We start from the raw sequence: 56,276 nt of genomic DNA on the forward strand, positions 1-56,276 counted from the left end.
GGCCCATCCGCACATCGAGCCGGTGCGGCCGTCGTGGAGGATGTAACCACCAGAGGGCCGGGGTCATTCCGGGGCGGGCCTGTCGAGCCGGCGCGGTCGATCCTGGGGATGTAACGACCCGCGGGCCGGTGTCATTCCGGAGGCCCGCCGAGCTAGTGCGCTCGGTCGTGGGGATGTAACGACCGGGCCGGGACTGGCATTACAACCCACCCTGGGGCGGGCCGGCGGCCGGTGGTGCTGCGATCGTCAGGGTATGTAACCCGTCCGGGGCCGCCACGATTCCGGCCCCAGGATGCCACCGGCCACACCCAGAAACCACCCACAGACGACATCTCGCCTACACCGGCATCCCCCAGCCCCGTCAGACCAGCCGCTCAGACGATGATCCACTCGACATCGCCGATATCGCGGTATCCACGGCACCGGGACACCCCGACATCGCCGATATCGAGTCGATCAACCCCGCCCAGGCCCGCGCACCCACGGGACGCCGCCCCGACGCCGGAAGGCAGAGCCGCCGCCACGCCGCAGGCAGAGCCGCCGCAAGCGGCACGTCGCAGGCAGAGCCGCCGCACGCCGCACGTCGCAGGCAGAGCCGCCGCACGCGGCCGAAAACCCCCAGACACCCCAAACCGGACCACCCGCCGAAGGCGTGCCGTGGCACCTGCCCGTCGCCGCACGAGCGGTGCGGCGTCCGCCCGTACTCGGCGCAGGGATCATCACGCCTGACCGCCCAGAGCCGGGCACGCCGGGCCCCAGCCCCAGCCCCAGCCCCAGCCCCGAACAAACCGCAACCACCCCCCGACCAACCGCAACCATCCCGTCAACCGGCCAGCGGAGGCGAATGCAGGCTGGCGCCCGTCGGAAGACTCCGACGGGCGCCAGCCTGAGGTGCGATCCGGGCACTGCCCGGTTGGGGGTGCGGATCAGTGCGCGGCTCCACCGAAGCGCTGGCGGCGACGCCAGGCCAGGGTCAGCAGCAGCATGATCGCGCCAGCGCCGACGAGGCCGCCGCCGAGCTTCATGGGCGTACCGATGCTGTCACCGGTGACGGGCAGCGGCTGCTTCTTGTGCAGCACCCGCAGGTCGGCGGTGTCGGTACGGGCGGACTCCCGACCGGTGGCGGTGAAGGTCAGCTGACCTGTCACCGACGGCCGGTAGCTCTTGGTGAAGCGGCCCTGGCCGTTGGTGCGCGCCGTGACGGTGAGCGGGGCGCTCGCCTGGTAGGCGACCGGGGCCATGGCCACGATGCTGCCGTCGCTGCGGCGGGCGGGCGCCTGGCCGGGGGCCGGGGCCGCCAGCGGGGTGACGGTCACGGTGATGTCGACGGTCTCGTTCGGACCGAAGCCGGTGCCGGTGAGCACTACCGTCTCGCCGAGGTAGATCGTCGGCCGGTTGACTGTCAGCGACGCGAGCTGCGGCGTGTACGGCGGCGGCTGGGGCGGGTCCGTGGTCGCGGACGGCGTCGGCTGCGGCTGTGCCGCCCCCGCTGCGGTCGGCACGGCCACCACGGCCAGACCGACCGTGAGCGCCATGATGATGCGGGATAGCCGCATGATTGGTTCCCTCCTACTGGTCACATCGTGGTGCGGAATGAACTTGGGTGGTCCATGGGTTGGCTGTCGGGGTCAGCCACAGCTCGGCCTGTCCGACGCTGGTTTTGGCGGTCAGGACCGTCATCTCCAACGTCTGCTCGGCGCCGGGGCCGACCTCGAGGTTGGCCGTGGCGACCTGGCGGCGTCGTTCGGTGCCGCTGCCGAGCGCGGTCTCCGAGCCGTCGAGCCGGGCGTCGAGCACTGCGCCCCCCGCCGGGCTGAAGACCGACACCAACGTGCGAGCGGTGTACGGATCACCAGCCATGCCGAGGCCGAGGACGGACTTGCTGAGTCCTGACTTCGGTGCCGTGGAGCGCAGGGTGACCCGCAGCCGGAGCTCGCGGCGGCCGTCGGACCGGCATTCGCCGACCGTCAGGTTCGCCGTCGGCCGCAGGTAGTAGCCGAGCTTCGCGCCGCTGCCGTCGTTGAGGAAGACGCCGACCGTTGGCACGGTGTCCTGTTCCGGGAGCGTCCCGGCCATCCGGCTGTCGCCGAACATCCGCTGTTCTTCCGGTCGGGCACTCCAGAACAATATCCGGCGTTCGGTGATAGCACGGTCAAATGCGGACAACAACACCCGTGGGTTGACATTCTTCGTGAAGAAAGCGTCAAACACCGCAGCGGCGGACGCGGCGAAGAACTCGTCCTGTTGCTTCACGTCCAGCCGCTGGTAGCTCTCATTGAGCAGGGTCTGCACGACCTTTTCGCTGGCCAGTGGCACACCGCCGGGTACCGTGACCGGGCCTGTCGCCTTGAGCAGATACGAGAGCACCACCGGGTCCACGGCGAGCACGCCGTCGACAGTGATGCCGGTTCTACGACGGAACATCTCCCGGTACAGGCCCGCCGCGGTCGGGAAGTGCGGGGTCAGGTTGACGTCGGCCGGGTACATGCCGGGCAGGTCGGTCCAGAGGGCCCGGGTCTCGGCGGACAGCTTCAGCGGCGGGATGAACCGGGTGAGTGACGAGCTGCTGCCCTGCCGGCCCATCCGGACCGAACCCTTGTCAGCCTCGATCACGGCGTACGCCCCGAACATGCCGCCGGTGGCGCGCAACTCGGCCAGGTTCTGCGACACGAGCAGGTATTTCCGCGCGCCGTTCGCGCCGAGCAGCGGCGGCAGCAGGCGGGCTCCCTGGTCGGCGGCGGCGGTGAGGCTGGCCAGCCGGTCGATCTCGCCCCGCAGGTCGGTCAACGCCCGCCGGATCTGGCTGACCAGGCGGTCGGCGGGCACGGCGGCCAGGTCACGGCGTGTGCTCTGCACGGCGTCGTCCGCCTGGGACAGCTCGGCGGAGACCGCTGTGAGCTTCGCCAGGTCCAACCGACCTCCGGAGGGCACCAGGCTGGCCAGGTCGGCGCGCAGCAGGGTGGGGAACGCCTGCCGGGCCAGGTCGTCGATGGCGACGGCGATCCGCCGGACCGCGTCGAGGTCGTCGCCGGCGAACGGGGTACGGCGTCCGACGCGCCAGCTCGGGTCGGCCGTGGCGGCGCGAGCGGCGCCGGCCTGCTCCTGCAGGGCGGCCAGGGTGCGCAGGCCGCGGTCGGTGTCCCCGCCCACCACCTGCGCGCTCAACTCCCGCGCGAGGCCGGCGGCGTTGAGCAGGTGGGTACGCGCCTGCCAGCCACGGAAGCCGACCCACCCGCCGCTGACCAGCAGCAGCGAGCCGACCACAAGCGCAGCGAGCAGAGCCCGGCGCAGGCGCGCGCGGCGGCGCCGCCGGGATCGGCTCCGCCGTCGACCTGGCCGTTCGCTCTCCGTCACAACCGCACTCCGTTTCGTGGAATCGGACAGTCGGTCTGATTCCCTGACGTTCTTAACATGCCGTGAGGGATCTCGTACCGTTTTGGCATTTACGGTCTGTTACGCGAGGTTTCTCGCGGCCCTTCCGCAGGCTGCGGAACGCGGCCGGCCGCCTCGTGCAGCAGGTGCTCGATCCGATCCACCCCGGCCGACAGGGACATCTCCCGCAGGTACGCCTCCCGGCCCCGGCGACCCATGTCGACGCGCGTCGGCGGCGGGATGGTGGCGGCCAGCCAGAACCGGTCGGCCAGCGCCGCCCAGTCCTCCGGCGGGCAGGACAGCCCGGCTCGCGCACGTTCGACAATCTCGGCGGTGTCGCCACCGGCCGAGGCGACCACCGGCACGGCGCAGGAGAGCGCGGCCTGCAGCTTGGCGGGCACCATGCCGCGAAGCTCCGGCAGGTCGCGCAGCATGACCAGTTGGTAGTCGGCGGCCGCGTACAACTCGGGCATGTCGACCGGGGACCGCCGCTCCAGGAAGCGGACGTTCTCCGCGCTCAGCTCGGCGGCGAGCCCCCGCACCCGCCGCTCGTCCGCGCCCGAACCGACAAGGACGAGGTCCATCGTGCGGTCCAACGCCGCAGCGGCCCGTACCGCCGTCTCCAGGCCCTGGCGGGCGCCGATGGTGCCGGCGTGCATGACCACGCAGCGGTCGTCGCGGCGGACCAGTTGGCGGGCCGCCGCGCCGGGTGACGCCGGGTGGAAGATCCGCTCGTCGGTCCAGTTCAGCACCAGTCGGACCCGGGCCGGGTCGGCGCCGGCGCTGACCACCAGATCCCGCATCGAGGGCGCGGTCACCGCGACCCGCGCGGCGGCCCGGTAGATCCGGGTCATCGCGGTGCCCATCCGCGGCGACCAGCGGCGGTCGCCCGCCTCGTCGGCGCCGTCGCGCGCCCAGACGTCCTGCACGTGCAGCACCGCCGGCACCTTCGGCAGCAGTCGCAGCACGGCGGCGGCGGCGAACGTGGTGGCCGGCAACTGGAAGACGTAGAGCACGTCCACGTCGCCCAGGAACCGGCGCGCGGCCAGCGAGGCGCTGCCGGCGAAGGAGAGATAGCTGGCCATCCGCGCGCCCGTCGAGCCGCCGCCGGCGGAGTATCGCGGCACCCGACGGACCGACAGCCGTTGACTGTGCGTCTCGTGGTGCCAGCGCTGCCGCCAGCCCGGATAGACGTGACCCCCCGGGTAGTCCGGAAAGCCGGTGAGCACCCGGACCTCGTGACCCCGCGCGGCCAGCTCCTCGGCGAGGCTGCCCGGGATGAAGGCCGGCTCGGGCGGGAAGTGGTAGGACAGGATGCCGATCCTCACCGTGCCACCGCCGTCGGTCCCGGATCGACGCCGGTCGGCGCGGCACCGCGCCGAGCGGGCATCCGGCCCGCGTACGATGCCACCAACCCCTCCCCGCGCGGCCACCGGCGTCGACGCACCGCCCCCGCGGTGCGGCGGCCCGTGTCCGCACCGACGAGAGGGCTACCGATGGCCGACCACGTGCTGTTCGTCTGCCACGCCAACCTGTGCCGCTCACCGATGGCCGAGTACCTGGCCCGCCGGCTGCTGGCCGACCGGCCGGTGCTGGTGTCCAGCGCCGGCACCGACGCGATGGACGGCATGTCCATGCATCCGTACGCCCTGGAGATCGCCGCCGAGTGCGGCGCCGACCCGACGGTGTTCGCCAGTCGGACGCTGCGCGCCGAGCACCTGGCCGACGCGACGCTCGTGCTGACCGCGACCCGCCGGCAGCGCTCCGTCTGCACGGCGCTGGCGCCCGGCGCGCTGCACCGCACGTTCACACTGCGGCAGTTCGGCCGGCTGGCGGCGGCGGCCGAGACCCCCGCCGAGACGCCCGGCGACCCGCTGCGGGCCGCGATCGTCGCCGCCGCCAACGCCCGGGGGCGGCTGCAACCGGCCGCCCCGGACGCCGACGACCTGCGGGACCCGATCGGCGGTACCGCCGCCGACTTCCGACGCTGCGCTGAGGAGATCGAACGTTCGCTACGACCCCTCGCCGCGCTCATCGGGGCAACCGGGTGAGTTCCTGGGTGCGGTCGCTGACGCCGTTGACTCCGGCGTCCTCGCTGTGCCGGGCGGACGTGGCCCGGTCGGCCGGCACCGACGGCGGCTTGACCGTGGACGCGACCACCCGGTAGGCCTCGTACTGGTACGCCTCGGCCTTGGCCACCTTGGCCATGTTCAGCACGCAGCCGAGCAGCCGCACCGACACCGAGTGCAGCGAGCGGGCCGCCGCGGCGACCTGGGCCCGCGAGGTCCGGCCCTGCTGGCTGACAAGCAGCGCGCCGTCGGCCTGGACGGCCACCACGACACCGTCGGTCACCGCGAGCAGCGGCGCGGTGTCGATGATCACGATGTCGGCCGACTCGCGCAGGGCGAGCAGCAGGTCCGCCATCGCCTTGGAGCCGAGCAGTTCGCTCGGGTTCGGCGGGGCGGAGCCGCTGGGCAGGACGAGGAGCGACTTGTCGCCCCAGCGCTGCACGACGTCACCGACAAGCACGTCACCGACAAGCACGTCGGTGAGGCCGACACCGGCGTCCAGGCCCAGGTACTCGTCGACCTTCGGGCGGCGCAGGTCGGCGTCGACGAGCAGCACCCGCCAGCCCGCCTCGGCTAGGGCGATCGCCAGGTTGCAGGAGAGCGTGGTCTTACCCTCCCCCTGCAACGCGCTTGTCACGGCGATGACCCGGGCCGGCTCGTGCACGTCCACGAACCGCAGGTTGGTACGCAGCTTGCGGACCGCCTCGGCGCGAGCCGAGGTGGCGGCCTCGCCGACGATGAGCGGGGCGGTGCGGGCGGTGCTCTCGAACGGGATCTCGCCGAGCAGCGGGCTGCCGGTGGCGCGTTGCAGACCTGCGGCGTCCCGCAACCGGATGTCGGCGACGCCGCGCAGGATCGCCAAGCCGACGCCGAGCACCAGACCGAGCAGTCCACCGAGGACGAGGTTGCGCACCGGCTGCGGCGACACGGGGCTGGCGCTGACCCGGGGGCCGCTGACCACCTCTATCTTGATCGGCGCCTTACCCTCGGGCGTCGTCTCGACCTTCTGCACGAGGTCGACGAACTTGGCGGCGAGGGTCTCGGTGACCCGCAGCGCGCGGGTCTGGTCGGTGTCGGTGACCGACGCGCGCAGCAGGACCGTGCCGGTCTCGGTGGAGGTGCTCACCCGACGCTGCACCTCGTCCGCGGTGAGCCCGACGGGGGTCTCGGCCACCACGCTCTGCGCCAGGCGGTCACTGGTCAGCAGGTCGGCGTACGACTTGACGCGCTGCTGCAGGAAGAGACCACCCTGGTAGGCGTCGGTGACGCCCGAGTTGGGAGTGGTGACGAAGAAGGTCACCGAGGCGACGTACCGGGGCTGGGCCCGTACGGTCAGGAACGCCGAGACGCCCAGGGCCACCATGAGGGTGACCAGTACGACCCACCAGTGCCGACGCACGTGGCGCAATTGGCGGAGCAGGTCCATCAGGTGCGCCTCCGTGCCGGTCCGGTTACGCCAAAGAACTTCACGAAAACCCCCAAGGTCGTTTGTTAACTCGTGAAACCATTAAAGCCGCTCATACGCCTTATGTCCGGAGTTACGTACTTTCGGCGGCGCTGGGTGCGCTCGCATGACCAACCCGGCAGACGGCCATTCGGCATCGGTGACAGCGCGGAAAAGTCCACAGCCGATCTGACGGCAACCGAACGCATCGCGCCGAGCGCCGGAAACCGCCCGAGCCTTGGATCGACACCGGTCAACGCAGATGCCCCGCGCTCGGCGTCCCCCGCCAGCCCGGATAGGCTCGATCCCGGTGTGCCGGGAAGCCTGGTCGGCGATTGGTCCCCTGCTGTCCCGATGCCCCGAGGTGAACCCGCCAGATGCCCGACCGCACTCCGCCGCCCGAGCGGCCGTCCGACCGTCCGCGCCCCCGGATCCTGACGCGATCGTCCTGGCCCGAGGCCCGACACCTGGCCGACGTGCTCCGCACCGAAACCGTCGGCGGCGCGCTGCTGCTGGTCGGGGCCGTACTCGCGCTCGTCTGGGCGAACTCCCCGTGGGCGGCGTCGTACACCCGGCTGTCGAACTGGGTGCCCTGGCCCGGCGGCGAACGCCTACACCTCGACCTGACACTCGCCGCCTGGACCGCCGACGGCCTGCTGGCCATCTTCTTCTTCGTGGTCGGCCTGGAACTCAAGCGCGAGTTCGTCGCCGGTGACCTGCGGGACCCGCGACGCGCGGCGCTGCCGGTGGTCGCGGCCCTCGGCGGAATGGCGCTGCCCGCGCTGATCTACGTGGCGGTCATCCTGACGGCGGGCGGTGACGGGCTACGCGGCTGGGCGATTCCCACCGCCACCGACATCGCGTTCGCGCTGGCCGTCCTCGCGGTGGTCAGCTCACACCTGCCCCAGGGCCTGCGCGCATTCCTGCTCACCCTCGCCGTGGTCGACGACCTGTTCGCGATCACCATCATCGCCATCTTCTACACCGCAGACTTCCACCCGCTGCCACTGCTCGCCGCGCTCGCGCCGATCGCGCTCTTCGCGTGGCTGGTGCAGCGCGGACGTACCTGGTGGTGGGCGCTCATCCCCCTCGCGCTGGCCACCTGGGCCCTGGTCCACGCCTCCGGGGTGCACGCCACGGTGGCCGGCGTCCTGCTCGGCTTCACCGTGCCGGTCCTGGCCCGCCGACGCGCGGGCAGCGCCCCAGCAGGCGACGACGGCGGGCACGGCGGGATCGCCGCGCGCCTGGAACACCTGTGGAGGCCTGTCTCGGCCGGCGTCGCCGTGCCGATCTTCGCCCTGTTCGCCGCCGGCGTGACGCTGCGCGGCACCGACCTGGGCGCCCTGCTGACCGAACCCGTGGTGATCGCCATCGTCGCCGGCCTCGTGCTCGGCAAGAGCATCGGCATCTTCGGCTCGACCTACCTGCTGGCCCGGTTCACCCGCGCCGAACTCGACGAGGACATCACCTGGCCCGACCTGCTCGGCATCGCGCTGCTGGCCGGCGTCGGGTTCACCGTCTCGCTGCTCATCGGCGACCTGGCCTTCGGCGCCGGCAGCACCGCCGACGACCGGGTCAAGGCGGCAGTGCTCGCCGGTTCGGTGATCTCCGCCGTCCTGGCCGCCGTCGTGCTGGTCCGGCGCAACGCCGCGTACCGGAGGGTGGCCGAGCGGGAACAGCTGGACGCCGACGGCGACGGCGTGCCCGACGTCTTCCAGGAACCGGGCCGGAGCTGACCGCCGCCGCGTGGACGCCGATGTGGTGGTCATCCCCCGCACCGGCCAGCAGCGCGACGGCGGTCACCACGTCGACACGTACGCCGATCACTGCACACGCTGCCCGTCGGCCACCTGCCGCTGCTCCTGACGGATCTCCCGACCCAGGAAGTAGTTGAGCGCCGTCCGGATCGTGGCGATCGCCGCCAACTGACCGATCTGGGTGAACGACGGCGACACCGCCGTGCGCAGCACGTCCGCCGCCAGTTGGAACTCCAGGCCGAGGGTCAGAAACCGGCCCAGGGAGAGCCGGATCGGAGTGAAGACGGCGGCGGTGCGGTGTCGCAGCCCTTCGACCACGAACCGCACCGCCGCCCAGAACGCACCCACGAAGATCACCAGGGCTCCGGCGACCTCCACCCCGGCGACCAACACCTCGTAGCCCTGGCGTAGCAGCTCCGCCGGCTCCACCCGGAGCCGTTACCCGCCGCCGGGGCGGATAGTCGATGCTCAGGTCAGGTCGTTCACCGCCTCCAGGATCAGCCAGAGACCCGAGATGGCGAAGAGCACCGCCGCGCCGTACTTGATTGTCTTCTCGGGCAGCCGGCGACCGAGCATCCGGCCGACGAGGATGGCCAGCGCGTCCGCGGCCACCATGCCGATCGTGGAGCCCAGCCAGGTGCCGAACCAGCCGTACTGGGTGGCCAGGGTGATCGTCGCGAGCATCGTCTTGTCGCCCAACTCGGCCAGGAAGAACGCCACCGACACCGCCACGATGGCCTTCTTGCTGGTCTTCTCGGCCTTACGCTTCTCCTCCTCGGTGAGCTTGTCACCGCGCAGCGTCCACGCGCCGAAGCCGAGGAACGCCACACCGGCCACCAGGGAGATCCACTCAGTGGGGAGCACAGCGCCCAGACCCGAACCGATGGCGACCGACGCCAGGTGCACCACCGCCGTGGCGATGGTGATGCCGATCAGCACGGGCATCGTCTTGAAGCGCGTGGCGAAGGTAAGCGCCATCAGCTGGGACTTGTCCCCCAGCTCGGCGACGAAGATGACGCCGAAGCTCACCACGAGCGCGACGAGGAAACCCTCCATGACATCCTTCCCGATCACACCGGGAGGAGGAACAGGGGCGCCCTCGACCCGGCTGCAACAGCCTGAGTCGAAGGTCTCGCCCGCCTCGGAAACCGAGGCCGCGTGGCCGGATGCGAAACGCACCAGTATGTCGACCACGACATTGGGGGCTACTCCCCTTCGCGCGACAAGCCTAGCCGATCACCAACGGCCACGACGAGACGGGTGAACGGGCTCAGCGGGCACGGGCAAGGGTCACCCCGAACAGCCCCTGCGGGTCGGTCCAGAACTCCGCAGCGGCGAAGCCCGCCACGGCCAGCTCGGCGGCGATCCCCTCCGGGCGGAACTTCGCCGACACCTCGGTGCGCAACTCCTCCCCCTCAGCGAACTCCACGGTCAGGTCCAGCACCCGGACCCGCATCGGCCGCGTCGCCCGCAACCGCATCTCGATCCACTCGCGGCTCGGATCCCAGCGCGCGACGTGCGCGAACGCCTCCGGGTCGAAGTCGGCGCCCAACTCCCGGTTGATCACGTGCAGGACGTTGCGGTTGAACTCGGCGGTCACCCCGGCCGCGTCGTCGTACGCGGGCACGATCACCGCCGGGTCCTTCACCAGGTCGGTGCCGAGCAGCAGCCAGTCGCCGACCTCCAACGCCGCGCGCATCCCGGCAAGGAACTCGGCCCGCTCGCCCGGCAGCAGATTGCCGATGGTCCCGCCGAGAAACACCACGAGCCGCCGGCCGCCCGTGGGCAGCCGGTCGAGCTGCCGGGTGAAGTCACCGACGATGCCCCGGACCCGCAGGCTCGGATAGTCGGCGGCGATCTGCGCGGTCGATCCCGCCAGCGCGCTTACCGACACGTCGAGCGGGACGAACGTGCCCAGCCCACCCTGGCGGGTGAACGCGTCCAACAGCAGACGGGTCTTCTCCGACGAGCCCGAACCAAGCTCGATCAGGGTCTTGGCGCCGGTCAGAGTCGCGACGTCGTCGGCGTGCTCGGCCAGCACCACCCGCTCGGCCCGGGTCGGGTAATACTCGGGCAACCTGGTGATCTCCTCGAACAACTCGCTGCCCCGGGAGTCGTAGAACCACTTCGGCGGCAGCCACTTCGGCTCGGCGGTCAGCCCGGCCCGGACGTCCTCGCGCAGACCATGCTCCAGATCCTGCTGCTCAAGGTAGATCTCCAACGGCTCAGCGGTCATCGGTCCTGCCTCTCTGCTCAGTCAACACGTGCCCGGCCGCCCGGCTCACCGGGTCGGCAGCGGGCGTACCCGCACCTCGTCCACCGTGGCGGTGACCAGCTGCCCCTGCGGCACCGACCGCCACCCCGGGTCGTCGTCGTGTGGCTCGGAGGCGAGCAGCACCGCACCCGGCTGCGCACGCACCGACAGCGCGTGCCCGGACACGCTCGCCACCACCCGCCGCCCATCGGTGAGCAGCAGGTTCAACCGCGACCCCGGAGCCGCCGCGGCCACGTCGGCCACCGTCTGCGCGACCGCCTCCGCCGGGTCGTCACCGGCGCGCAACCGATGCCGGACCAGCGCCCACAGCAGCGCCGAGTCAGTGGCGGCGTCCAGGGTCAGCAGGTCCCGCACCGGCAGCCCGGCGGCGAGCGGCACCACGGCGTCCGGCCAACCCCGGACCACACCGTTGTGGCTGAACAGCCACCGGCCCTCGGCGAACGGCGCGGCGGCGCCGTCGAGCACCGCCATACCGACGGTCGCCGAACGGACCGCGGCCAGCACCGCACCGGCGCGGGTCACCGCCGCCAGCTCCGCGATCGTCGGGTCACTCCAGATCGGCTGGGCACGCCTGTACCGCACCGGATCACCGTCGCCCGGGTACCAGCCGACGCCGAACCCGTCGGCGTTGATCGTGCCGCCGCCACGCATGTCGCGCGGCGCCCACGACTGCCGCACCAGCGAGTGCTCCGGGTCGAACAACAGCTCGGCCAGCGAGACCGGCGGGCCCAGATAGGCCAGGTGACGACACATCAGCGCGCCCCACCCGCCCGGCGACCACTCACCGGCCCGACTCGTCCGGGCCGGCGTCGCGGGCACACCGGAAACCGCTGAAGATCTGCCGGCGAATCGGATAGTCCCAGTTACGGAAGGTGCCCCGGCAGGCGGACCTGTCGGTGCCGAACGAGCCACCACGCAGCACCCGGTAGTCGTCGCCGAAGAAAACCTCCGAATACTCCCGGTACGGGAACGCGGTGAAACCCGGATGACCGGTGAACGTGCTCGACGTCCACTCCCAGACGTCGCCGATGAGCTGGTGCACGCCCAGCGGCGAGGCGCCAGCCGGGTACGCGCCCACCGGCGCCGGCCGCAGATGGCGCTGGTCGAGGTTGGCGTGCACCTCGGTCGGGTCGTCGTCACCCCACGGGTAGCGCCGAGACCGCCCGGTCGCCGGATCCCACCGTGCGGCCTTCTCCCACTCCGCCTCCGTCGGCAGACGCTTACCGGCCCAGGTCGCGTACGCCTCCGCCTCGTACCAGCACACGTGCACCACCGGCTCGTCGGCGCGGACCCGATCCCACCGGCCGAAGCGCTGGTACGCCCAACCGTCGCCGTCACGACGCCAGTGCATCGGCGCGACGAGCTGCTCCCGAACCCGATGCGCCCACCCGGCGGCACTCCACCAGCGCTGGTCGGAGTAGCCGCCGTCCGCGATGAAGGCCTGATAATCGCCGTTCGTGACCGGCGACGCGTCGATGGCGTACGCGGGCAGGTCGACGCGGTGCGCCGGACGCTCGTTGTCCAGCGCCCACGGGTCGGCGTCGGTGCCCATGACGAACTCACCGGCCGGCACCAGCACCTCCCCACCGACGCGGGCGGTCGGCTCGGGCGGCGGTGGGGCGTGCAGCACCGCCGGCCCCGAACGCAACTGGTGGGTGGCGAGCATCGTCTCGTCGTGCTGCTGCTCGTGCTGGACGATCATGCCGAAGGCGAACCCGTCGGCGACAAGCGGCCGGTCCGTGAAGCTCACCGCGTCGAGCAGGTCGTGCACCTTGTCGCGAACAGTGCCCAGATAGGCACGCGCCTCCGCGGGAGGCAGCAGTGGCAGCGCCGGGCGATCACGGCGAGGTTGCTTGAACGCGTCGTACAACTCGTCGATGTCGCACCGGACCGGCTCCCGGCCACCGACATCGCGGACCAGCCACAACTCCTCCTGGTTGCCGACATGCGCCAGGTCCCAGACCAGCGGCGACATCAGCGGCGAGTGCTGACGCATCAGGTCGGCGTCGTCGACCACCTCGGTCAACAGGGCCGTACGCGAGCGGGCACGAGCCAACTCCGCCGCGATCCGGCCACGCAACTGCTCACCGTCGGCGCGTGGAGTCGTGCTCGCGGTCACCGCTACATCCCTCGTTCCCGACTGCAGGGCTCGCAACCCCGGCTCACTCCTCGCGGTCACCGGTCTCCCCTCTTTGTGGCGGCCAACCGCCGCCGTATGCCTCGATCGATCTCGTCGTGGATTCCGGCCGGCAGCTCCAGCCGGGGCAGTGCGGTCAGGGCCAGGTCGAGCAGCGCCGCAGCGGTGGCGGCCAACTCGGGGTCGGCCAGGCCGCGCCGGGCCGCCGTCGACCATCGGTGCGCCACCGGAGCGCCGATCAGGTAGGCCGCCCCCACCGTGCCGGGGTCGGCGAACAGCGCGCTCAGCACCGCCAGCGGAAGGCGCCAGTCCCGGCCGGGTTGGGCGTCCAGATACCGCAACTCCAGGTAGCCGCGCGGGCGCACCGGCGGAAAGAGTGTGCTGACGTGATAGTCGAGGTCGTCGGTGGTCGGCGGGTCGGGCAGCGCCCCGTCGAGCCAGTCGGCGAACGTCACGCCGGGCGGCGGAGCCCAGTCGGAGCTCTGGCGACGGAGGCAGAGCAGCGGAGCCGCGAGGACGTACCGGATCCAGGTGGCCGACGGGTCCTCGTCGGCGCAGCCCGGCGCCCAGACCGGGCGGGTGCGGGCCGGGTCGATGGCCAACCAGGCGGCCATCCGGGCGGAGGCCCAACCGGTGCGCCGCCCCGCGTGCCGGTCGGCCGAGGCGAACGCCGCGAGCAGCGGCGGCCCCACCGCGTGGGCCGCCGCCCAGCGCGCCGCCACCTGGTCGGGCTCCCCCGCGTCGAGACAGACCTGTAGGCCGGCGGTGCTGTACATCATCGTCCGGCCGGCCGGACCACGCCTGTCGAAGGCGCCGCGCATGGCGCGGTAGCGGGGAGTTTCCAGCACCGGGCGAGGCCTACGGTGTGGGTCGATGCCGCTGCGACCGAGAATCAGACCGGCGGCTGCCAACAGGCCGGTGACCTGAGCGATGTCGGCCTCGGTGGCCTGGATCAGCGCGGCGGTCGAGGAACGCGGCGGGGTGGAGATCTCCAGCTGCCCGCCCGGCTCCAGGGTCACCGTGCCGCCGTGTCGCAGCGGCTCGGCGGGGCTCGTGGCGTCCAGCGTGACGGGGCTGTGTCGGCCCAGCGCCGCCCGCAGGCGCCCCAGGTCGACGGGCCGAGCGGGATCGTCGGCGTCGTGCACGGTCCATTCCAGTTCGACACCCGTGTGTGTTGGTGGACCGGTCTTGAAGCAGATCCGGGCGAGGTGCCGGCCTGCGGCAGCGGACTCACGCAGAATCGCGCTGCGATCCAGCTCGGGCGATGTCACCACCAGTGGTGCCTCCTCTCCGTGCGCCACGTCCGAGACAATGTGCCACCGTAAACCCACCCTCCGACACCGTCGGGGCGTCGACGGCGCCACCAACCCCTGTCTAACAGACGAATTTCCCCCCGCAGGGCGGAACGAACGGCACCGCGCACCGCTCAGCGCGGGGCGGGCCGCCCCGCCGGCTGCGACGGCGTGACCTTCGCCGATCCAGGCGGGTTCGGCTTGGACGGCTCCTTGGACGGCTCCGCCGAGGGCGCTGGCGTCGCCGCGCCGGGCTTCGCGTCGGGCACAAGCCGCTGGCAGTACGCCTCGATCTCACCTGCCCCGCCGGCGGCCTGCACCAGCCGTTGGAAGGCCGGCGTCCGCAGGGCCCTGTCCCGCTGCGCGGGCTTCTTGGCCTGCCAGGCGCGACACAGCCCGTGCAACTGGCCGTTCGGTGCCGCCCCGGCCGGCGGTGTGGCGGGGGCCGACGGCGTGCCGGACGGCGTGGTCGACGGTGCCGACCGGCTCGGCGCGGCGGGCGAGGTCGCCTCGGTGCCACCGGGGGTGCGCGGCGCGCTTGTGGGTGTCGGCGGCTCCGGATCCGGCGCCAGGTTCAGGCCGCCGGCGGCGAACGCGGCGCCTGCCGTGGCGGTGACCGCCAGCGCGCCGATCCAGGCCAGCGCGCCGGTGGTCAGTCGGCGGCGACGCGGTCGGCGGGCAACGGCAGGCGCGGCGGCCAAGGCCCGGGCGGCCCGGAAGGCGGCAAGTGCCGCCTTCTCGCCGGCCAACTCCCCGGGTTGGGCCGGTGCGGCGGCGGCGGCGAGCAGTCGGGCCACCGGGTCGGTCGCGGACGCGCCGGGTAGCCCCGACACGGCCTCCGAGTCGACGGCTGCCGGCGGGTCGACGGCTACGCGAGGGTGGGCGGGCATGGCAAGGTCGCCAGCCCTGCCCGGGTCGGCTGTCGCTTCGGCGCGGGCCGCGTCGAGCCGCCGTTCGGTCTCGGCGCGGCCGGCACGCCGGTCCGGCCGGTACGGGTTCACCCGGAATCCCCTCATGTCAGCCGTCCGCCTGCTCGGCCCGCGACGCCTGGCGGGAGCGACCGGCCCGTGGTGCGACACCCTCGGCGCCGACCGTCCGGATCGCGTCGAGCAACGGGATGACGCGCGTGTCGTCCGCGCCGGGCAACGGGGACGTGGCGTCGTCGCCGGGACACGGCGGGGCGTCAGCAACCGGCGGGACGTCTGCGCCCGGCAGGACGTCTGCGCCCGGCTGGGCTTCGGGACCCGGCGACGGCACGGCCGCCTGGCGGTCCAGCACTGCGGCGAGCCGTCGCAGGCCACGGTGGGCGGCGGTCCGGACGGCGCCGGCGCGGCGACCCAGCACCCGACCGGCGGACTCGGCGTCCAGCCCGATCACGGCCCGCAACAGGACCGCTTCGGCCTCGCGGGGCGGCAGGGTGGCGATCAGCGCCAGGGCGGCCTCGGTGCCGATCGTCTCGCCCGCCCGCTCGGCGGTGTCCGCGTCGCCTGCCAGCTCGGTGAGCGCCTGCACCGGAACCGGCAGCGACGGTCGGCGGCGCAGCCGACGCAGGTGGTCCATCGCGCGGTTGCGGGCGATGGTGACCGTCCAGGCACGGAACTCGCCGCCGGTGAAGCTGGGCAGATCGCGGGAGATCTGCAACCAGGTCTCCGAGGCGACGTCCTCGGCATCCGGACCGACCAGGGCGGTCAGGTAGCGCAGGAGGCCCGGCTGGAGGCTGCGGTAGAGGAAGCGGAAAGCGTCCTCGTCCCCGGCCTGAGCGGCGGCGACGGTTTGGGACAACTCGACGGTCATCCGCGGCTCACGGGTCGTCCGGGACCGATCTGCCGTGCCCTCCGTAGGGCGCGAACCGGCGGCCCGACCAACTCCCGCACCCGCACCGCCCTCCCGCCGAATCCGATCCCGCCCGCCTTCGGGTCGGCCGGGCAGAGTGTCAGGGCCAGCGACATGGTGGTCAGCACTCGACGCGCTGCCCGCCGGGGCGGCCCGAGCCGGGCTAACGGTAGGAGCCGACCACCGGGGTGACAAGTCGGCACTGTGTCACGGATGAGTGACAATTCTCAAGCCGGCAGGGCGGTGTGCCGGCGTAACGGGCGACCAGCGGCGAACGCTTCGCGCGCTGGTGACGGCGGTCGGTGGTGATTGCGCGTGGGGTACGCGCAGCCGTGACAGCTTTCGTCACGCGGTGTCGTCATCGCGTTACACAGAGGGCCCGTCCGCACAGGTCAGGCCGGATGGGGTGCCGACTACGGCCGTCTGGCCGGTCAGCCACGGCGCGCCGTCGCGCGCCACTCTGGGTACGGTAATGCTGTGTTGTCACCGGAGGTTGTGCTCAGCGGGCGGTACCGCCTGGACGTCCGTGTCGCCACTGGCGGCATGGGTGACGTCTGGCGTGCCACCGACCTGGTCCTCGGCCGGCAGGTCGCGGTCAAGGTCCTGCTGCCGGCGCTGGTCTCCGACCCGGATTTCATCGCTCGGTTCCGCGCCGAGGCGCGGATCATGGCGGCGCTGCGGCACCCCGGCATCGTGCAGGTGTACGACGTCGGCGAGGACGACCTGCCCGCCGGCGGTCGGGCGGACTACCTCGTCATGGAGTTCGTCGACGGTGAGCCGTTGTCCAAGCGGATCGAGGCGGCCGGCCGACTGGACGTGGCCGAGACGATGTCGATCGTGGCCCAGGCGGCTCACGCTCTGAGCGCGGCGCACCGGGGCGGCATCGTGCACCGCGACGTCAAGCCCAGCAACCTGCTGGTCCAGGAAGACGGCACTGTCGTCCTGGTCGATTTCGGCGTCGCCCGTTCCACGAACGTGACGAGCATCACCAGCACCAACGCGGTGCCGGGCACCGCCCTCTACATGGCACCCGAGCAGGCCGCCGGGCGCCCGGTCAGCGGCGCCACCGACATCTACGCGCTCGGCGCGGTCGCCTACTGCTGCCTCACCGGCGGCCCGCCGTTCACCGGTGACAACCCTCTCCAGGTCGCCGTCCGCCACCTGGACGACGAGCCGCCGGAGTTGCCGCACGACATCCCGGAGGCGGTCCGCGCGCTGGTGTCGCGGGCCCTGGCGAAGGATCCGTCCGACCGGTTCACCAGTGGCTCGGCGATGGCCGAGGCCGCCCGCACCGCGGTGACCGGTGGCGAGCCGCCGACGGCGATGGCGGCGGCGGTCCCGCTGCGCGAGGCCGGGCCGGGCGCCCGCACCGACGCGCCGATGGGCGCGGCGGTGGCGACCGCGGCAGAGATTGGGCGTCGCCGTCGTCGGGGTCCGTTGGTCGGTGCGGCCGGGGCGGTGCTTGTCGCGCTGGTGGGCCTCGGGGCGGCGTTGGGCGCGGCGGGCAACGTCGGCGACTCGCCGGCGGTCAACCTGCCGACCACCCCGCCGACGCAGGCGCCGACCCAGCAGATGGAGGTGCCGGCGGCCAACGAGGAGATCACCGAGGGCACGGGCCGCCCGAACCGGCCGTCCGTCCCGAACCGCACCCCGTCGGCCCCGGTCACCGCCACGCCGAGCGCGCAGCCCAGCGAGCCGGCGACCAGCTCGGCGCCGACGCCGGACACCAGCACGGCGCCAACCCCGACGGCCACCAGCGCGTCGCCAACCCCCCCGACCAACCCGTCGCCACCCGTCACGGAGGCACCAACATCGGCAAACCCTCCGGTGGGCCCCTGAGCCCCACAGGCACCAGTATCCCCAAAACGGACTTACGGCGCCGAAATCCTCTCTAGGCTCTTCGCAGGTCATTTCCACTGTCTGCTGCGGGAGCCTGCGTGAGCGCTGAGAAGCTTGTCGTGATCGGCCAGGGGTATGTCGGACTGCCGTTGGCGATGCGCGCCGTCGAGGCCGGGCTCGACGTGATCGGCCTCGACGTGGACGCCGACCGCGTGAAGCGGCTCGCGTCCGGCGAGTCGTTCGTCGAGGACATCCCCACCGATCGGCTGGGCCGGGCGTTGGGCAGCGGCCGATACCGCCCCAGCATCGAGTACACCGACGCCGAGGGCTTCGACATCTGCGTCATCACCGTGCCGACGCCGCTGCGCGACGGCACCCCCGACCTGAGCTTCGTCGAGCAGGCCGGCGTCGGCATCGGCCCGTACGTGCGGCCGGGCTGCACCGTCATCCTGGAGTCGACCACCTACCCGGGCACCACCGAGGAGTTGCTGCGCCCGCTGCTGGAGTCGGCAAGCGGGCTGACCAGCCCCGGCGACTTCCACCTCGGCTACAGCCCGGAGCGGATCGACCCGGGCAACCCGACCTGGCGTCTGGAGAACACCCCGAAGGTGGTCTCCGGTGTGGACTCGGCGTCGCTGGCCCGGGTGGACGGGTTCTACAAGCGTCTGGTGGAGCGCACGGTGCCGGTGGACTCCACAAAGGTCGCCGAGTTGACCAAGCTGATCGAGAACACCTTCCGCCAGGTCAACATCGCGCTGATCAACGAGCTGACGATGCTCTCGCACCACCTGGACATCGACGTGTGGCAGGCGATCGAGGCCGCCGAGACCAAGCCGTTCGGCTTCATGCCGTTCCGCCCCGGCCCCGGCGTCGGTGGGCACTGCCTGCCGATCGACCCGTGCTACCTGTCGTGGCAGGTCAAGCGCCGCCTCGGCCGGCAGTTCCGGTTCATCGAGCTGGCAAACGACGTCAACCACGAGATGCCCGAGCACGTCACGCAACGGATCATGGCGGGCCTGAACCGGGACGGCCGGGCGGTGAGCGGCGCGCGGCTGTTGCTGCTCGGCCTGTCGTACAAGAAGAACACCGGGGACATGCGGGACTCCCCCGCCGTGGACGTGGCCCGCCGCCTGCAGGGGCTCGGCGCCGACGTCCACGCCGTCGAACCGTACGCCGAGGCGCACCAGATCCCGGCCGGGGTGACTGTCGTCGGGTTGACCGAGCGGGAGATAACGGCTGCGGACGCGGTGGTGGTGGTCACCGACCACGACACCTTCGACTACGACCTGGTGGTCGAGCACGCCCGCTACGTCTTCGACACCCGCAACCGGTGCGTCGGCCCGATGGTCGAGCGCCTCTAGACCCGGCACCGCTGGCCGGTCCCGCCGCGGGGAATACGGCGGGGCCGGCCGGCGGATGTCGAACCCCACGGCCCGGCGGACCGCCGAGCCGTCCGGCGCGGCGAGCCGCCCAGGGGGCGTTACTCGGCCAGCGCCTCCACGACGGGCCGGGACAGCGCCCGGCGGGCCGGCAGCACCGATGCGAGCAGCGCGGCCACCACCGCGACACCGAGGATCACCCCGAGCTGGCGCAGCGGCAGCACCACGTGGAATTCACCGCCGAGGCGGGCCAGCACGGCCATCGCCGCCGCGCTGACCGCGGTGCCCAGCCCGACGCCGAGCACCGCGCCGACCAGCGCCATCAGCACCGCCTCCACGGCGAGCATGGCGCGCATCCGGTTGCGGTTCAGCCCGACCGCCCGCAGCACCCCGTTCTCCCGGGTGCGCTCCACCACCGACAGGCTCAGCGTGTTCGCGACGCCCACCAGGGCGATGACCACGGCGAGGCCGAGCAGTGCGGTGATGAACGCCAGCAGCATGTCGACAGTGCCGGTGAGCATCTTCTTGTACGCGCCCTGGTCGAGCAGGTTGGCGGTCGGGTAGCTGGCCAGCACCGCCTCGATCGCCTCGGTGGCGCGTTCGGCGCTCACCCCCTCGGCGGGGTCGATCTCGGCCAGGAAGCCCCGCTCGTCGGGAAAGAGGGCCGCGAAGTCGGCGTCGACCATGTCGATGACGCGACCACCTTCACGGCGGTGCGGGCCTGCTCGGGGTCGCGGTCGAGCATGAACCGCGCCCCGTCGGCCTGGACGATCATCACCGCCATGCTGTGCGCCACCACGTCGTGCAGCTCGCGGGCGATCCGGGTGCGCTCCTCGGCGACCGCCGCCCGGGACTCGGCCTCCCGCTCGCGTTCGAGGGTGGTGGCGCGTTCTTCCAGGCTGAGCACGTACAGCCGGCGGGTCCGTACGTTGAGCGCGACGAGCCACACCGCTCCGGTGACGAGCGCGTACCACAGCCCGACACCCCACCAGCTGATGCCGCTGGGGGTCTGCGCCGCGGCGAGCAGCACACCCACGGCGGCAACCGCGCCGGCCAGGATGCCGTCGCGCAGGCGTCTGCCGTACTTCACCACGCTGTAGAGCGCGATGAGGACGGCGATGTCGAAGGCGAGCGGGCCCCACCCGGCAATCACCTGGACCAGTGCGAGCGCCGCCACCACCACGGCCACCGCGCTCGGATGGGTGCGGCGCCACAGCAGCGCCACCGCCATCGCCACGCCGACGCCGGCCGCGGCCCAGCCGCCCGGCTGATTGGCCACCGCGGCAACCCCGAAGAGCACCACGGCGGCCGAGACGGCCACGTCGAAGGCGACGCCGCGCAGCGGGCGACCGAACATCGTGCGACTCACGGTCACCCAGCGTACGCGGCAGGGTGGTCGGGCCTTCTCGCTCAGCCGGCGAGGGCCTGGCGCATGCGGTGGATCTCGACGGCCTGCTCGGTGGCGACCGAGTTGGCGAACTCGTTGAGCGTCAGGTCGGAGCCGACCTTCAGCAGGTCGGTGGCCATCTGGATGGCACCCTCGTGGTGGTCGGTCATCATCCGGACGAAGAGTGTGTCGAAATCGGCGCCGCGGGCGGCGGCCAGTTGCTTGATCGCCTCCGGTGACTGCATTCCGCGCATCGTGCCGTGGTCGTGGCCAGGGGCATCAGCCGCGAGGCCACGGGTCTGCAGCCAGCCGCGCAGCATGCCCATCTCCGGGCCCTGGCTGGCCCGGATCCGGTCGGCGAGGGCCCGGATGGCCGGGTTGGCGGCCCGCTCCGGCGCCAACTCCGCCATCTCCAGGGCCTGCGCGTGGTGCGGGAGCATCATCCGGACGAACCAGACGTCCAACGAGTTGTGCGGGGCGGGGCTGGCGTCGCGGACCTCGTGGGCCGGCCGGGTGGCCGCCGGCTCTCCCGGGCGGCCGGGTGCGATAACCGTCAGGTCGGTGGGGACGGGACTGACCGTCGGCGCGGCAGTGGTGGGCGCGGAGACCGGCTGCGCGGCGCGCGTGCCGGAGTCGTCCCCCGCGCGGACCACGATGAACGCCACGAGCGGCAACAGGAGCACCAGTGTGACGATCGCGAGGATCCGTGCGCGCCGACTGGTCATGGCCACTCCCTGGGGGTCGAGGTCCTGGCGATGTTATCCATTGACGAAGAGGACGGGATGTGACCCGGGTCACATCGACACTCTTCGTCCGGCGGTAATGTGCCACCCATCGTCTCCCCCTTGCGAAGGGCCTCGCCGATGATCAGACTCCACAAGCCACGGTTACGACAAATCCGGATCGTGGCACTCGCCGCCACCGGCCTCCTCGTCGCCAGCGTCCTCACCGCACCGGCAAGCAGCGCGCAGGTCGTGTCGCAGGCAGCCCCGGCGGCCGCCGCCACCAACACGATCCCCGGCGTCGACGAGATCAGGAGCAGCCCCAACCTCCGCCAGATCGCCAACGTCCCCAAGGTCGCACCCCTGGACGCGACAAACAGCGACATCGCCTTCCAGGGCAAGTACGCCTTCGCCGGCAACTACAACGGCTTCGTCATCTACGACATCTCGCGGCCCAGCGCGCCGAAGGTCACGGCGCGGGTGCTCTGCCCGGGGTCGCAGAACGACATCTCCGTCCATGGTGACCTGCTCTTCCTCTCCACCGACTCGTCCCGCAGCGACGACTCCTGCAACAGCACCGCGCAGGGAGCGAACATCAAGGAGTCGTGGGAGGGCATCAAGATCTTCGACATCAAGAACAAGGCCAACCCGCGCTACATCAAGTCCGTCGAGACGGCCTGCGGATCGCACACCCACACGCTGGTGCCGGGCAAGGACCGCAAGGCCATCTACCTGTACGTCTCGTCGTACAGCCCGCGGGCCGAGTTCCCTGACTGCCAGCCGCCGCACGACTCCATCTCCATCGTCAAGGTGCCGCTGAAGAAGCCCACCGACGCGGCGGTCATCTCGACGCCGAACCTCTTCCCGGACGGCGGTTTCCCGGGCAGCGAGAACGGCTCGGCGACCACCGGCTGCCACGACATCACCGCCTACCCGGAGAAGGACCTGGCCGCCGGCGCCTGCATGGGTGACGGCATCCTGCTGGACATCCGCAACCGGGAGGCCCCCCGGGTGATCAACCGAGTGCAGGACACGACCAACTTCGCGTTCTGGCACTCGGCCACGTTCAACAACTCCGGCACCAAGGTGATCTTCACCGACGAGCTGGGCGGCGGCGGCGCGGCGACCTGCAACGAGGCCATCGGCCCCAACCGGGGCGCGGACGCCATCTACGACATCACCGGTCGCGGTGACGCCCGGAAGATGAAGTTCCGCAGCTACTACAAGATCCCCCGCAACAACGCCGACACCGAGAACTGCGTGGCGCACAACGGCTCGCTGATCCCGGTGCTCGGGCGGGACATCATGGTCCAGGCGTGGTACCAGGGCGGCATCTCGGTCTGGGACTTCACCGACTCGGCCAAGCCGAAGGAGATCGCGTTCTGGGAGCGGGGCCCGCTCTCGGCCGACACGCTCGTCGGCGGTGGCACCTGGTCCGCGTACTACTACAACGGATACATCTACTCCAACGACATGGTGAAGGGCCTGGACGTCCTGGAGCTGAACGACTGGCGCACCTGGACGGCCAAGCTGGTCAAGTACAAGGAGCTCAACGTGCAGACCCAGCCCAGCTACCTGGGCTGGTAGGCACCGCGCACGACGCTGGGCCCGGTCCCCGAATTCCGGGGGCCGGGCCCGGCCACGTTCCAGGGGTACGGGGGTCAGCTCGCCGGGTCTGCGGCACCCGCGCTGGTGGGACTGGTCACCACGAGGGGGCCAGCCCGGGCGGCGCGCCGGGGGTGATGCGAGCGTGATCAGCCGTGAAGCCTGTCGCCGTCGCCGACGCACCGCCCTCCCCACCCGAGCCGACCCGGCGCTGGCGTCCCCATCCTCTCGACCTGGTTGCGGTCGTCCTGGCCGTGGCGGGCGCGGCCTGCGCACTCGGCGGGTTGCTGCCCCGCGCCGAGACCGCCGACACCCTGCACCGGATTCTGCCGCTGCTGCTGTTCCTCGGCACCGTGATCGTGCTCGCCGAGTTGACCGCCGTGGCCGGGGTCTTCGACGTGCTGGCCAGCCGGCTGGCCGGCGCCGCCCGGGGCAGCTGGGCGGCGCTGTTCCTGCTCTGCGGCGGCCTGGCCGCGCTGACCACAATCGTGCTCAACCTGGACACCACGGCCGTGCTGCTCACCCCGGTGTTGCTCCCGCTGGCCCGCAGCCTGCGCGTCCCGGCCGGCCCGCTCGCGGTCACCACGGTCTGGCTGGCCAACACCGCCAGCCTGCTGCTGCCGGTGTCCAACCTGACAAACATGCTGGCCGCCGACCGGGTGGGGCTACCCCCGCTGGCGTACGCGGCGCGGATGGCGCTACCGCAGGCCGCCGCCGTGGCGGTCACCATGACGCTGCTCTGGTACGCCTGGTGGCGGCGGGAACGGCCAGCGGGCGGGCGCTTCGATCCGCCCGAGCGGCACGTACCCGCCGACCCGGTGCTGTACCGCACCGCCCTCGCGGGCTGCCTGCTGTTCGTGGCCGGCATCCTCGCCGGCGTGGAGATCGGCGTCGCCTCCACAGTCGCGCTCGCGCTCGTGCTTGTCGGATTCCTCGTCCGCTCCCCCGCCACGCTTCGTCCCGCCCTGGTGCCCGTACGCCTGCTGCTGCTCGTCACCGGCCTGTTCCTGGTGGTGCAGACCCTCGGCCGCTACGGGCTGGACGACCTTGTCGCCCGGCTGCTCGGCACCGACGGCGGAGCGGCCGGGGCGCTGCGTGCCGGAGGCACCGGGGCGCTGCTGGCCAACGCGGTCAACAACCTGCCGGCGTACCTGGCCGGCGAGTCGGTGCTTCCGGCAGGCGACGAGACCCGCCTGCTGGCCCTGCTGATCGGCACCAACATCGGGCCGCTGGCGGCACCCTGGGCGTCGCTTGCCACACTGCTCTGGTTCGAGCGGTGCCGGGCGGCCGGGGTGACAGTGCCGATGCGCCGGTTCGTGCTGACCAGCGCGCTGCTGGCCGTCACCGGCACGTTCGCCGCGGTCGGCGCGCTGCTGGTGAGCTGAGCTGAGGCGCCCGCCCGGGCGCCCCGCACCACGTGGGAAGAGATCAGCCGGTGTCCCGTCAGTCACGGTAGACGGCGAGCTGAAGTTCGGTGATGCCCTTCTCCGGGGTGTCCGGGCAGTACTCCAGGTAGAGCTCCCGGGCGAAGCCGTCGGTGCGGTAGCCGTTCTCCTCGATCCACCGGGCGAGCGTCTGCATGCTCGACTCGACGTCGTCCATCGCGCCGTGGTGGATGATGGTCGCCGCGCTGCGCAGCCCGGGCAGCTCACACATCGTGACGTCGACGGCCGCGGACGGCTCGGCGTCGACCATGACCCCGGCGTGGACGACGACGGCGTCTCCTTCCGGGTCGGCGGGCTCGTACCAGGCGATGGTGTGCCCGGCCGGGTTGACCCCGGCGTCGGACAGCCTGCGGAACAGTTCGGGGTAGAGCGGCTGGATCACCGGGCCGATGTCCTCGGCCTGGTAGCTCGGTGCGACGGCGGTCAGCTCCGCGAGGCGGACCGGCGCGATCTCCTTGAGTACGACGTCCTGGGTGGTCATCCGACCCTCCGATTCGATCATCCGGAGCCTCGCCTCGACGGCCGTCAAACGTGCGGTGTCGGCGGCCAGCTGTTCGGCAAGCTGGCTGCGGCGCAGCCGCAACATGCCGCGCAGTTCGGCCACGTCGACGGCGTCGTCGACGATCGTGCGTACCTGCTCGAGGGTGAGGCCCAGGTCCTTGAGGGCGATCACCCGGTTGAGCCGCCGCAGCTGGTCCGCGCGGTAGAATCGGTATCCGGTGTGCGGGTCGACGCTTGCCGCGCGCAGCAGGCCGATGCTGTCGTAGTGGCGCAGCATCCGCACCGACACCCGGCCGAGTCTGGCGAAGTCTCCGATGGTGAACATGGTCCTCCCACACTCGCCCCTGACATCGTGTCAGAGTCAAGCGTGGCCCCGGCGTGCTGTCAGCGGCGGGCCGGGCGGGGGCCGACCAGCCGGCGGACCATCGGTGCGGCGTTCCACTTCGCCGCCCCGACCAGGTCGCGGGCGTGCTCCAGGACTGTGTAGTCGGGCCGGTTCATCCCGTCGGCGATGGCCCGGTCCAGGTCGTTGCCGCACCGGCTCAGCACCGTGTCGAAGTCCCGGCGGACCGGCTCCAGCAGGTCGTAGCCGAACGCGCGGTGCATCCGGGCGAACAGCGGCTTGTAGAGGCGGACCCGCTCGTGCAGCCCGGACGAGTACGACATCGGGTTCTTCGGCCGCCGCAGCACGTAGTCGGGCAGCACGTCGGCGAACGCCCGGCGCACGATCCACTTCTCCTGACCGTCGCGCAGCTTCAGCTCCAGGGGCAGCCGCATCGCCAATTCCACGACGCTGAGATCGAGGAACGGCACCCGGGCCTCCACACCGTGGCCCATGGCGACCCGGTCGACCCGCTGCAACTCGGTACGGCACAGGTTGCGGATGCGGTGCAGGAACAGTCGGCGGGACGCGAGCGCGCCGACCTGGTGGTACATCGGGTAGCCGCCGAACAGTTCGTCGGAGCCGTCGCCGGTGAGCACCACCTTCACGCCCAGATCCCGCAGTCGTCGGAAGATCGGCACCGAGACGACAGCGTTGATGATGTCGCCGTACTCGGTCAGCTCGGAGATGCGGATGGCCTCGCGCACGTCGGCGAGCCGGATGTCGCGCGGGCGCAGCTCAACCACTACGTGCGGCACGTCGAGGTCGGCGGCGAGCCGTCTGGCGTACGCGACGTCGGGGCTGTCCGGCACGCCGACAGTCACCGCCACGCAGTCCGGGTGGATGTCGCGCACCTGCCGCAGGGTCAACGAGCTGTCCAGCCCGCCGGAGAGCACCACACCGACGGTGAGGTCGGTGTCGACACGCATCCGGATGGCGTCGGACAGCGCGGCGCGCACGAGCAGGGTGGCCTCGTCCGGGTCGTCGATGACCGGCAGTCCCTCGCCGATGGTGAGCAGGTCGACGTACGGGCGCAGCCGCACGTAACCGTCCGGATCGGCCCAGCCGTGGTGCCCGGGCGGCACCTCGGCGATCGGGGCGTGGTGCCCGACGAGCGCCTTGACCTCGGAGGCGAGGTAGAGGCAACCGGGCCGCCGCGACCAGTACAGGGGCTTGACCCCGAGCGGGTCGCGAGCCAGGTACGCCCGGCCGGTGGCCCGCTCGACGACGGCGAACGCGTACTCGCCGCGCAGTCGGGTCACCGCCGCCTCGCCCCACTGCTGGAACGCGGCGAGCAGCACCTCGGTGTCGCTGTGGGTGCGGAACACCTGCCCGAGGCGGGTGAGCTGGGCGCGCAACTCCCGGTAGTTGAAGATCTCGCCGTTGAAGCAGAGCAGCCAGCGCTCGTCGGTGGAGGTCCACGGCTGCACGGCCCGGTCCGGGTCCACGATCCGCAGCCGGCGGGTGCCGGCGAGCAGTCCGTTCTCGGAGCGCGTCTCGGTGACCTCACCTCGGGGGGCGAGGGCGGCGAGCATCCTCCGGAAGGTGGCCGGGTCGGCCTCGGGGCCGATACTCAACGCGATGCCGCACACCGGCTCAGACCCCCAACTCGGCCTCGTACGCCCGGCGCAGACGACGCCGGGCGGTGGGTGCGAGGCACAGGTGCCAGGCCTGTCCCTCGTCGATCACGTTCAGCTCACCGGCCTCCTGCCGGGCCAGCAGCAGCTCGGCGAGGGCCTCCCGCGCGCCGAACCGTTCGAACCAGGCCAGCTCGACGTCGACGGAGTAGCCGAGGCAGTGCCCGCTGGGCAGCATCGCCGCGTAGCCCAGACGCCGCAGGCGGTACTGGTGTTCCGTGCTGCGGACGAGGCTTGTCACCCACAGCGGCGGCGTGGCCGGCGGCGCGGTGGCGGCGAACTCCCGCCCGAGGTCGTTGAGCAGCGCCACCACCTCCCGCCGGGCGCGACGGAACAGCAGTCCCGCGGTGCGCGGGGTCGCGTCCGGCCGCAGTCGGCGGCGCAGCCCGCGCGCCGCGCGCCCGAGCACGGTGGCGGGCTGCTCCTGGTAGCGGAAGCGCAGCAGGTCGCGGCGGCGCAGCCACTCCAGGTCGACAAGCTCGGCGCTGCCGTTGACCTGGTCGTCGGTGACGAACGCCGGTGCGTCCTGCCACCACAGCACGTCGATGCGGGAGAGCAGAAAGATGCGGACCAGCGCGGTGAGGTCACGCGCCGAGGTGCGTTCGTTCGGCTGGTAGCGGGCCATTTCCAGCAGCAGCGTCTCGCGAGCGCCGAGCAGACCCTGCGGGGTGGCGTCGAGCACCGCCGCGAGGGCCGGCTCGCGCAGCCGCTGGTCGATGAGCACCTGGCGTGCTCGGGTGCTGGCCGCGTCGGCCAGGGCGCCCACCTCGACAAGCAACTCGGCCACGGCCACGCGGTAGGCGGCGAGGTCGGGCTCAATGGCGGCGGGCCGGCGGGGGGCGGTGCCAAGGGGCCGGCGGCGGGCCGGGGCGGTGGGCGACGCGGGCGTGCCGGGCTGCTGTCCCGGACTACGACTGGGCACTCGCATGACGGGGTCCCTTCTCCGGTCACGGCACTGGCGTATCGCCCTGAAACACACCGTAATCATCGGGACCGGGATGGACCGAACAATCCTCCTATCTGCCCCGAACGGAGCGCGTCAGGCGGCGGCGTGGACAGGACCGCCGAGGTCGGGCAATGAGCCATCAGTCACCGTCCGTCGTCACCAGCGCCTGCACCTCGGCGTACGACGGCAGCCTCGGCGGCACGACCAGCCGACCGTCGCGTACGCCGTCGGCGGCGGCGAGCGCGGCGCTCAACGCGGCACGAAAGAGCAGGGAGCCGGTGCTGACCCGGGCCACCCCGGCGGCGGCCAGTTCGTCCAGCCCTGGGCCTCCCGGTTGGTACAAGGCGTTCAGCGGCGCGTCGATCCGGTCGGTGAGCAGCCGCAGCGTCGCCGGGTCGACGATGCCGGGCACGAAGACCCCGTCCGCGCCGGCGGCCCGGTAGGCGCGGGCGCGGGTCAGAGTTTGCGCCAACGGGTCGTCCACCCCGAGCCACCAGGTGTCGGTGCGGGCGTTGACGAACAGGTCCGGCACCGCCGCCTTCACCGCCGCGACCTTTTCGGCGATGCACTCCGGCTCGGCAAGGGTGCCGTCGGCCCGCCCGTCCTCCAGGTTGATCCCGACCACGCCCAGCCCGGCCAACTCGGCCACGTAGCCGGCGACCGCCGCCGGGTCGTCACTGAAGCCGGCTTCGATGTCGACGCTGAGCAGCACCGGCAGGGTGGCGAGGCGGCGGGCCAGGGCGAGCGTCTCCGCGCCTGTGGAGCCGGTGCCGTCGGGTCGACCGGCGGCCGCCGCGACCCCGAGGCTTGTGGTGCCGATCGCCGGATGGCCGCGCGCCGCGAGGGCCGCCGCCGACGCGTGGTCCCAGGCGTTGGGCAGCAGCAGCGGCCGGCCGGCGCGGCCGGCGTCGTGCAGGGCGCGGAACGCCGCACACAGTTCAGCGTGGGCAGAGTTGCCGGTCATCGGACGGTCACCTCCAGGGACGTAGGCACGCGCAGGGTGGGATGCGGCTCGTGCCGCAGCACCGCATCGGTACGCCGGGACCGCTCCCGCAGCACGTCGAACACCCCGGCGGCGAGGGCGAGGGCGTGCCGGTCACCCGGGCAGCCGCGCTCCCCCGCGCCGAAGGTCAGCATCCGGGCTCCGGTTCGGCCCGGCCGGAACGCCTCCGGGTCGGTGAACTCCCGCGGGTCGCGGTTGGCAGCGTCGAAGCGCAGCAGCACCTGGCTGCCCGGCGGAAGATGCCGACCACCCAGGCGTACACCGGCGATCGTCACCCGGCGGGTGGCCCGCACCGGCGGGTCGAGCCGGAGCACCTCGGACAGCATCTCGGCGGTGTCCGCCGCCAGGGGCGGCCGGGGGGCGTCCGGTGCCAGCAGGTGGTGGGCGGCGGCGCCGATCAGACCGGCGGTCGCGTCGCACGCCTGGACGAGCAGGCCGATCAGGTTCGCCCGCACCTGCGGCGGGCCGGCCGGTGCCAGCGTCAGCAACGCCGCCACCGCCCGGTCGGCCCGCTCGACAAGCGCCGGGTCGACCCCCGGATGGTACGCGGCGGCGACGACCTCGACCGCCGACGCGGCGGCGACCGGATCGGCGTAGTCGAGCCGCCGCGCCAGCACCCGCAGCGGCACCGCCCTGGCCAGGTCACGCATCACGTCGAGGCGGTCACCTGCGGCGTCCAGGACACCTGTGGTGAGGCGGCCCGCCTCGTGTCGCAGCTCGTCCGGATCCAGGGCGGCCAACGCGTCCACTCCGATCGCCCGACGCCCGGCGTGCCGCTGCGGCGGGCTGAACCGGCTGACCTCGGAGCGCAGCCAGGCGAGAGTTCCCGCCGGACCACTGTCGACGGCCGGCACCTGAAAGGCCGGATCGGTGAGCGCCATCCGGACATCGGCATGGCGGGTCACCCACCAGCCACGACCAGGCTCGAACGAGGGTGGGCCACATGCCGGCGTTGCGGCGGCGGGCGCGATGACGGGCCAGGTGTCGGTCACCGCCCGACCGTAGGTCCCGAACCCTTCGCCCCCGACCGAACAGTCTCGCCCGCGCCCGCATGATCGTGCGCGATCCAGGATCCGGTGCCCTCAACCGCCCGGGATACCACTCCTCCTGGATCGTGTGCCCGCCTTCGCGCGGCCGGACGGCCGCGTGACGCGAACGGGTCAGGCCCGGCCGCTTGCCGGTGGTGGAGGGGTGGCGGGGACGAGGGCTTCCTCGCTGACACCAAGGGTTTCGGCCAGGGCGGTGCGGCCGACCGACGTCAACCGGACCGCGCGGCCGGCGCCGGGGGTGGTCCAGCCCAGTTCAGCGAAGCGGAGGCGGAGTGCCGCGCCGAGAGCCCCGGCCAGGTGAGGGCGGCGTTCGGTCCAGTCCAGGCAGTCGCGGACCACGGGACGCCGCGCGGCGCGCAGCACCTCCACCGGTACGCCCAACCCGGCGACCCACGCCCACCCGTCGGGCGTCAGCGCCAGCCCGCTGGCGCGGTCCAGTCGCCCGCCGGCCAGCAGCGCGTCGTACATGAGCACGCCCAACCGGCCGGCCAGGTGGTCGTAGCAGGTTCGGGCGTACGCCATCGCCGTTGCGGCGGTGGCCGCGCGCAGCGACGTGGCCGGACGGGGTTCGGCGGGCACGTGGCCGGCCAGAGCCTCGATCAGCTGGGCCACCGACGGGCCGGCGAGCCGCAGGTACCGGTGTCGGCCCTGCCGCTCTTCGACGAGCAGCCCACCTCGGACGAGCCGGGTGAGGTGCTCGCTTGCCGTCGACGGGGCGACGCCGGCCCGGCGGGCCAACTCGCCGGCGGTCCAGGCGCGGCCGTCGAGCAGGGCGACGCAGATGTCGGCACGGGTGCCGTCGGCCAGCAGCGCGGCGAGCTCGGCCATCGTCTGTCCCTCGGTGCCACCGCTCATGACCCCATCATCGCTTCAACCCGTGTCGCGTCGGTAAGGCGGATCCCGGCTCGGGCACGCGCACTCTACGGTTCTACCGCTGAGGTGACGGAGTGCCCCTGATTCATCCAGGGCACTCCATTTAGCATGATCTACGCGACAGGGCCGGTCCACAATTGTCGGATCACGTGCCGTGCTTGCGGGCCGTCGTACTCTGAAGGGGCCGCGACGCCATTGTGGCAAGTCGAGGCCCCCAGCGCTCGCACTGCGGGCGGATTGAAGTAGCCGCATGATCTGGACAAGGCTCAGAGGCAATCAGACCCCGCACCGGCTCCGCGCCGTCAGCGACCTGCAGTTTCCTGCCAGCGGTCGACAGCGTCTAGGCAACCGGTACCCCCATCTCGGCGACGACGACATCCGTCTGGTCGAAACCGCGACCCGACAGTGGTTCCGGCTCGTCGTCCGCCATTCCAGTGCGAAGCTGACAATGCCGTCGGTGGCCGTTGACGAACTGTGGCAGGAAATGACCTTGCAGGCGCGGGACTACGCCGCCTTCTGCGAGGCCGCATTCGGAGGCCCGCTGCACCGCGCGCCTCGTTCGGCGACGAATGTCGGCGCGGTCGATCGCGTTCCTCTACTCCTGGCCACTCTGAGTTACGCCCGTCGGGACGAGGGCTGTGGACCCACCGACCTACCCCTGCTGTTCCGGGTGGACCAGGAACTCCGCATCCCGCACGGCAACCGCTACCTGGCCGACTGCGGCGGACGCGGCGAGTGCTTCCCGGGCTCCGATCTGGTCTGCCTGCAACACCTCGGAGGGCCGGGCAAGCGGCCCAAGGCACCCGGCATTCGTGGTGACCTGCCCTTCAACGACGGCCACCACGGCTATGCCGGCGGCGCAGGCGGCGTGGGTGGCAGCGAGTTGTACGGCGACGGCGACGGCAGCAACTGAGACATCTCTCCGAACGGACGGCTGTGGAGGGATCAGCCCTACTGATCGGTCAACGCGGTCACCGACCGATCCGTGCCGTCGTAGCTGCGGGCCGCGACGACGGAGCCCGTCGGCCGCTGCCCACCGGCGACCGCGCGGGCCAGCCGCAGGTCCGCGTCGCGAAACCGCAGGGCCAGGCTCAGGTGCGACACCCACGCTCCGGGCCCGCGCCAGGGGCGGTGTCCGCCCCTGGCACCCCACCGGATCGATCATGAGGTTGGCGGCGGGAAAAGCCGGCTGGGACGCCGTCAACCTCATGATCGACAGGGCAGACGGCCGGGTACGGGGTTAGAGCCAGCCGTTGTCGCGGACGGTGCGGAGCGCTTCGGCGCGGTTGGTGGCGCCGAGCTTCTGTACGGCGGCGGAGAGGTGGTTGCGTACGGTGCCGGTGGACAGGTGCACCCGACGGGCGATCACCGCGACCGGAGCGCCGAACTCGGCCAGCCGCAGTGTCTCCAGCTCGCGGGGTGTCAACGGGCAGGTGGGAAGGGTCAGCGCGTCGGCGGCCAGCGACGGGTCGACGTACCGGCCGCCGGCGTGCACCCGGCGGATCACGTCGGCGAGCGCGCTGCCGGGGGCGCCCTTGGGCAGGAACCCCCGGGCGCCCGCGGTCAACGCCTGCCGCAGGTGACCCGGACGGCCGTGCCCGGTGAGGACGACCACAGCGCAGTCGGGGCGGGCGCGGGTCAGCTCGGCGGCGACAGCGATGCCATCCAGGCCGGGCATCTCCAGGTCCACGACTGCCACGTCGGGGCGGTGCGCGAGTGCCGCGGTGACCGCCGTCGGGCCGTCGGCGGCGTGTCCCACCACCTCGATGTCCGGCTCCAGAGCGAGCAGGGCGCCGACGGCGACCCGGATCAGGTCCTCGTCGTCGGCGAGCAGGACGCGGATCACGAGGTCACCGGCACGGCGGCCTCGATGGTGAACAGCGCGTCGTCCCGGCGTACCCGCAGTTCGCCGCCGACGGCGGTGAGCCGGTCACCCAGCCCGCGCAGCCCGTGGCTGTACCCGTCGGGCCCTCGGTCGTCGGCGCCGTCGTTCGCCACAGTCATCCTGACCACGTCGTCCTCCCGTTGGAACTGGATCCGGCACCAGTCGGCGCGGCTGTGTCGCAGCACGTTCGTCCCCGCCTCCCGCAGCACGGCCGCCAGCTCGGTGGCAGCGCCCTGAGGCAGGTCGGCCGGTGGTGGGACGACAGTGCAGCGCACACCGCAGGAGCGCAGGACGCCCACCACGGCCTCCAACTGCTCGCCGAGGTCGACGGCCCGGTAGCCGTGCACTGTCTCCCGCACCTCGGCCAGGGCGGACGCGGCGAGCCGCTGCACCTCGGTGGCCTCCCGGCCGGCCCGCTCCGGGTCCACAGCGGCCAGCCGCGCGGCGAGTTCGGCCTTCAACGCGATCACCGTGAGGCTGTGCCCGAGGACGTCGTGCACGTCGCGGGCGAAGCGGAGCCGCTCCTCGGCGGCGGCAAGTCGGGCCTGGGCGGCCTGCCCCTGTCGGGCGTCCACGAGCAGATCCCAGAACCAGACCTGGAATCCGTTGACGGCGGCGACGCCGACACCGACTCCGCCGGTCACGGCGAGGTGACGCGCGACGGAACCTCCCGTCCACGCGGCGACAGCCACCGTCACCAGCAGGACGCCGGCCGCCATCACCAGTGCCGCCCGCAGTCGGAGCAGCAGCGGTGCCATGCCGATAAGTGCCGCGCCCAACCAGGCCCAGGTCGGCCAGGCGCCTGCCGCCACCGGCCCCACGAGCGGGACGGTAAGGACCGCCGCCCCGACCAGGCTCAGCTGGGCACGGCGACGCCACAGTGGGTCGAGCCAGGGCGTCACTGCCGCGTACAGCACCGCGGTCTGGGCGATCATGAAGGCGAGGATGCCGGCCGCGCCGAGCGCCACCCGGCGTGGGTCAGGCTCGCGGGTCAGACCGACAGCCGGCAGCAGGACACTCGCCCAGACACCGGTGGCCAGTGACAGCAGTGTCGCCTGCCGGGCCCGGTGCAGCCGGCGGTCCGCCCGGGGGATCACCGCCTCGATCGCCACGCACCGATCCTAGGACCGGCCCGCGCCCGGTCCACCCCTGCGAGATGTCACTGTTCAGCCGTGCGGTCCGCACGGTTTTCCGGTGACGGACGCGCCTGCCCACCGCGCGGCGGCGCCGGCACTGTGAACGTCATGGGACAGACCGAGACACACGCCGACACCCTCGTCGCACCGCCGACCGAACCCCAACCGCCTACGACACCGCCGAACCACACGCCACCGAACCACGCGCCGCTGGACAACCCACCGTCGGACAACGCACCTCCGGACGACGGACCGCTGGACTGCGGCCCACCGACCGGCGGCATCCGGCGCCTGCTGTGGCACCTCGGTGAGATGGCGATCGCCATGATCGCCGGGATGCTGCTGCTCGGCCCGGTGTGGGACACGGCCGGCACGCTGCTCGGCATCACGGGGACGCTGGGCCGTCCGGAGGTGGGCGCGTTGGTGATGGCCACCAACATGACAATCGGTATGAGCGTCTGGATGCGGTACCGGGCGCACGGATGGGACGCGGTCGGCGAGATGGCCGCCGCGATGTACGTCCCGTTCGTCCTGCTGTTCGCGCCGATGTGGGCCGGTCTGCTGGACGCCGACGCGATGCTGCTCGGCGGCCACCTGCTGATGATGCCGGCGATGGTGCTGGTGGCGGTGCGGCACCGGCACGCGACACCTGTGGCGGTACGCCGGCACCCGGTCGTCGTGGCGCTCGCCCGCCGCTGGCCGACCGGGTTGGCCCTGCTGATGACCGTGGACATGTGGGTCGACCCGGATCTGCTCAGCCCGTGGACGATGCTGGTGCTGCCCGGGGCGTACCTGCTGATCGGTGTGGCACGGCGGACCTTGCGCGGGCCCGGGGTGCTCGCCACGCAGCTCCTCGGCCTGGCCGGTTGGGTCGGCCTGGCGCTTGTCGCGGTGGCGGCCGGTGGGCGGACCGCCGGTTGGCTTGTGGCCTTCGGTTGGTTGGCGCACGCCGGCTGGGATCTTGCGCACCACCGCACCGGGCGGGTGGTGCCACGCGCCTTCTCGGAGTGGTGCGGGGTGCTGGACGCGGCCATCGCCGCCACGATGATCTTCGCGCTCCTGAGCATCGGCGGCTGATCCGGCCGCCCGCCGACACGGGGCGGCGGGCGGCCCCGGCGTCGGTCCTCGGCGGTGTCGCACGCCAACGGGCGCTGATGTTGTGCCGGGCGGCGCAGCGGGCGCGGCGGCTTGATGAAAAGCTTGACGCATGAGTTCCGCACCTGCACAGCACGACGCCCCGACCGACAACGCTCCCGACGGCACCGACGAGGCGAACGCCTTCACGGAGCTGGGGCTGCGCTCCGAGCTGCTGGGCGCGTTGGCCGCCCTCGGCTACGAGGAGCCGACTCCCATCCAGCGGGAGGCCATCCCGCCGCTGCTGGAAGGTCGGGACCTGCTGGGGCAGGCAGCGACCGGCACCGGCAAGACGGCCGCGTTCGCGCTGCCGCTGCTGAACCTCATGACGCCACACCGCCAGGGCGGCGACCCGGTGGCGCTGGTGCTGGTGCCGACGCGGGAGCTGGCGGTGCAGGTGTCCGAGGCGTTCCACCGCTACGGCAAGGACCTGGGCGCGCGGGTGCTGCCGATCTACGGTGGGCAGCCGATCGGGCGGCAGTTGCGGGCGCTGGACAGCGGGGTGGACGTGGTGGTGGCCACCCCCGGGCGGGCACTTGACCACATCGCCCGGGGCACCCTGCGCCTCGGCGGCTTGGCCACCGTGGTGCTCGACGAGGCCGACGAGATGCTCGACATGGGCTTCGCCGAGGACATCGAGGCGATCCTGGAGCACGCGCCGGCGCAGCGCCAGACCGTGCTCTTCTCGGCCACCATGCCGTCGCGCATCGACGGGATGGCCCGCCAGCACCTGCGCGAGCCGGTCCGCATCGAGATCGGCCGGGAGCAGCAGGTCGCGGGTGAGGCTCCCCGGGTACGGCAGAGCGCGTACATCGTGACGCGGGCGCACAAGCCGGCCGCGCTGGGTCGGGTGCTGGACGTGGAGTCGCCGACCGCCGCGATCGTGTTCTGCCGCAGCCGGGAAGAGGTGGACCGGCTGACCGAGACGATGAACGGCCGGGGCTACCGCTCCGAGGCGCTGCACGGCGGGATGAGCCAGGAGCAGCGGGACCGAGTGATGGGCCGGTTGCGGGCGGGCACCGCCGACCTGCTGGTGGCCACCGACGTGGCGGCCCGCGGGCTGGACGTCGAGCAGCTCACCCACGTGGTCAACTACGACGTGCCGTCGGCGCCGGAGTCGTACGTGCACCGGATCGGCCGGGTGGGTCGGGCCGGGCGCGAGGGCGTGGCGATCACCCTCGCCGAGCCGCGCGAGCACCGGATGCTCAAGACGATCGAGCGGGTGACCGGCCAGCGGATCACCATCGACAAGATCCCCACCGTGGCGGACATGCGGACCCGCCGCTTGGAGCTGACGCAGGCGGCGCTGCGGGAGAGCCTGCTGGAGGACGACCTCGACCCGTACCGGGTGATCGTCGAGACGCTCACCGACGAGTTCGACCTGATGGAGGTCGCCCTCGCCGCGGTGAAGCTCGCGCACGAGGTGACCTCGCCGGGCTCCGACGACGAGGTGGAGATCCCGCAGGTGCCGGTGCGCGGGCCGCGCGAGGGTCGACCGGAGAGCGGCGGCCGGGGCGGCGATCGGCGTGGCGGCGGCCGGCCGCGCTCGGGCGGCGGCAACACCGTCCAGGTCTTCGTCGGTCTGGGCCGGCGTGCCGGGGTACGCCCGCAGGATCTGGTCGGCGCGATCACCGGGGAGACCGGGATCCGCGGCCGGGACATCGGCTCGATCGAGATCGCCGACCGGTTCTCGCTCGTGGAGGTGCCGCAGTCGGTGGCCGACGACGTGATCTCCGGGCTGCGCTCCAGCACGATCAAGGGCCGCAAGGCCACCGTGCGTCGCGACCGCGGGGGCGACGAGCGCTGAGCACCCCGTCGGCGACCGCCGGGGTACGGCGGTCGCCGACGGCGCGGGTCAGAAGGAGTACGGGCCGAAGCGGCCCCAGGCCACCACTGCGGCGAGGACCAGCAGCACCGCGCAGGTGATCGCGCCCTGGATCTCCGTGCGGCGCCCCTGCGGCGTGTCCTGCTTCTTCATGTCGCGCAGGTGCACCAGGATGCCGCCGATCATGACGATGACCAGCCCGAGGGCCGCCAGCGGGGTGAGCACTGTGGCGATGCCGGTGGCGGCGGGCAGCACGAGCCCGAGGGCGGCCAGCACCTCGACGGCACCGAGCGCCTTGACCTGGGTCGGCGGGACCGGGTCCACCCACCGCATCATCTCGCGCAACTTGTCCTTGGGCTGGGTCAGCTTGGCGAAGCCGGCGCCGGCGAAGACGACGGCAAGCAGGATCTGGATGACCCAGAGCACGATGTTCACGGGGGTTCCTCCAGGGGGCACCGCCTCGCGGCGGAGAGATGGTTGAGGGTTCAAGCGAGACAGTAGACCTCTGCCCGCGTACTCAAAGGACCCCCGCCGTCGCGGAGACGGCGGGGGTCCTTTCGTCGGAGCGTCAGGCGGCGGCGAGCGCCGGACCGTCCAGCGCCGCGACGTCGGCCGGGCGCAGCGCCAGGGCGAGCACGTCGGCCACGTCGGCCAGGGTGTGCACGGTAAGCGCCTCCCGCACCTCGGTCGGCAGGTCGTCCAGGTCCGGCTCGTTGCGGGCCGGGATGATGACCTCGGTGAGGCCGGCCCGGTGCGCGGCGAGCAGCTTCTGCTTCACCCCGCCGATCGGCAGCACCCGACCGGAGAGTGTCACCTCACCGGTCATGCCGAACTCGGGGCGGACCGGGCGGCCGGTGACGAGTGACGCCAGGGCCGTCACCATTGTGATGCCGGCGCTCGGGCCGTCCTTGGGCACCGCGCCCGCCGGGAAGTGGACGTGGATCCGGCGTCCGGCCAGTACGTTCGGGTCGATGCCGAACCGCCGCCCGTTCGAGCGCAGGTACGACAGGGCGATGTGCGCCGACTCCTTCATCACGTCACCGAGCTGACCGGTAAGGGTCAGACCCGGCTCGCCCTCCATGCTTGTCGCCTCGATGAACAGCACGTCCCCGCCGGCGCCGGTGACGGCGAGGCCGGTGGCCACGCCGGGCACCGCGGTGCGCTCGGCCGACTCCGGGGTGAACTTCGGCCGCCCCAGGTAGGTGGCGAGGTTGTCGGTGTCGACGCGTACCGGCGTCGGGTCGGTCGCCAGCGCCACCGCCACCTTGCGCAGGATCTTGGCCAGGCCACGTTCGAGCTGCCGGACGCCGGCCTCCCGGGTGTACTCCCCCGCGACCAGCGCCAACGCCTCGTCGGCGATCTCCACCTCGTCGGCGGTCAGCCCGGCCCGCTCCCGCTGCCGGGGCAGCAGGTGGTCCCGGGCGATGGCGACCTTCTCGTCCTCGGTGTAGCCGTCGAGCATGACCAGTTCCATCCGGTCCAGCAGCGGGCCGGGGATGGACTCCACCACGTTCGCGGTGGCCAGGAACAGCACGTCGGACAGGTCGAGGTCGACCTCCAGGTAGTGGTCCCGGAAGGTGTGGTTCTGCGCCGGGTCGAGCACCTCCAGCAGGGCGGCGGCGGGGTCACCGGCGTAGCCGGCGGCCAGCTTGTCCACCTCGTCGAGGAGCACGACCGGGTTCATCGAGCCGGCCTCGCGTAGCGCACGGACGATCCGGCCGGGCAGCGCACCGACGTACGTGCGCCGGTGGCCGCGGATCTCGGCCTCGTCGCGCACACCGCCGAGAGACACACGGACGAAGTTGCGCCCGAGCGCCCGCGCCACCGACTCGCCGAGGCTGGTCTTGCCGACCCCGGGAGGGCCTGCGAGGGCGAGCACCGCGCCGGAGCCGCGACCGCCGACCACGCCGAGGTTGCGCTCGGCCCGCCTGTTGCGCACGGCCAGGTATTCCAGGATGCGGTCCTTCACGTCGGCCAGGCCGGCGTGGTCGTCGTCGAGCACCGCACGGGCCGCGGCCAGGTCGGTGTTGTCCTGGGTACGCGTGCCCCACGGCATCTCCAGCACGGTGTCCAGCCAGGTGCGGATCCAACCCGCCTCCGGGGAGGCGTCGCTGGCCCGCTCCAGCTTGCCGACCTCGCGCAGGGCCGCCTCGCGGACCTTGTCCGGCAGCTCGGCGGACTCGACCCGGGACCGGTAGTCGGCCGAGCCGTCCGGCTCGTCCTCACCCAGCTCCTTGCGGATCGCGGCGAGCTGCTGGCGCAGCAGGAACTCCCGCTGGGACTTCTCCAGCCCCTCGCGGACGTCACTGTTGATCTGCTCGGTGACCTCCTGCTCGGCCAGGTAGTCCTTCACCCAGCCGACAAGCAGCTCCAGCCGGGCGGTGACGTCCGGCGCGGTGAGCAGCTCGGTCTTCTGGTCCAGCGTCAGCCAGGGCGCGTAGCCCGCCGAGTCGGCCAGTTCGGAGAGGTCCGTCATGCGTTCCACCGCGTCGATGACCTGCCAGGCGCCCCGCTGCTGGAGCACGGAGGTCACCAGGGCCCGGTACTCGCGGGCGAGTTCCCGGGCGCGGCCGGCGGGTGCGGGTTCGTCGAGTTCGGTCGCCTCGACCCAGAGAGCGGCACCGGGGCCTGGCACACCGGAGCCGATGCGTGCCCGGGACAGGCCACGGATGACGGCGGCCGGCTCGCCCTCGGGCAGTCGGCCGACCTTCTCGATGGTGGCGACCACGCCGACCGGGCCGTACTCGCCGTCGATACGCGGCACGGCCAGCAGCTTGCGGTCGCCTGTCGCCCGTGCCGCGTCGATGGCGGCCTGGGTGGTCGGGTCGAGGGTCACCGGGATGACCATGCCGGGCAGCAGAACGGCGTCGGTCAGGGGAAGTACCGGAAGAGTTGCCATCGAACACCTGCTATCGCGTTGGGTTGAGCGTGTACCACTCAAGTAACAAAGCGTTCCCCTTGTTCCGCCCTGTGACCCAGACCACTGCCAACACCCGCCGGACCGACGTCAGGTGAGCTTGCTCTTGACCCTGTTCACCACCCCTTGCCCTCCGACGTGGGCCCGGACGCCCACCGCCCCTGTGCGGCGTCGGTACCCGCGGAGAAGCCCAGGTAGGTGTAGCTGAACTCGTCGGAGAACTCGCCCGAATCCGCGAACGCCCCGGGCACCGGCATGTCCTCCACACCGTCGACGTCGCCGACGAACTGCACGTGTCGGAGCTGGCGGTGAAAAGGATGACCGCCGCGCTGCTGCGTAAGCTGCGGGTTTCCAACCGGGCGGAGGCCGCCGCCGTCGCCGGGCAGGCTGGCCTGCTCACCGAATGACATTGCGCCAGCGCCGCCGATTCAGCACCTGATCCCGGATTTGCTGGCACTCAATCGCGACGCGCCGAAATGAATGGCACGCATATTGTTGCGGTTTCCCCGGGTAGTAGGTCAGACTTTGGACACATCCCGCCACACACAGGGAGTAATTGGCAATGGCGAGAAAAGTAATCACGGTGCTGACGGACGACCTCGACGGCGGGAAGGCCGACCGCACTGTCGAGTTCAGTCTCGACGGCGTGGCCTACACCATCGACGTCTCGGACGAGAATGCCGGCGTCCTGCGCAAGGCACTGGATCCGTACATCAATGCCGGTCGGCGCATCGGTCGCGGTCCGGCGGAGAGCACGCGGACCGTCCGACGCCCGGGTCGCCCCAGCGGCGCGGGAATGGATCGGGAGCAGAACCGCGCCATCCGGGAATGGGCGGTCAAGAACGGCTACAAGATTTCCGAACGGGGTCGGATCCCGGTCGAGGTCGTCGAGGCGTACAAGAACCGCTGATCGGGCGACACATCGACGGGGTCCCGCCGGTAACGGCGCGACCCCGTCAGTTTGTCTGCGGCCGGCCACCCGAGGCTGCTCGCCCCGGGTGGCCGGCCGCATACCTGTCGACTCAGAAATCAGTTGACCTCGATACGCACCGCGTCGAACGCCGGTGTCTGGTTGGCCCGCTCCATCATCGGCAGACGGTGTGAACCGTCACCGGCCCAGACCGCGCACTGCGCCGTACCCGACTCCGGCAGACCCGGGATCTGGATGGTCACCTCGTCCGGCTGAGCACCGCCGCGACCGTCCTCGGTGGCGACGAAGAACGCCGGCACCTCCTGCGGCTCCGGCGGCGCGGTCAGGCTGTCCAGCATCCGGCAGGCGGTGTGGAAGTGGCCCCGGACCAGGCCCTGGGCGTTGAGCAGCGAACTCTCCACGTAGTACCCGCCCTGGCCAGCCGCGAGGAAGCGATCCCGGACCAGGTTGCGGGTGCTGACCCGCAGGGTGAAGGACTGGTCGCGGGCGACCTGCTGGGGGAACTGGGTGATCAGCAGCGACGGGTTGTTGGCGGCGGCGCCGACCTCACCGAACGCGGTGCTCACGCAGCGGTTGCCGTTCTGGAAACCGTCGTGCGGCTGTAACTGACTCTCGTCACAGTTGTTGGCGAGCACGCCGAGACCGGCGCCCGGAGCGTTGCCGCCGCCGTTGTTTCCACCGCCGCCGTTGTTGCCACCACCGTTGTTGCCGCCGCCGGTGTTCCCACCGCCGCCGTTGTTGCCACCACCGGTGTTCCCACCGCCACCGTTGTTGCCGCCGCCGTTGTTGCCGGTCGGCTGCACCTGGCACTCGGCGAGCTGCGCCAGACCCTGCGGGCGAGGCCCGACCCGATCAATGGCGAGCGTGATCCGATCCAGCACCGCCTTCCGCTTGGCCGCCAACGGCTGCAGGATCGCGTTGCGGATGAACCCGTCGCCCTTGTTGCCCTCGGCGGCCAGACGGCGATCGGCATCGGCGATCTGGGTCTGCAACTGCGCCAGGTTTCTGTCGACCTCGGCCCGCGCCCGGTCCGGCACCTGCGGCAGCTTGGCCGCCACATCCGGACAGGCGATGGCAGAGCCGGTGCCGACAGTGCCGTCCTTGCCGTCCTCGCACTCCGCGACCGTCTGCTGCCCGTCACCCCAGTGATTGCGTACCCATCGACCGTTCTGCCAGGTCCGGCTGGTCGAGGAACCACTCGGCGCGGTCGATCCCGGGCTCGGCTCCACGCATTGCCCCGCGGCCGGCCGGGGCTTGTTCGTCCGCCGGTCCTGGGCCGACGAAATCTGGGTGACGGCGACTACTCCGCCGAAGACCACGAGCGTGCCGACAACAGCCAGCAGACGCTTGCTCCGCGCGATGCCGGATGACCGGCGCGCCCGAGTGGACCTGCGCATCGAATTGCTCTCCTTCTCGATCCGGTAGTGGATTCCTGCCCTCGGCGGACCGACGGATGTCAGATGGCACGCCACGGCGGCGACCACCGCGACCTACCCGGTAATGTGTCGACGGCCGACGATGCCCTTTCCGCACCGTCTCCCGCGTCCCGTCAACGCGGATGGGAGATCCTGTTCATTCGCGCAGGAGTACGGGACCGCGCTCGGGAAGGTTCAACAGGCGCACAGAAAATTGGCCCCTACCCGACCCGGATCGGGTGCGGGGCAGGGGCCAACGCGGAAAGTGTTCGGTCAGTCGACGCAGAGGTGATCGAAGGCGAAACCGCCCACCAGTTCGTGACGCCGGCGGCTCAACGCGACGATCTCCGCGGTGAGATCGGCCCGCGCCAACAGTGCCGGGCCGTCGGCGTCCAGTGCGCGCAGCCGCGCACCGACGGCGACCGCCGCGAGATCCTCGGCCAGGCGGGCCGCGTCGACGCCACAGGAGAACCGCTGCTCGGTCACCGAGACCCGCTCCACCAGACACGCGTCCGGGCGGACCTGCACCCAACTCCACCCCTGCGCCGGGCCGTCCACCCAGCGCACGTGCAACGCGCGCACGGTCGGGTCGGCCAGCCGCCCGGCCACGTACGCCTCGACGGCCGCCGCCCGGGTCACCGCGCCGAGGTCGTTCACCGGACCGGTGCGGCCGTCGGGAAGCCGCCCGAGGATGTCTCGGAAGCCCACCGGAGCCGGCTCGTCCTCGCCGCCGCCCAGCCCGGCGCCCGCCGCGTAGGCCCGCGCGTCGATCACGTACTCGACCAGACGCCGACCATGGTCGGCGGCCCGCAGGGTCGGCGAGCCGATCCGCAGCACCGGCAGCCCCACGGCCGCGCTTACCGCGTCCGTGAGTCGCTCGGCGCGCTGCTGGGCCGAACCGGGCAGCGCGACCGGGCCGATCTCCACCGCGACGACGGGCCGGCCGGAGTCGGCGGCGCAGACCACGAGGTCGAACGCCGTCCGGCTGGCCGAACTCCACTGGCTGCCGGTCACGCCCGGAGGACGGCCCTGGACCAGGTCGCTGAGTCGGCGTGCCGCGTACACCCGGTGCCCGGCCCGGGTGAACAGCTCATCGCCCCCACCGTCGGCGGGCAGGGCCCGCAGCCAGCCGCGATCGTCGCTGCTCGTCATCTGCCCCATCCCCCGGTCGGCCGAACCGGGCCGAGTCTAGGTGCCTGATCATGGCGAGCCGAGCCGTGGTGTGACGCGGATCACATCGGTACGACGTTCCAGGGATGGCCGCTCGGTGTATCCAGCGGCATCGCCGGTAGCGCGCCGGCCGGGAGGTGACATGTCGCGACAGCAGTTCGGCTTCCTCGCCGGCTTCCTCGGGGTGGCGGTCTGGGCGCTCGCCGGCGTCGAGGTGACAGCCGTCGCCCTACTCGTCGGCCTGCTCGGCTGGCTCGTCGTCCGGGTGCTCGACGGCGATCTCGCGGTCACCGGGCTGGGCGACCGCACCGGCTCACGGCGCCGCCGATGACCACCCGCCCGTCCACCACCACAGGCGTCGTCCCGACCGACATCGACGTGCCGACCGTCACGCGGATCGCGACCGAAGCGGCCCGTCAGGTGCCCGGCGTCTGCGCGGTCAACCCGGCGTCCGTGCGCCTGCACGGCCGGTCGGTGGGCCTCGACCTGCATCTGATCACCTGGTACGGGCACAGCGTGCCCGCCGTCGCCGAGGCGGTCCGGCACGCGGTGACCGCCGGGATAGCCGCCCGCACCGGCCTGACCGTGGCGACTGTGACAGTCACCGTGGACGATCTGCTCGTCCCCGGCGTGGACGTCAGCGCCGCCGGAACGACAGGCTGAGATGCGTACCGTCAACCGGGTCGCCTCGCTGCTGCTGGCCGCCGCGCTGCTCGTCGGCGGCACCCTGCTGGCCGTCCAGGCCCTGTTGGTGAGCCTGCACCGCCCCGCGTCGGTCCTGGACCGGACGGACTGGTACGACACGCTTACCGCCGCCCGCTGGCGCGACCCGACGATCCGGGCGGTCGCCGGCGCGGCCGTGCTGCTCGGCCTGGCCATCCTCGTCGCCCAACTGCGCCGGTGGACACCGGTGCGGCTGCGGCTCGACGAGGCCGACGGCTGGCACCTGCACCGCCGCAGCGTGGAGCGGCGACTCGCCGACGTGGCGGGCGCCGTTCCGGGCGTACGCCGGGCCAGCGTCCGGGTCCGCCAGCGCGGCGGCCGATGGCGCCCCCGGGTACGCGCCACAGGCGATCCGGCGGCCCGGGCCGAGGTCGAGTACGCCGTACGCCAGGAGCTACACCGGCTGGCCGCGCCACGGACCGGCCGGATCGAGGTCCGGTTGCCCCGTCGGGGACGGCCGGCATGACAAACGCCGCGCACCGACTGCTGTGGACCATCCTCGCGCTGCTGCTGGTGGCGGCCGGCGCGACGGCGCTGGCCCTTGGGTTCGACGCCGTACCCGGCGGTGATCCGGGCACGGCGCTGCTCAACGCCGGGCTTCTGGACCGCTGGCGGCTGGCCGCCCCGTGGAGCACCCTGGCCGCGGCGGTCGCCGGCGTGCTGCTCGCCCTGGCGGGGCAACGAATGCTCGTCCGGGAGCTCCGTCGGCCCGGCACCGCGCTGCACGGCACGCTCAGCCAGCCCGGTCGACGTCCGGGCCGGACCCGACTGCCCGCCGACGTTCTCGCCCACGCGCTGGAACGCGACCTGACCGCCGCCCCGGGCGTACGCCGGGCGCGGGTGGTGTTGACCGGCGCACCGCCGCACCCCGACGTATGGATCAGCGTGGACCTCACTGCCGACGCTGGCGGCGCCCGCGAACATGTCGACGCCGCGGTCCGCCGGTTCGCCGTGACCGCCGGCTGCCGCCCGGCGCACCTCGACGTGACGGCCCGGATCGAGCCCGGCCGCCCCTGACCCGCGCCTCAGGGGCCCTGGCCGGCGCCTCGCCGACCTGGCTGGCGGCTGGGGCGCCCGGGTTCAGCGGGTGCGCCGGGCGGCTAGGACGCTCGCCCCGACGGCTACCGCCAGGGTCAGCACCACCACGGCGAGCGTCAACCAGATCGGCAGCTTGCCCACCGGCGTCTCGGCCAGGATCAGCTTCAACCCCGCGAAGGCGAGCAGCAGAGCCAGCCCGTAGCGCAGGTAGCCGAAGTGCCGCAGCAGGCCCGCGAGGCAGAAGTAGAGGCTGCGCAGCCCGAGCACGGCGAACGCGGTCGCCGTCCAGACGAGGAAGATGTTGGTGGTGATGGCGAGGATCGCCGCCACCGAGTCGATGGCGAAGATCACGTCGGTGGCCTCGATGGCGACCAGCGCCACCAGCAGCAGAGTCGCCACCCGTCGACCGTCGACCCGTGCGGTGAAGTGGTCGCCGTGGTACCGAGCGGCGGTGGGCACCACCCGACGGAACAGCCGGACCACCACGTTGTGATCGGGGTCGACGTCCGGCTCCCCGCGTACGGCCAGCCGCCACCCGGTCCAGATCAGGAAGGCGCCCAGCACGAACCCGGCCCAGGCCAGCCGCTCCAGCAGCTCGGCGCCCGCCACGATGAACAGCAGGCGGAACGCGAGCGCGCCGACGACCCCCCAGAACAGCACCTTGTGCTGATAACCCGACGGCACCCGAAAATAGCCGAAGAGCAGGGCGAAGACGAAGACGTTGTCCACCGAGAGCGCCTTCTCCAGCAGGTAGCCGGAGTAGTACGCGATGGCCGCGTCCCCGCCGAGGCCCCACCAGACGCCCAGCCCGAACAGCAGGCCCGCGCCAATCCAGGCGGCACTCCAGAGCAGCGCCTCGGGCAGTTCGATGACGTGGCTGTCCCGGTGCGACACCAGGTCGACCGCGAGCAGCACGATGATCACCGCACCGACCGCCACCCAGGCCCACAGCGGCACCGCGATCGTCACGTCAGTCACCGGCGCCCACCGCCTCGACCACGGCGCACCGCACCGCCACCTCGCTCGTACGCCGCCGCTGACAGCTGATCTGGCTCGCCGGCGGGCCGTTCCCGAGCCTAGGCGAACGGCCCACCCGTCGTCGGCGCTCCGGCGAAAGCGCTGTGCTGGCGGCCCGGCGGCCCTCAGGCGACAGGCATCACCTGACCCGGATCGGTGACTGTGTCGTCGGCGTTGTAGGCGATCGCGTTGATCACCCGCACGACGCCACTGACCTGGCCCGCGAGCCGGCCCGCCAACTCGACTGCGGAGCGGCGGTCCAGTCCGCCGGCCAGCGTCACCTCGCCGTGGCGTACCCCTACCGTCACCAGGCCGTCCCGCACGGCCAGCACGCGGCGCAGCACCTCCTGCACCACGTCCTCACGGATCTCGGCGTCCGAACGCAGGTGCACCCGCAGCAGGTCGGAACGGCTGACGATGCCGACGAGTCGACCCAGGTCGTCCAGGACGGGCAGTCGCTTGACCTGCTCGCGGTCCATCAACCGGGCGGCGACCGACAACGGCGCCTGCGGGTACGTGCTCACCGCGGGCGCTGTCATCAGGCCGCCGGCCACAAGCGCCTCGCTCCTTTCCCGCGCACCGCGTCGACGGCGGCTCTCGAAGACCCGCCGTTGCGCCGGCTCACCGGCACGCTCGACCCGGTGCAGCAGGTCCGCTTCGGACACCACGCCCAGCACCCGCCGGAACCCGTCGACCACCGGCACCGCGCTGACCCCACGGCGCAACACCACGTCCACGATCTCCCGGTACGGAGTCTCGGCCTGCACGGTCACGACCTCCCGGGTCATCACGTCGCCCACCTGCCAGGTCCTCATCACGACCTCCCTCTCAGTGCTCCACCACGGACGTTATGGCTGCACAGTGACGGTGATCAGTGGCGTCCGGCCCGGGCTGCAGGGGGTACAAGGTCCCGGGTCATCGAGGTCCTATCGACTCTGCCCCAGCCTCGGCCAGGAGTGTCCAATAGAGATGCCACCGGGAAGCGCGGTGCGAGGCAACGAAGGGACGTGGAGACCATGACCGCGACGATCGAGCGGAACACCACCAAGACCACCGCTCCGGCGGCGGGCACCACAAAGGAGAGGGCCGTCAGGTACATCCTGGCCGGCACCCGGATGGCACTCGGCTGGATCTTCCTCTGGGCGTTCATCGACAAGGTGTTCGGCCTCGGGCTGGCCACGGAGTCGAAGAACGCCTGGATCAACGGTGGCAGCCCCACCAAGGGCTTCCTCACCTTCGGCGTGACGGGTCCGTTCAAGGACCTCTACACCGGGATCGCCGGCGCCGCCTGGGCGGACTGGCTGTTCATGCTCGGCCTGGCCGGGGTCGGCGTCGCTCTCCTGCTCGGCATCGGAATGCGGGTCGCCGCCGTGGCCGGCGGGCTGCTGCTGGTGCTCATGTGGACCGCCGTCCTGCCCCCGGCGAACAACCCCTTCATGGACGACCACCTGATCTACGCCGCGGTGCTCGCCGTCCTGGCACTGCTCAACGCCGGCGACACCTGGGGCTTCGGCAAGGTCTGGGCGAAGCTCCCGATCGTCCAGCAGGTGGCCTGGCTGCGGTGACCACAACACCGCACAGCCCTCCACGGCGGACGTCACCACAGGTGACGTCCGCCGACTCGTTTGCCCACCCTCGCACCCTCACGCGGGAGGCCGGCGGCCCGGACCGGCCGCCGACCTCCCGCGTCGTTTCATGTGGTCGAACCTCCAGTCCCGCTCATGATCGACACATTGGTCCGGTAGGTCGCGTCCTGGGTTGTCGCCGGGCCGGCCGGGGCAGGTGGCGGGTCCGCCGGGCATCGGTGACAGACGATCCGGCAGGATCGACGGTGACCGGACACATCACCCAACACGGCAGGAGTTCCCGCATGAACCAGGCAGCAGGCGCCCGTTCGGGCAAGCCCGAGGTGGGTCCGATCGAGGGTGCGCCGCCGGCCGACCTCGTGATCGAGGACATCACCGTGGGCGAGGGCCCGCAGGCCGAGCCGGGCCAGCTCGTCAGCGTGCACTACGTCGGCGTGTCGCACTCCACCGGCGGCGAGTTCGACTCGTCCTGGAACCGGGGCGAGGCGTTCGAGTTCCCGCTCGGCGGCGGTCAGGTCATCGCCGGCTGGGACCAGGGCGTGGTCGGCATGCGCGTCGGCGGTCGGCGCCGACTCACCATCCCGCCACACCTGGGGTACGGCGACCGCGGCGCGGCCGGCGTCATCAAGCCGGGCGAGACGCTGATCTTCGTCGTCGACCTGCTCGGCGTGCGCTGACGGATCATCGATGGGGTCGTCGGTACACGCCGGCGACCCCATCGCTCCGTCATCACGGTCCAGCGGCGATCACAGGCGGCCGGGCTATCCGGCGGAGGGGCTGTTTAGGCGGCGACCGGCAGGCGGCCGGTGGTCGCAGCGGGCGGGCGATGTGCGGCCCCGGCCGGAACCGAGCGACGTGGCGCCCCGACCAGCCCTGCGGGAACCGGCCGACGTGCGGCCTCGACCACCCGGGCGGGCTCCAGAATCGTCATCACCCGGTGCAGGCCGGTGGCGCGCAGCACCCGAGCCACCACAGGCGTCGGGTCGACCAGGACGAGCTCGCCACCCCGTGCCCGGATCCGCAGATGCGCGGCGAGCAACGCGCGCACCCCGGCGGCGGAGAGCAGCCGTAGCTCCGACATCTCCAGCTGGACGACCGGACGGGCGGGCGCGGACCACAGCGCGGATCGGAACGCGGCCACCGTGGCGATGTCGACCTCGCCGGCCACCCGCACCTGGGCCACCCGGTCGCCCACGGTGACCTGCACGTCGATCCGGTCGCTGCGATCTTCCATGGCATGAAATCTAGCCCCCACCACCGACAGTTTCGTCCCTCGACGGGGTGATTCCGGGTACGTCCAGGGTCAACCCCCGGGGTACCCCCTAATCCCTCTCAGGGTGCGGGCCAGGGCTCGCCGCCTCGGCCTTTCGGCCACCGACGGCCGTTGATCGACGCCTCGAGCACCGGTCACCGTCGGCGCGGTCGTACGCCTCTCGGGCGGTGTTCCGGGTGGAGAATGACCCGATGGTGATTCCCCGACCCCGGCCGCCCCGGCTCATCCGGCCCGTCCGTGAGCCGGCCACCGTTCCGCCCCCGCTCGTCGGAGCCTGGGCGGCCACCGACCGTCGGCTCGACCACGTCGACCTGCTGCCCCTGCCCGACGGCGCTGTCGGGCCCGAGGACGTGCTTGTTGACGCGGCTGGGCGGGTGATCAGCGGCGACGAGGACGGCAACCTCTGGTGGTGGCCGACCGACGCGCCGCCCGGCACCCGCGCCCGGCTGCTGGCCGAGACCGGCGGCCGGCCGCTCGGCATCGAGCTGGACCCGTCCGGTGAGGCGCTTGTCGTCTGCGACGCGTACCGCGGGTTGCTGCGGGTCACTCCCGACGGGACGGTCCGCGAGCTGACCGGGACGGCGCCGCCGGTGCACCTGGCGAACAACGCGACGGTGGCCCGCGACGGCACCGTCTACTTCACCGACAGCTCCGACCGGTTCCCGGTCTCGCACTGGAAGCGGGACCTGCTGGAGCACCGCCCCAACGGCCGCGTGCTGGCCCACCATCCGGGCAGTGGGCGCACCGACGTGGTGACCGACGGGTTGTACTTCCCCAACGGGATCGCGCTGACCCCTGACGAATCGGCGTTGATGGTGGTGGAGACCAGCACCCACCGGCTGCTCCGCGTCGAGTTGGGCGGCGGGGTCCGGGTGCTCGCCGACCTGCCCGCGTACCCGGACAACCTCGCGGCGGTGGGCGACGGGACATACTGGATCGCGCTGCCGAGCCCTCGGGTGCCTATCGCCGAGCGGCTTCTGCCGCATCCCCGGCTGCGCCAGATCGCCGCGCTGCTGCCCGACGCGATGCAGCCGCAGCCGCGCCGCTACGGGCTGGTCGCCCTGGTCGACGGCGAGGGCGCGGTCCGCCGGACGCTGCACGGCCCGGCCGGGCACTACCCCATGATCACCGGGGTACGCCAGCACGGCGACCACCTCTGGCTGGGCAGCCTGACCGGGTCGGGCGTGGCCCGAGTACCGCTGGATTGAACGCGCCTCCACGTTCGTGCCGCGACCTGGGCCGGTCCCGCCGTGTGGCGGGCCGGCCCGGTCGATGGTGTGTCAGCGACCGCTTACCGAGGGCGCCGGTGCGGGTGAGCCACCGGCCACGGCACCCGGGTGCGCCGGGGCGACAGGCGCGGGCTTGAGCCCGGGCGGCACCGGCAGGGCGCTGCCCTTGACGAACTCGTCCCAGCTCACGTTCCACGCCGTCCAGCCGTTGCCCGGCTGCAACTCGACCTCGGTGCCCTTGACGGTGACCAGGTCACCAACCTGGGTCACCCCCATCAGCCAGTCCGCGGCGGTGGCGGAGACGTTCGCGCAGCCGTGCGAGACGTTCGTGTTGCCCTGGTCCCCCTCCGACCACGGGGCGGAGTGGATGAACTCGCCGCCCCAGGTGTAGCGCTGGGCGTCGTCCACGTCGACCACGTAGCCACCGTTGGGCTCGCCACGGGTGTCGAAGGTGGTCCGCTGGTGCTTCTCCATGATCACCATCTTGCCGCTGGAACTGGGCGTGCTCGGCTTGCCGAGGCTTACCGGGATCCGGCGGATCTGCTTGCCGTCGCGCATGACGGTCATCTGCTTGGTGGCGTTGTCGATCTCCAGGGAGACCTGGCGGCCGATCTTGGAAGTCGCGGTCCGCTCCGCGTCACCGACGAGTTTCTTGCCGATGGGAAGCCCCTCCAGCCCGGCCCGAACGCTGATCGTGGTCCCCGGCCGCCAGAAATCGGGCGCCCGGTAATAGACCTGACTGCCGTCCTCCAGCCACGACCACGTCCCCGGCTGCGGCGGATTCGTCTTTACGAACAACCGACGCTGCACATCCGCCCTGGCCTCTTTCGGAATTCCCGGGTCGAACGCGACGGTTACCGGCATGGCCGTGCCGTACGTCCGGTTACCGACGAAATAGAGGGTGCTGGTGATCTGCGGTTTCTCCGACTTGGGCATCGTCGTGAAGGTCGTGGTGCGGGTGGTGGTCGCACCCGAGTCGCCTGTCGCGGTCACCTCCGCGGTGTACGTACGCCGAGGTTGCAGTGGCTTGCTCGGCACCCACCCGGAGCCGTCCTCCCGCGGCTCGGCCTCGATCTGCTTGCCCTTGTCGTCGGTGAGCCGGACGGCGGTGACCCGCCCACCCTTGACCACGGTGCCCACCTCGGCGCTGACCGGGACGTCCCGGGTCTTGTCCCCCGGCGTCACGGTGAGCTCCGGTGCTGGGGCGTGCTCCTTGGCCGCTCCGGCTGCCGAGTCCCGATCGGCGGTGCATCCACCCAGCACGAGCGGTGCGGCTGCGATGGTTACCGCCAACAGCGTCAATCGCCGCCTAGGCGTCATGTTCAGTCCCCCCGTTTTCGACTTCCCTCTGCCACATTCTTGCGGCCCGACCAGGGTCGTCCATGCCATTCGGAAATAATCGTCGGCGCATTTATCGGTGCATTTTCCGGCGCTGTGCCGTTGACGAATAAAGCGCACAACTGCCGCCTCTGGCCCCGCCCGACCGCCGCCGACCCACCCGGCCCGCAACGTCCCGTCCCACCCTCGGCAGGACGCCGTCGCACCTGTTGCCAGGCGATGCGCCGCTTTCGCCCACGCGACGGGCGACCCCGCACGGCGGGCGACCCCCGCACGGCGGGCCACCCCGCACGGCGCTCACCGCAGGGCGACGAGGACCCGAGTTCGACGACGCGCGCTGTGGGCCCGCGCGACCGCCCTCGCACCTGGTGGGCGCACTTTTGTCAGGTGGAGCGAAACTTCTGCCGATCGAGACGAAGCTTTGCCTTCGTCCGAAGGCAAGGGTAAGGTCCCGATTCAGATAGAAGGTTGCCCATCTGTCGATCAAGCTGCCGCCGCCCACACCGGGTCGCCGCGTTCCGGCCCACACGGGTCCGGGCCGCACCCGCGCGCCGTCCCTCACCGTCCAGCCGGAGTCCGCCTCCGGCCGGTTCGGCGCGCCCGGACGGCAGCAGCCGGTCGACTGCCGCCGACGGCACACACGCCGTCAGGAAGGGACCACCACCATGGATCACCACAGGAACCAGTCGGGGCCGACAACGGCGTCCGAGCCGGTCAGCAGACGCGGTGTGCTCCGCGCCGCGACCGTCTCCGCCGCCGCTGTCGGTGCCGCCGGCCTGCTCGCCGGCCCGGCCAGCGCCGCACCGGCGGGGCACTCGCACGGCCGTCGCCGGGTGCCGACCGACCGGATCAGCATCCAGCTCTACACGCTGCGCGACCAGCTCGCCGCCGACCTGCCCGGCACCCTGTCCGCACTACGGCGGATCGGCTACCGCAGGGTGGAGCACGCCGGCTTCGTCGGACGTACGGCCGCAGAGTTCCGCGCCGCGCTCGACGCGGCCGGGCTGCGCGCCACCTCCGGGCACGTCGGCATCCCGCAGCCGTTCGACGCCGCCACCTGGGAACGCGCCCTCGCCGACGCGAACGTGGTGGGCAGCAAGAAGATCGTCCACCCGTACTTCGGTCGCGACGCGCAGGGGCTCCCGATCCGGGACCCCGCCGTCTACCGTGCCCTGGCCCGGGACCTCAACCAGGCCGGCCGGCTGGCCGAGCGCGCCGGGCTGGACTTCGGCTACCACAACCACCAGTTGGAGTTCGTGCCGCTGACCAACGGGTCGACAGGCTTCGAGATCCTCACCGGGCAGACCGATCCCCTGCTTGTCCACTTCGAGCTCGACCTCTACTGGACCTGGCGAGGCGCACACGACCCGGTCGACGTGATCCAGGCCAACCGTGGCCGGATCCGCCAGGTGCACGTCAAGGACCTGGACGTCGAGGGTGGCTTCGCCGACCTCGGCGACGGCGTCATCGACTTCGGCCGGATCTTCGCCCACGAGCGTGAGGCGGGCATCGAGGAGTACATCGTGGAGCGCGACGACGCGGGCACCCCGCCGCGCGCCCCCGCCGACGCCCTGGACACCGCCCGGGTCGGCTTCGACTATCTCGCCGCACTTCGGTACTGACCACCACTTCGGGGGACTACCTGATGAAAAGGACCGCTTTCGCGTCCGCCCTGCTCCTGGTGACGGCCGGCCTGGCCGTACCACCGACAGCCGCGACCGCCGCGCCGGCCGCGCCGCCGGACAGCAGTTTCCAGAAGGTGACACTCAACGACTTCCCCGGCGAGCCGATGAGCCTCGCCGTCCTGCCCGACCTGCGTGTGCTGCACACCTCCCGCACCGGTGAGGTCCGCATCCACGACCCACGCACCGGCCTGAACACCCTCGCCGCCGACATCCCGGTGTACGAGCACGACGAGGAGGGGTTGCAGGGGGTCGCCATCGACCCGGACTTCGCCAAGAACAAGTGGGTCTACCTCTACTACTCGCCGCCGATGAACACCCCGGTGGACGACCCGGCCACCCCGGACGTCAACGAGGGCGACGCTCCGCTTGTCGGCACCGAGGCGGACTGGCAGCGGTTCCGAGGCGCGCTGCGGCTGTCCCGGTTCAAGCTCGAGGGGATGAAGCTCAACCTCAGCACCGAGCAGCAGATCATCGACGTGCCGACCGACCGTGGCATCTGCTGCCACGTCGGTGGTCAGATCGACTTCGACAGTAAGGGCAACCTGTACCTGTCGACAGGTGACGACACGAACCCGTTCTTCTCCGACGGCTACATTCCGATCGACGAGCGGGCCGACCGGAACCCGGCGTTCGACGCCCAGCGCAGCTCCGCCAACACCAACGACCTGCGCGGCAAGCTGCTGCGCATCAAGGTGAAGGCCGGTGGGGGTTACACGGTGCCGACCGGCAACCTCTTCAAGAAGGGGACGGCGAAGACGCGCCCGGAGATCTACGCGATGGGGCTGCGCAACGCGTTCCGGTTCGCCGTCGACAAGCGCACCGACAACGTCTACCTGGCCGACTACTCCCCCGACGCGTCCTCGTCGAACCCCGAGCGTGGGCCGGCCGGGCACGGCCGGTGGATGCTCATCGACAAGCCGGCGAACTACGGCTGGCCGTACTGCGTGACGCCGACGATCGCCTACCGCGACTACGACTTCGCGACCGGCCAGTCTGGCAAGAAGTTCAACTGCGCGCGCCCGGTCAACGACTCGCCGCACAACACAGGCAAGCGGCAACTGCCGCCGGTCGAGCAGCCGGAGGTCTGGTACCCGTCCGCCGCGTCAGGTGAGTTCCCGCAACTGGGCACCGGCGGCATCGGCCCGATGGGCGGCCCGGCGTACGACTACGACGGGACCAGCACGTCGCGGACCCGCTGGCCGGCCTACTACGACGGCGTGCCGCTGTTCTACGAGTGGACCCGGGACTACATCAAGGAGTTCCGACTCGACTCCCGCGGTGACGTCACCGACATCCGGTCGGTGGTGCCGTCGCTGGTGGTGGACAACCCGATGGACATGGAGTTCGGCCCGGACGGCGCCCTCTACGTGCTGGAGTACGGCGACGGCTACTTCGCCGAGAACCCGGACGCCCAGCTGTCCCGGATCGACTTCGTCCGCGGCAACCGCACGCCGATCCCGAAGATCAGTGCGACGCCGACCGCCGGGCAGGCGCCGTTGACCGTGGCGTTCTCCAGCGCCGGCACCACCGACCCGGACGGCGACCGGCTCAGCTACGCGTGGGACTTCAACGCGGACGGCTCGGTGGACAGCACCGAGGCGAACCCGACCTGGACGTTCCAGGAGAACGGCGCGTACACCCCGACGGTGAAGGTGACCGACCGCACCGGACGGTCGGCAGCGGCCACCCTGCCGCTGCTGGTCGGGCCGCGCGCCCCGGTCGTCGAGTTCGTCGCACCGGTGGCCGGGCAGCCCTTCCAGTTCGGGCAGACTGTCGCGTACGAGGTGCGGGTCACCGACGACCTGCCGGTGGACTGCTCGCGGGTGAAGGTCACCTACGTGCTCGGCCACGACGAGCACGGGCATCCGCTCTCGTCGGCGACCGGATGCTCCGGGACCATCGCCACATTCGTCGACGGTGGGCACGGTGGGGCCGACAACCTGACGGCGGTCTTCGTCGCGGAGTACACCGACGCGCCTACCGATCCCGGTGTGCCGGCGCAGACCGGTACGGCGACTGTCGTGCTGGATCCCGACCCGGTGGCCGGCCTGGCAGGCTGACCGACGCGGACTGACGGTGGCGGCGGCCCGAGTGCTCGGGCCGCCGCCGCCGGACGCCGCTCAACCCTGCCGTCGCCGGAAAAGTCCGGCCGGTCAGCTCCAGCCGCTGTCGACGTGGTTGTCGCGCCAACGTCCGCCCAACGGCGGGGTGTCCAGCCGCATCCCGTCCTCGGCGTTGCCGGCGAGGTCGTTGTCCTCGACCCGGCAGTCCACGCAACTGCCCCGCTCGGTGATCCACAGCCCGTGGGTCTGGGTCTTGTCCTCGTGGTTGTCCCAGATCCGGTTGCCGCGAATCGTGGCCGAGTCGAACGCCGCGTCGATGGTGATGCCGGCCCGCCGCCCGGGGGCCGCGGACAACTCGTACCGGCAGCCCGGTGGCGGGATGTCGCCGCTCCACGCGCTTATCGCGTCGGGTCGCACCGGCGCCAGCACCATCTCCTCGCCGGTGTTCGACGCGACAAGGGCAACCGACCGCCCGACCCGCAGGACCTTTCCTCGGTGCCCGTCGGTTGGCCAGTGGGCGGCCCGGTCGACCACTGACCGTTCGGCGTAGCGGACGGTCTCGCCGGCTCCGCCGGTGCCATCGGCGCGCTGCTGGCCGTTGTTACGGATCCGGTTGTTCAGCAGCACCGCATCGGTCATCTGGTGGTCGATCCGGACGGCGTCCAGCCCGTTGTCCCAGAACTCGTTGCTCTCGATCACCACGTCCCGGATCGGGCCCAGGTAGCCACGCCCGAGGTCGTGCCCGTGATAGCCGTGCCTGCCGTTGCCGCTGATCCGGTTACCCCGGATGGTGTACGGGCCGGGGCTGTTGCCGATGCTGACCCCGTCGCGGAGGTTGCCGTCGATGACGCAGTCGCTGAGCAGCCCACCCCGTCCGGCCACGCCCGCCGTGCCCTGCGCCGAGATGTCGAAGCCGGCCTCCAGGTTGCCGACCATCGTGCACGCCGAGACGATGAGACCGTCG

General features: G+C 72.0%; 53 protein-coding genes and 1 pseudogene (1 of these 54 running past the window's edge). 20 read left to right on the forward strand and 34 right to left on the reverse strand.

Features of this window, described 5'->3' with window-relative positions; genetic code table 11:
- Positions 1-926: 926 nt before the first annotated feature.
- From ACFY2Q_RS22315 to ACFY2Q_RS22325, 3 genes are all read right to left on the reverse strand, one after another.
- Positions 927-1,556: a hypothetical protein gene (locus ACFY2Q_RS22315; RefSeq protein ID WP_387133245.1), complete on the reverse strand. Its 630-nt coding sequence runs from the start codon at positions 1,554-1,556 to the stop codon at positions 927-929.
- A gap of 13 nt (positions 1,557-1,569) precedes the next feature.
- The gene (locus ACFY2Q_RS22320) at positions 1,570-3,354 is read right to left on the reverse strand and encodes a DUF4012 domain-containing protein (RefSeq protein WP_387133247.1); all 1,785 of its coding nucleotides are present in this window, start codon (positions 3,352-3,354) and stop codon (positions 1,570-1,572) included.
- Positions 3,355-3,443: 89 nt separating this feature from the next.
- Positions 3,444-4,700: a glycosyltransferase family 4 protein gene (locus ACFY2Q_RS22325; RefSeq protein ID WP_387133249.1), complete on the reverse strand. Its 1,257-nt coding sequence runs from the start codon at positions 4,698-4,700 to the stop codon at positions 3,444-3,446.
- 168 nt (positions 4,701-4,868) lie between these two features.
- Between ACFY2Q_RS22325 and ACFY2Q_RS22330 the strand changes: the two genes are divergently transcribed.
- On the forward strand, positions 4,869-5,423 hold the full coding sequence (locus tag ACFY2Q_RS22330; protein WP_387133251.1) for a low molecular weight phosphatase family protein: 555 nt from the start codon (positions 4,869-4,871) through the stop codon (positions 5,421-5,423).
- On the opposite strand, the gene ACFY2Q_RS22335 is transcribed toward ACFY2Q_RS22330, so the two are convergent.
- Positions 5,404-6,867: a polysaccharide biosynthesis tyrosine autokinase gene (locus tag ACFY2Q_RS22335; protein ID WP_387133252.1), complete on the reverse strand. Its 1,464-nt coding sequence runs from the start codon at positions 6,865-6,867 to the stop codon at positions 5,404-5,406. The genes ACFY2Q_RS22330 and ACFY2Q_RS22335 overlap by 20 nt on opposite strands.
- A gap of 395 nt (positions 6,868-7,262) precedes the next feature.
- Here ACFY2Q_RS22335 and nhaA point away from each other — a divergent pair, with 395 nt between their 5' ends.
- On the forward strand, positions 7,263-8,621 hold the full coding sequence (gene nhaA, locus ACFY2Q_RS22340; RefSeq protein WP_387133254.1) for a Na+/H+ antiporter NhaA: 1,359 nt from the start codon (positions 7,263-7,265) through the stop codon (positions 8,619-8,621).
- A gap of 87 nt (positions 8,622-8,708) precedes the next feature.
- Here nhaA and ACFY2Q_RS22345 read toward each other — a convergent pair whose 3' ends face one another.
- The 8 genes and pseudogenes from ACFY2Q_RS22345 to ACFY2Q_RS22380 form a co-directional block, all read right to left on the reverse strand.
- On the reverse strand, positions 8,709-9,071 hold the full coding sequence (locus ACFY2Q_RS22345; RefSeq protein ID WP_387133256.1) for a DUF1622 domain-containing protein: 363 nt from the start codon (positions 9,069-9,071) through the stop codon (positions 8,709-8,711).
- A 39-nt stretch (positions 9,072-9,110) separates the two neighbouring features.
- Positions 9,111-9,698: a TMEM165/GDT1 family protein gene (locus ACFY2Q_RS22350; protein WP_387133257.1), complete on the reverse strand. Its 588-nt coding sequence runs from the start codon at positions 9,696-9,698 to the stop codon at positions 9,111-9,113.
- Positions 9,699-9,912: 214 nt separating this feature from the next.
- Positions 9,913-10,878 carry an L-histidine N(alpha)-methyltransferase gene (gene egtD, locus ACFY2Q_RS22355; protein ID WP_387133258.1) on the reverse strand — a complete coding sequence of 322 codons (966 nt, stop codon included), beginning with the start codon at positions 10,876-10,878 and terminating at the stop codon, positions 9,913-9,915.
- 45 nt (positions 10,879-10,923) lie between these two features.
- Entirely contained in the window at positions 10,924-11,670 is a 747-nt protein-coding gene (egtC, locus tag ACFY2Q_RS22360; RefSeq protein ID WP_387133259.1) for an ergothioneine biosynthesis protein EgtC, read from the reverse strand.
- Between the two features lie 28 nt (positions 11,671-11,698).
- Positions 11,699-13,036, reverse strand: a complete 1,338-nt coding sequence (gene egtB / locus ACFY2Q_RS22365) for an ergothioneine biosynthesis protein EgtB (RefSeq protein ID WP_387133260.1) — start codon at positions 13,034-13,036, stop codon at positions 11,699-11,701.
- A 56-nt stretch (positions 13,037-13,092) separates the two neighbouring features.
- Positions 13,093-14,328, reverse strand: coding sequence for an ergothioneine biosynthesis glutamate--cysteine ligase EgtA (gene egtA / locus ACFY2Q_RS22370; protein WP_387133465.1), 1,236 nt, complete (start codon positions 14,326-14,328; stop codon positions 13,093-13,095).
- Positions 14,329-14,480: 152 nt separating this feature from the next.
- Positions 14,481-15,347, reverse strand: a complete 867-nt coding sequence (locus ACFY2Q_RS22375) for a hypothetical protein (RefSeq protein WP_387133261.1) — start codon at positions 15,345-15,347, stop codon at positions 14,481-14,483.
- A 249-nt stretch (positions 15,348-15,596) separates the two neighbouring features.
- Positions 15,597-16,140: pseudogene (locus ACFY2Q_RS22380) on the reverse strand (RNA polymerase sigma factor); the annotation flags it as partial.
- Positions 16,141-16,656: 516 nt separating this feature from the next.
- On the opposite strand from ACFY2Q_RS22380, the gene ACFY2Q_RS22385 reads away from it, so the two are divergent.
- Complete coding sequence (locus ACFY2Q_RS22385) at positions 16,657-18,018, forward strand: protein kinase (RefSeq protein WP_387133262.1); 1,362 nt, start codon at positions 16,657-16,659, stop codon at positions 18,016-18,018.
- A gap of 98 nt (positions 18,019-18,116) precedes the next feature.
- The gene (locus ACFY2Q_RS22390; protein ID WP_387133263.1) at positions 18,117-19,379 is read left to right on the forward strand and encodes a nucleotide sugar dehydrogenase; all 1,263 of its coding nucleotides are present in this window, start codon (positions 18,117-18,119) and stop codon (positions 19,377-19,379) included.
- Positions 19,380-19,498: 119 nt separating this feature from the next.
- Here the strand turns inward: ACFY2Q_RS22390 and ACFY2Q_RS22395 are convergent, their stop codons facing one another.
- Genes ACFY2Q_RS22395 through ACFY2Q_RS22405 form a run of 3 tightly spaced genes read right to left on the reverse strand, consistent with a single transcriptional unit; the run spans position 19,499 to position 21,509 of the window.
- Positions 19,499-20,083: an FtsX-like permease family protein gene (locus tag ACFY2Q_RS22395; RefSeq protein ID WP_387133264.1), complete on the reverse strand. Its 585-nt coding sequence runs from the start codon at positions 20,081-20,083 to the stop codon at positions 19,499-19,501.
- Positions 20,005-20,766 carry a sensor histidine kinase gene (locus ACFY2Q_RS22400; RefSeq protein WP_387133266.1) on the reverse strand — a complete coding sequence of 254 codons (762 nt, stop codon included), beginning with the start codon at positions 20,764-20,766 and terminating at the stop codon, positions 20,005-20,007. Before ACFY2Q_RS22400 ends, ACFY2Q_RS22395 begins: the two co-directional genes overlap by 79 nt.
- A 41-nt stretch (positions 20,767-20,807) precedes the next feature.
- Positions 20,808-21,509: a DUF305 domain-containing protein gene (locus ACFY2Q_RS22405; RefSeq protein WP_387133267.1), complete on the reverse strand. Its 702-nt coding sequence runs from the start codon at positions 21,507-21,509 to the stop codon at positions 20,808-20,810.
- Positions 21,510-21,647: 138 nt separating this feature from the next.
- Here ACFY2Q_RS22405 and ACFY2Q_RS22410 point away from each other — a divergent pair, with 138 nt between their 5' ends.
- Together ACFY2Q_RS22410 and ACFY2Q_RS22415 are read left to right on the forward strand one after the other, a co-directional pair.
- On the forward strand, positions 21,648-23,093 hold the full coding sequence (locus ACFY2Q_RS22410; RefSeq protein WP_387133268.1) for an LVIVD repeat-containing protein: 1,446 nt from the start codon (positions 21,648-21,650) through the stop codon (positions 23,091-23,093).
- Between the two features lie 173 nt (positions 23,094-23,266).
- The gene (locus ACFY2Q_RS22415; protein ID WP_387133269.1) at positions 23,267-24,496 is read left to right on the forward strand and encodes an SLC13 family permease; all 1,230 of its coding nucleotides are present in this window, start codon (positions 23,267-23,269) and stop codon (positions 24,494-24,496) included.
- Positions 24,497-24,554: 58 nt separating this feature from the next.
- Here the strand turns inward: ACFY2Q_RS22415 and ACFY2Q_RS22420 are convergent, their stop codons facing one another.
- From ACFY2Q_RS22420 to ACFY2Q_RS22445, 6 genes are all read right to left on the reverse strand, one after another.
- Positions 24,555-25,382: a MerR family transcriptional regulator gene (locus ACFY2Q_RS22420; protein WP_387133271.1), complete on the reverse strand. Its 828-nt coding sequence runs from the start codon at positions 25,380-25,382 to the stop codon at positions 24,555-24,557.
- Between the two features lie 59 nt (positions 25,383-25,441).
- Entirely contained in the window at positions 25,442-27,031 is a 1,590-nt protein-coding gene (locus ACFY2Q_RS22425) for an asparagine synthetase B family protein (protein ID WP_387133273.1), read from the reverse strand.
- Positions 27,032-27,035: 4 nt separating this feature from the next.
- Positions 27,036-28,004, reverse strand: coding sequence for a DUF5715 family protein (locus ACFY2Q_RS22430; protein WP_387133275.1), 969 nt, complete (start codon positions 28,002-28,004; stop codon positions 27,036-27,038).
- A gap of 157 nt (positions 28,005-28,161) precedes the next feature.
- A complete protein-coding gene (locus tag ACFY2Q_RS22435) occupies positions 28,162-28,986 on the reverse strand; it encodes an isocitrate lyase/phosphoenolpyruvate mutase family protein (RefSeq protein WP_387133277.1) in 825 nt (274 codons plus the stop codon).
- A complete protein-coding gene (locus tag ACFY2Q_RS22440) occupies positions 28,983-30,017 on the reverse strand; it encodes a cytochrome P450 (RefSeq protein WP_387133279.1) in 1,035 nt (344 codons plus the stop codon). The genes ACFY2Q_RS22435 and ACFY2Q_RS22440 overlap by 4 nt, the downstream gene beginning before the upstream one ends.
- 168 nt (positions 30,018-30,185) lie before the next feature.
- Positions 30,186-30,929, reverse strand: a complete 744-nt coding sequence (locus ACFY2Q_RS22445; RefSeq protein WP_387133280.1) for an ArsR/SmtB family transcription factor — start codon at positions 30,927-30,929, stop codon at positions 30,186-30,188.
- Positions 30,930-31,197: 268 nt separating this feature from the next.
- On the opposite strand from ACFY2Q_RS22445, the gene ACFY2Q_RS22450 reads away from it, so the two are divergent.
- Positions 31,198-31,860, forward strand: coding sequence for a hypothetical protein (locus ACFY2Q_RS22450; protein WP_387133281.1), 663 nt, complete (start codon positions 31,198-31,200; stop codon positions 31,858-31,860).
- A 38-nt stretch (positions 31,861-31,898) separates the two neighbouring features.
- Here ACFY2Q_RS22450 and ACFY2Q_RS22455 read toward each other — a convergent pair whose 3' ends face one another.
- The 3 genes from ACFY2Q_RS22455 to ACFY2Q_RS22465 all read right to left on the reverse strand — a co-directional run bounded on the left by ACFY2Q_RS22455 (position 31,899) and on the right by ACFY2Q_RS22465 (position 33,944).
- Positions 31,899-32,051 carry a hypothetical protein gene (locus tag ACFY2Q_RS22455; RefSeq protein ID WP_387133283.1) on the reverse strand — a complete coding sequence of 51 codons (153 nt, stop codon included), beginning with the start codon at positions 32,049-32,051 and terminating at the stop codon, positions 31,899-31,901.
- A 136-nt stretch (positions 32,052-32,187) separates the two neighbouring features.
- Positions 32,188-32,793: a DNA-binding response regulator gene (locus ACFY2Q_RS22460; protein WP_387133284.1), complete on the reverse strand. Its 606-nt coding sequence runs from the start codon at positions 32,791-32,793 to the stop codon at positions 32,188-32,190.
- Complete coding sequence (locus tag ACFY2Q_RS22465; protein WP_387133286.1) at positions 32,790-33,944, reverse strand: sensor histidine kinase; 1,155 nt, start codon at positions 33,942-33,944, stop codon at positions 32,790-32,792. The genes ACFY2Q_RS22460 and ACFY2Q_RS22465 overlap by 4 nt, the downstream gene beginning before the upstream one ends.
- Before the next feature lie 132 nt (positions 33,945-34,076).
- On the opposite strand from ACFY2Q_RS22465, the gene ACFY2Q_RS22470 reads away from it, so the two are divergent.
- Positions 34,077-35,045: a hypothetical protein gene (locus ACFY2Q_RS22470; protein ID WP_387133287.1), complete on the forward strand. Its 969-nt coding sequence runs from the start codon at positions 34,077-34,079 to the stop codon at positions 35,043-35,045.
- A gap of 130 nt (positions 35,046-35,175) precedes the next feature.
- Positions 35,176-36,909 (forward strand): DEAD/DEAH box helicase, encoded by a 1,734-nt coding sequence (locus ACFY2Q_RS22475; protein ID WP_387133288.1) that lies wholly within the window; start codon positions 35,176-35,178, stop codon positions 36,907-36,909.
- Between the two features lie 48 nt (positions 36,910-36,957).
- On the opposite strand, the gene ACFY2Q_RS22480 is transcribed toward ACFY2Q_RS22475, so the two are convergent.
- From ACFY2Q_RS22480 to ACFY2Q_RS22490, 3 genes are all read right to left on the reverse strand, one after another.
- Entirely contained in the window at positions 36,958-37,362 is a 405-nt protein-coding gene (locus ACFY2Q_RS22480) for a DoxX family protein (protein WP_387133290.1), read from the reverse strand.
- A 133-nt stretch (positions 37,363-37,495) separates the two neighbouring features.
- Positions 37,496-39,826 (reverse strand): endopeptidase La, encoded by a 2,331-nt coding sequence (gene lon / locus ACFY2Q_RS22485; RefSeq protein WP_387133292.1) that lies wholly within the window; start codon positions 39,824-39,826, stop codon positions 37,496-37,498.
- Positions 39,827-39,960: 134 nt separating this feature from the next.
- Positions 39,961-40,137: a hypothetical protein gene (locus tag ACFY2Q_RS22490; RefSeq protein WP_387133294.1), complete on the reverse strand. Its 177-nt coding sequence runs from the start codon at positions 40,135-40,137 to the stop codon at positions 39,961-39,963.
- A gap of 24 nt (positions 40,138-40,161) precedes the next feature.
- Here ACFY2Q_RS22490 and ACFY2Q_RS22495 point away from each other — a divergent pair, with 24 nt between their 5' ends.
- Together ACFY2Q_RS22495 and ACFY2Q_RS22500 are read left to right on the forward strand one after the other, a co-directional pair.
- Entirely contained in the window at positions 40,162-40,251 is a 90-nt protein-coding gene (locus ACFY2Q_RS22495) for a hypothetical protein (RefSeq protein WP_387133467.1), read from the forward strand.
- 155 nt (positions 40,252-40,406) lie between these two features.
- The gene (locus ACFY2Q_RS22500) at positions 40,407-40,754 is read left to right on the forward strand and encodes an Lsr2 family protein (protein ID WP_357000797.1); all 348 of its coding nucleotides are present in this window, start codon (positions 40,407-40,409) and stop codon (positions 40,752-40,754) included.
- Between the two features lie 119 nt (positions 40,755-40,873).
- On the opposite strand, the gene ACFY2Q_RS22505 is transcribed toward ACFY2Q_RS22500, so the two are convergent.
- The gene (locus tag ACFY2Q_RS22505; RefSeq protein ID WP_387133296.1) at positions 40,874-42,172 is read right to left on the reverse strand and encodes a hypothetical protein; all 1,299 of its coding nucleotides are present in this window, start codon (positions 42,170-42,172) and stop codon (positions 40,874-40,876) included.
- Between the two features lie 291 nt (positions 42,173-42,463).
- Positions 42,464-43,342: a hypothetical protein gene (locus tag ACFY2Q_RS22510; RefSeq protein ID WP_387133297.1), complete on the reverse strand. Its 879-nt coding sequence runs from the start codon at positions 43,340-43,342 to the stop codon at positions 42,464-42,466.
- 160 nt (positions 43,343-43,502) lie between these two features.
- Here ACFY2Q_RS22510 and ACFY2Q_RS22515 point away from each other — a divergent pair, with 160 nt between their 5' ends.
- From ACFY2Q_RS22515 to ACFY2Q_RS22530, 4 genes are read left to right on the forward strand one after another with little or no spacing between them, the layout of a single operon-like run.
- Positions 43,503-43,691 (forward strand): hypothetical protein, encoded by a 189-nt coding sequence (locus tag ACFY2Q_RS22515; RefSeq protein ID WP_387133299.1) that lies wholly within the window; start codon positions 43,503-43,505, stop codon positions 43,689-43,691.
- A complete protein-coding gene (locus ACFY2Q_RS22520; protein WP_387133301.1) occupies positions 43,688-44,023 on the forward strand; it encodes an Asp23/Gls24 family envelope stress response protein in 336 nt (111 codons plus the stop codon). Before ACFY2Q_RS22515 ends, ACFY2Q_RS22520 begins: the two co-directional genes overlap by 4 nt.
- A gap of 1 nt (position 44,024) precedes the next feature.
- Positions 44,025-44,549 carry a DUF6286 domain-containing protein gene (locus ACFY2Q_RS22525; protein ID WP_387133303.1) on the forward strand — a complete coding sequence of 175 codons (525 nt, stop codon included), beginning with the start codon at positions 44,025-44,027 and terminating at the stop codon, positions 44,547-44,549.
- Positions 44,546-45,100: a hypothetical protein gene (locus tag ACFY2Q_RS22530; RefSeq protein ID WP_387133304.1), complete on the forward strand. Its 555-nt coding sequence runs from the start codon at positions 44,546-44,548 to the stop codon at positions 45,098-45,100. Before ACFY2Q_RS22525 ends, ACFY2Q_RS22530 begins: the two co-directional genes overlap by 4 nt.
- A 63-nt stretch (positions 45,101-45,163) precedes the next feature.
- Here the strand turns inward: ACFY2Q_RS22530 and ACFY2Q_RS22535 are convergent, their stop codons facing one another.
- Both ACFY2Q_RS22535 and ACFY2Q_RS22540 read right to left on the reverse strand, forming a co-directional pair.
- On the reverse strand, positions 45,164-46,084 hold the full coding sequence (locus tag ACFY2Q_RS22535; RefSeq protein WP_387133468.1) for a TerC/Alx family metal homeostasis membrane protein: 921 nt from the start codon (positions 46,082-46,084) through the stop codon (positions 45,164-45,166).
- Between the two features lie 179 nt (positions 46,085-46,263).
- Positions 46,264-46,953, reverse strand: a complete 690-nt coding sequence (locus ACFY2Q_RS22540) for a CBS domain-containing protein (protein WP_387133305.1) — start codon at positions 46,951-46,953, stop codon at positions 46,264-46,266.
- A gap of 192 nt (positions 46,954-47,145) precedes the next feature.
- Between ACFY2Q_RS22540 and ACFY2Q_RS22545 the strand changes: the two genes are divergently transcribed.
- On the forward strand, positions 47,146-47,703 hold the full coding sequence (locus ACFY2Q_RS22545) for a hypothetical protein (protein ID WP_387133307.1): 558 nt from the start codon (positions 47,146-47,148) through the stop codon (positions 47,701-47,703).
- Positions 47,704-48,008: 305 nt separating this feature from the next.
- A complete protein-coding gene (locus ACFY2Q_RS22550) occupies positions 48,009-48,401 on the forward strand; it encodes an FKBP-type peptidyl-prolyl cis-trans isomerase (RefSeq protein WP_387133309.1) in 393 nt (130 codons plus the stop codon).
- 104 nt (positions 48,402-48,505) lie between these two features.
- On the opposite strand, the gene ACFY2Q_RS22555 is transcribed toward ACFY2Q_RS22550, so the two are convergent.
- Entirely contained in the window at positions 48,506-48,958 is a 453-nt protein-coding gene (locus ACFY2Q_RS22555; RefSeq protein WP_387133310.1) for an STAS domain-containing protein, read from the reverse strand.
- A 230-nt stretch (positions 48,959-49,188) separates the two neighbouring features.
- Here ACFY2Q_RS22555 and ACFY2Q_RS22560 point away from each other — a divergent pair, with 230 nt between their 5' ends.
- Complete coding sequence (locus ACFY2Q_RS22560) at positions 49,189-50,205, forward strand: SMP-30/gluconolactonase/LRE family protein (protein WP_387133311.1); 1,017 nt, start codon at positions 49,189-49,191, stop codon at positions 50,203-50,205.
- 72 nt (positions 50,206-50,277) lie between these two features.
- On the opposite strand, the gene ACFY2Q_RS22565 is transcribed toward ACFY2Q_RS22560, so the two are convergent.
- Positions 50,278-51,546: an Ig-like domain-containing protein gene (locus ACFY2Q_RS22565; RefSeq protein WP_387133313.1), complete on the reverse strand. Its 1,269-nt coding sequence runs from the start codon at positions 51,544-51,546 to the stop codon at positions 50,278-50,280.
- Positions 51,547-52,229: 683 nt separating this feature from the next.
- Here ACFY2Q_RS22565 and ACFY2Q_RS22570 point away from each other — a divergent pair.
- Positions 52,230-53,186: a sugar phosphate isomerase/epimerase family protein gene (locus tag ACFY2Q_RS22570; protein ID WP_387133314.1), complete on the forward strand. Its 957-nt coding sequence runs from the start codon at positions 52,230-52,232 to the stop codon at positions 53,184-53,186.
- Positions 53,187-53,209: 23 nt separating this feature from the next.
- On the forward strand, positions 53,210-55,309 hold the full coding sequence (locus ACFY2Q_RS22575; protein WP_387133315.1) for a PQQ-dependent sugar dehydrogenase: 2,100 nt from the start codon (positions 53,210-53,212) through the stop codon (positions 55,307-55,309).
- Positions 55,310-55,402: 93 nt separating this feature from the next.
- Here the strand turns inward: ACFY2Q_RS22575 and ACFY2Q_RS22580 are convergent, their stop codons facing one another.
- Positions 55,403-56,276, reverse strand: the 3' portion of a protein-coding gene (locus tag ACFY2Q_RS22580) for a right-handed parallel beta-helix repeat-containing protein (protein ID WP_387133316.1). Its footprint extends 806 nt past the window's final position; 874 of the gene's 1,680 nt are visible here — the last part of the coding sequence; its start codon lies off the right edge, out of view — the gene reads right to left on this strand; its stop codon occupies positions 55,403-55,405.

It is taken from the genome of Micromonospora sp. NPDC000316 (genome assembly GCF_042898885.1).
Lineage (GTDB): Bacteria > Actinomycetota > Actinomycetes > Mycobacteriales > Micromonosporaceae > Micromonospora.

Excerpts from the sequence above, each read along its gene's own strand:
- ACFY2Q_RS22315 (WP_387133245.1), bottom strand. The coding sequence starts at position 1,556 with ATGCGGCTATCCCGCATCATCATGGCGCTCACGGTCGGTCTGGCCGTG.
- ACFY2Q_RS22330 (WP_387133251.1), top strand. The coding sequence starts at position 4,869 with ATGGCCGACCACGTGCTGTTCGTCTGCCACGCCAACCTGTGCCGCTCA.
- ACFY2Q_RS22335 (WP_387133252.1), bottom strand. The coding sequence starts at position 6,867 with ATGGACCTGCTCCGCCAATTGCGCCACGTGCGTCGGCACTGGTGGGTC.
- nhaA (WP_387133254.1), top strand. The coding sequence starts at position 7,263 with ATGCCCGACCGCACTCCGCCGCCCGAGCGGCCGTCCGACCGTCCGCGC.
- ACFY2Q_RS22350 (WP_387133257.1), bottom strand. The coding sequence starts at position 9,698 with ATGGAGGGTTTCCTCGTCGCGCTCGTGGTGAGCTTCGGCGTCATCTTC.
- egtD (WP_387133258.1), bottom strand. The coding sequence starts at position 10,878 with ATGACCGCTGAGCCGTTGGAGATCTACCTTGAGCAGCAGGATCTGGAG.
- egtC (WP_387133259.1), bottom strand. The coding sequence starts at position 11,670 with ATGTGTCGTCACCTGGCCTATCTGGGCCCGCCGGTCTCGCTGGCCGAG.
- ACFY2Q_RS22395 (WP_387133264.1), bottom strand. The coding sequence starts at position 20,083 with ATGGTCGACGCCGACTTCGCGGCCCTCTTTCCCGACGAGCGGGGCTTC.
- ACFY2Q_RS22405 (WP_387133267.1), bottom strand. The coding sequence starts at position 21,509 with ATGACCAGTCGGCGCGCACGGATCCTCGCGATCGTCACACTGGTGCTC.
- ACFY2Q_RS22410 (WP_387133268.1), top strand. The coding sequence starts at position 21,648 with ATGATCAGACTCCACAAGCCACGGTTACGACAAATCCGGATCGTGGCA.
- ACFY2Q_RS22420 (WP_387133271.1), bottom strand. The coding sequence starts at position 25,382 with ATGTTCACCATCGGAGACTTCGCCAGACTCGGCCGGGTGTCGGTGCGG.
- ACFY2Q_RS22430 (WP_387133275.1), bottom strand. The coding sequence starts at position 28,004 with ATGCGAGTGCCCAGTCGTAGTCCGGGACAGCAGCCCGGCACGCCCGCG.
- ACFY2Q_RS22435 (WP_387133277.1), bottom strand. The coding sequence starts at position 28,986 with ATGACCGGCAACTCTGCCCACGCTGAACTGTGTGCGGCGTTCCGCGCC.
- ACFY2Q_RS22445 (WP_387133280.1), bottom strand. The coding sequence starts at position 30,929 with ATGAGCGGTGGCACCGAGGGACAGACGATGGCCGAGCTCGCCGCGCTG.
- ACFY2Q_RS22450 (WP_387133281.1), top strand. The coding sequence starts at position 31,198 with ATGATCTGGACAAGGCTCAGAGGCAATCAGACCCCGCACCGGCTCCGC.
- ACFY2Q_RS22470 (WP_387133287.1), top strand. The coding sequence starts at position 34,077 with ATGGGACAGACCGAGACACACGCCGACACCCTCGTCGCACCGCCGACC.
- ACFY2Q_RS22475 (WP_387133288.1), top strand. The coding sequence starts at position 35,176 with ATGAGTTCCGCACCTGCACAGCACGACGCCCCGACCGACAACGCTCCC.
- lon (WP_387133292.1), bottom strand. The coding sequence starts at position 39,826 with ATGGCAACTCTTCCGGTACTTCCCCTGACCGACGCCGTTCTGCTGCCC.
- ACFY2Q_RS22495 (WP_387133467.1), top strand. The coding sequence starts at position 40,162 with ATGACCGCCGCGCTGCTGCGTAAGCTGCGGGTTTCCAACCGGGCGGAG.
- ACFY2Q_RS22500 (WP_357000797.1), top strand. The coding sequence starts at position 40,407 with ATGGCGAGAAAAGTAATCACGGTGCTGACGGACGACCTCGACGGCGGG.
- ACFY2Q_RS22505 (WP_387133296.1), bottom strand. The coding sequence starts at position 42,172 with ATGCGCAGGTCCACTCGGGCGCGCCGGTCATCCGGCATCGCGCGGAGC.
- ACFY2Q_RS22510 (WP_387133297.1), bottom strand. The coding sequence starts at position 43,342 with ATGACGAGCAGCGACGATCGCGGCTGGCTGCGGGCCCTGCCCGCCGAC.
- ACFY2Q_RS22515 (WP_387133299.1), top strand. The coding sequence starts at position 43,503 with ATGTCGCGACAGCAGTTCGGCTTCCTCGCCGGCTTCCTCGGGGTGGCG.
- ACFY2Q_RS22520 (WP_387133301.1), top strand. The coding sequence starts at position 43,688 with ATGACCACCCGCCCGTCCACCACCACAGGCGTCGTCCCGACCGACATC.
- ACFY2Q_RS22525 (WP_387133303.1), top strand. The coding sequence starts at position 44,025 with ATGCGTACCGTCAACCGGGTCGCCTCGCTGCTGCTGGCCGCCGCGCTG.
- ACFY2Q_RS22530 (WP_387133304.1), top strand. The coding sequence starts at position 44,546 with ATGACAAACGCCGCGCACCGACTGCTGTGGACCATCCTCGCGCTGCTG.
- ACFY2Q_RS22540 (WP_387133305.1), bottom strand. The coding sequence starts at position 46,953 with ATGAGGACCTGGCAGGTGGGCGACGTGATGACCCGGGAGGTCGTGACC.
- ACFY2Q_RS22550 (WP_387133309.1), top strand. The coding sequence starts at position 48,009 with ATGAACCAGGCAGCAGGCGCCCGTTCGGGCAAGCCCGAGGTGGGTCCG.
- ACFY2Q_RS22555 (WP_387133310.1), bottom strand. The coding sequence starts at position 48,958 with ATGGAAGATCGCAGCGACCGGATCGACGTGCAGGTCACCGTGGGCGAC.
- ACFY2Q_RS22560 (WP_387133311.1), top strand. The coding sequence starts at position 49,189 with ATGGTGATTCCCCGACCCCGGCCGCCCCGGCTCATCCGGCCCGTCCGT.
- ACFY2Q_RS22565 (WP_387133313.1), bottom strand. The coding sequence starts at position 51,546 with ATGACGCCTAGGCGGCGATTGACGCTGTTGGCGGTAACCATCGCAGCC.
- ACFY2Q_RS22570 (WP_387133314.1), top strand. The coding sequence starts at position 52,230 with ATGGATCACCACAGGAACCAGTCGGGGCCGACAACGGCGTCCGAGCCG.
- ACFY2Q_RS22575 (WP_387133315.1), top strand. The coding sequence starts at position 53,210 with ATGAAAAGGACCGCTTTCGCGTCCGCCCTGCTCCTGGTGACGGCCGGC.